Source organism: Paenibacillus solani, from assembly GCF_050475945.1.
GTDB classification, from domain to species: Bacteria; Bacillota; Bacilli; order Paenibacillales; family Paenibacillaceae; genus Paenibacillus_AQ; species Paenibacillus_AQ solani_A.
On the sequence record NZ_JBCMXJ010000017.1, the window covers coordinates 1 to 57,059 of the forward strand.

The 57,059-nt window shown below is 48.4% G+C and carries 54 protein-coding genes, 1 tRNA gene, 2 pseudogenes and 1 other annotated feature (1 of these 58 running past the window's edge); of the genes and pseudogenes, 17 read left to right on the top strand and 40 right to left on the bottom strand.

The genetic code is table 11. The features are described 5' to 3' along the window. Nucleotides 1–74: 74 nt before the first annotated feature. Nucleotides 75–518 (bottom strand): acetyltransferase, encoded by a 444-nt coding sequence (locus ABEQ74_RS21880; protein ID WP_430124262.1) that lies wholly within the window; start codon nt 516–518, stop codon nt 75–77. Nucleotides 519–653: 135 nt separating this feature from the next. Between ABEQ74_RS21880 and ABEQ74_RS21885 the strand changes: the two genes are divergently transcribed. The 3 genes from ABEQ74_RS21885 (at nt 654) to ABEQ74_RS21895 (ending at nt 4,197) form a co-directional block, all read left to right on the top strand. After that, nucleotides 654–1,082, top strand: coding sequence for an EamA family transporter (locus ABEQ74_RS21885; RefSeq protein WP_430124263.1), 429 nt, complete (start codon nt 654–656; stop codon nt 1,080–1,082). Between the two features lie 143 nt (nt 1,083–1,225). Beyond that, nucleotides 1,226–1,993 carry a class I SAM-dependent methyltransferase gene (locus ABEQ74_RS21890; protein ID WP_430124265.1) on the top strand — a complete coding sequence of 256 codons (768 nt, stop codon included), beginning with the start codon at nt 1,226–1,228 and terminating at the stop codon, nt 1,991–1,993. A 55-nt stretch (nt 1,994–2,048) separates the two neighbouring features. Then, nucleotides 2,049–2,271: a binding site (T-box leader), on the top strand. 63 nt (nt 2,272–2,334) lie between these two features. Continuing rightward, complete coding sequence (locus ABEQ74_RS21895) at nt 2,335–4,197, top strand: arginine--tRNA ligase (RefSeq protein WP_430124266.1); 1,863 nt, start codon at nt 2,335–2,337, stop codon at nt 4,195–4,197. A 91-nt stretch (nt 4,198–4,288) separates the two neighbouring features. On the opposite strand, the gene ABEQ74_RS21900 is transcribed toward ABEQ74_RS21895, so the two are convergent. Both ABEQ74_RS21900 and ABEQ74_RS21905 read right to left on the bottom strand, forming a co-directional pair. Beyond that, a complete protein-coding gene (locus ABEQ74_RS21900; protein WP_430124267.1) occupies nt 4,289–4,729 on the bottom strand; it encodes a hypothetical protein in 441 nt (146 codons plus the stop codon). Between the two features lie 219 nt (nt 4,730–4,948). Then, nucleotides 4,949–5,022: transfer RNA gene (locus ABEQ74_RS21905), tRNA-Arg, on the bottom strand. 161 nt (nt 5,023–5,183) lie between these two features. On the opposite strand from ABEQ74_RS21905, the gene ABEQ74_RS21910 reads away from it, so the two are divergent. After that, nucleotides 5,184–5,480: a DUF4870 domain-containing protein gene (locus ABEQ74_RS21910; RefSeq protein ID WP_054401261.1), complete on the top strand. Its 297-nt coding sequence runs from the start codon at nt 5,184–5,186 to the stop codon at nt 5,478–5,480. 155 nt (nt 5,481–5,635) lie between these two features. Here the strand turns inward: ABEQ74_RS21910 and ABEQ74_RS21915 are convergent, their stop codons facing one another. Then, nucleotides 5,636–6,001 (bottom strand): hypothetical protein, encoded by a 366-nt coding sequence (locus ABEQ74_RS21915; RefSeq protein WP_430124268.1) that lies wholly within the window; start codon nt 5,999–6,001, stop codon nt 5,636–5,638. Nucleotides 6,002–6,060: 59 nt separating this feature from the next. Continuing rightward, the gene (locus ABEQ74_RS21920; RefSeq protein ID WP_430124269.1) at nt 6,061–6,369 is read right to left on the bottom strand and encodes a hypothetical protein; all 309 of its coding nucleotides are present in this window, start codon (nt 6,367–6,369) and stop codon (nt 6,061–6,063) included. Nucleotides 6,370–6,532: 163 nt separating this feature from the next. Between ABEQ74_RS21920 and asnB the strand changes: the two genes are divergently transcribed. Further along, nucleotides 6,533–8,377: an asparagine synthase (glutamine-hydrolyzing) gene (asnB, locus tag ABEQ74_RS21925; RefSeq protein WP_430124270.1), complete on the top strand. Its 1,845-nt coding sequence runs from the start codon at nt 6,533–6,535 to the stop codon at nt 8,375–8,377. Between the two features lie 72 nt (nt 8,378–8,449). Here asnB and ABEQ74_RS21930 read toward each other — a convergent pair whose 3' ends face one another. The 3 genes from ABEQ74_RS21930 to ABEQ74_RS21940 form a co-directional block, all read right to left on the bottom strand. Next, nucleotides 8,450–9,082, bottom strand: coding sequence for an XTP/dITP diphosphatase (locus ABEQ74_RS21930; protein WP_430124271.1), 633 nt, complete (start codon nt 9,080–9,082; stop codon nt 8,450–8,452). Between the two features lie 4 nt (nt 9,083–9,086). After that, nucleotides 9,087–9,845 carry a ribonuclease PH gene (gene rph, locus ABEQ74_RS21935; protein ID WP_053489424.1) on the bottom strand — a complete coding sequence of 253 codons (759 nt, stop codon included), beginning with the start codon at nt 9,843–9,845 and terminating at the stop codon, nt 9,087–9,089. A 115-nt stretch (nt 9,846–9,960) separates the two neighbouring features. Next, entirely contained in the window at nt 9,961–11,019 is a 1,059-nt protein-coding gene (locus ABEQ74_RS21940; RefSeq protein WP_430124272.1) for a GerMN domain-containing protein, read from the bottom strand. A 165-nt stretch (nt 11,020–11,184) separates the two neighbouring features. Between ABEQ74_RS21940 and ABEQ74_RS21945 the strand changes: the two genes are divergently transcribed. Beyond that, the gene (locus ABEQ74_RS21945) at nt 11,185–11,748 is read left to right on the top strand and encodes a phosphatidylglycerophosphatase A family protein (protein ID WP_430124273.1); all 564 of its coding nucleotides are present in this window, start codon (nt 11,185–11,187) and stop codon (nt 11,746–11,748) included. 371 nt (nt 11,749–12,119) lie between these two features. Continuing rightward, a complete protein-coding gene (locus ABEQ74_RS21950) occupies nt 12,120–12,488 on the top strand; it encodes a hypothetical protein (protein ID WP_430124274.1) in 369 nt (122 codons plus the stop codon). A gap of 93 nt (nt 12,489–12,581) precedes the next feature. Here ABEQ74_RS21950 and ABEQ74_RS21955 read toward each other — a convergent pair. The 7 genes and pseudogenes from ABEQ74_RS21955 to ABEQ74_RS21985 form a co-directional block, all read right to left on the bottom strand. Beyond that, nucleotides 12,582–13,114, bottom strand: a pseudogene (locus ABEQ74_RS21955) (aminopeptidase); the annotation flags it as partial. A 180-nt stretch (nt 13,115–13,294) separates the two neighbouring features. Beyond that, nucleotides 13,295–15,192 (bottom strand): annotated as a pseudogene (gene glgP, locus ABEQ74_RS21960) (glycogen/starch/alpha-glucan family phosphorylase). 39 nt (nt 15,193–15,231) lie between these two features. After that, nucleotides 15,232–16,335, bottom strand: coding sequence for a glucose-1-phosphate adenylyltransferase subunit GlgD (glgD, locus tag ABEQ74_RS21965; RefSeq protein WP_430124275.1), 1,104 nt, complete (start codon nt 16,333–16,335; stop codon nt 15,232–15,234). Between the two features lie 14 nt (nt 16,336–16,349). Continuing rightward, complete coding sequence (locus tag ABEQ74_RS21970; protein WP_430124276.1) at nt 16,350–17,519, bottom strand: glucose-1-phosphate adenylyltransferase; 1,170 nt, start codon at nt 17,517–17,519, stop codon at nt 16,350–16,352. Nucleotides 17,520–17,958: 439 nt separating this feature from the next. Continuing rightward, nucleotides 17,959–18,981, bottom strand: a complete 1,023-nt coding sequence (locus ABEQ74_RS21975; RefSeq protein ID WP_430124277.1) for an MBL fold metallo-hydrolase — start codon at nt 18,979–18,981, stop codon at nt 17,959–17,961. Between the two features lie 607 nt (nt 18,982–19,588). Next, entirely contained in the window at nt 19,589–21,328 is a 1,740-nt protein-coding gene (locus ABEQ74_RS21980; RefSeq protein WP_430124278.1) for a response regulator transcription factor, read from the bottom strand. After that, nucleotides 21,261–23,090: a cache domain-containing sensor histidine kinase gene (locus ABEQ74_RS21985; protein ID WP_430124279.1), complete on the bottom strand. Its 1,830-nt coding sequence runs from the start codon at nt 23,088–23,090 to the stop codon at nt 21,261–21,263. The genes ABEQ74_RS21980 and ABEQ74_RS21985 overlap by 68 nt, the downstream gene beginning before the upstream one ends. Before the next feature lie 207 nt (nt 23,091–23,297). On the opposite strand from ABEQ74_RS21985, the gene ABEQ74_RS21990 reads away from it, so the two are divergent. The 3 genes from ABEQ74_RS21990 to ABEQ74_RS22000 all read left to right on the top strand — a co-directional run bounded on the left by ABEQ74_RS21990 (nt 23,298) and on the right by ABEQ74_RS22000 (nt 26,771). Next, nucleotides 23,298–24,653 carry an ABC transporter substrate-binding protein gene (locus ABEQ74_RS21990; RefSeq protein ID WP_430124281.1) on the top strand — a complete coding sequence of 452 codons (1,356 nt, stop codon included), beginning with the start codon at nt 23,298–23,300 and terminating at the stop codon, nt 24,651–24,653. Between the two features lie 317 nt (nt 24,654–24,970). Beyond that, a complete protein-coding gene (locus tag ABEQ74_RS21995; protein WP_076323184.1) occupies nt 24,971–25,855 on the top strand; it encodes a carbohydrate ABC transporter permease in 885 nt (294 codons plus the stop codon). A 22-nt stretch (nt 25,856–25,877) separates the two neighbouring features. Next, nucleotides 25,878–26,771 carry a carbohydrate ABC transporter permease gene (locus ABEQ74_RS22000; protein ID WP_430124282.1) on the top strand — a complete coding sequence of 298 codons (894 nt, stop codon included), beginning with the start codon at nt 25,878–25,880 and terminating at the stop codon, nt 26,769–26,771. Between the two features lie 175 nt (nt 26,772–26,946). Here the strand turns inward: ABEQ74_RS22000 and ABEQ74_RS22005 are convergent, their stop codons facing one another. From ABEQ74_RS22005 to ABEQ74_RS22020, 4 genes are all read right to left on the bottom strand, one after another. After that, on the bottom strand, nt 26,947–28,674 hold the full coding sequence (locus ABEQ74_RS22005) for a proline--tRNA ligase (protein ID WP_430124284.1): 1,728 nt from the start codon (nt 28,672–28,674) through the stop codon (nt 26,947–26,949). Next, the gene (locus ABEQ74_RS22010) at nt 28,637–28,975 is read right to left on the bottom strand and encodes a hypothetical protein (protein WP_430124285.1); all 339 of its coding nucleotides are present in this window, start codon (nt 28,973–28,975) and stop codon (nt 28,637–28,639) included. Before ABEQ74_RS22010 ends, ABEQ74_RS22005 begins: the two co-directional genes overlap by 38 nt. Nucleotides 28,976–29,044: 69 nt before the next feature. Beyond that, complete coding sequence (locus ABEQ74_RS22015; RefSeq protein WP_430124286.1) at nt 29,045–29,350, bottom strand: ArsR/SmtB family transcription factor; 306 nt, start codon at nt 29,348–29,350, stop codon at nt 29,045–29,047. Continuing rightward, on the bottom strand, nt 29,331–30,401 hold the full coding sequence (locus tag ABEQ74_RS22020; protein WP_430124288.1) for a flavin-containing monooxygenase: 1,071 nt from the start codon (nt 30,399–30,401) through the stop codon (nt 29,331–29,333). The genes ABEQ74_RS22015 and ABEQ74_RS22020 overlap by 20 nt, the downstream gene beginning before the upstream one ends. Before the next feature lie 233 nt (nt 30,402–30,634). Here ABEQ74_RS22020 and ABEQ74_RS22025 point away from each other — a divergent pair, with 233 nt between their 5' ends. The 3 genes from ABEQ74_RS22025 to ABEQ74_RS22035 are packed head-to-tail and all read left to right on the top strand — an operon-like array spanning nt 30,635 to nt 32,965. Further along, nucleotides 30,635–30,886, top strand: a complete 252-nt coding sequence (locus ABEQ74_RS22025) for a FeoA family protein (protein WP_127589552.1) — start codon at nt 30,635–30,637, stop codon at nt 30,884–30,886. Beyond that, nucleotides 30,883–31,629, top strand: a complete 747-nt coding sequence (locus ABEQ74_RS22030; RefSeq protein WP_430124289.1) for a FeoB small GTPase domain-containing protein — start codon at nt 30,883–30,885, stop codon at nt 31,627–31,629. The genes ABEQ74_RS22025 and ABEQ74_RS22030 overlap by 4 nt, the downstream gene beginning before the upstream one ends. Beyond that, nucleotides 31,580–32,965 (top strand): nucleoside recognition domain-containing protein, encoded by a 1,386-nt coding sequence (locus ABEQ74_RS22035; protein ID WP_430124290.1) that lies wholly within the window; start codon nt 31,580–31,582, stop codon nt 32,963–32,965. The genes ABEQ74_RS22030 and ABEQ74_RS22035 overlap by 50 nt, the downstream gene beginning before the upstream one ends. Nucleotides 32,966–33,064: 99 nt before the next feature. Here ABEQ74_RS22035 and ABEQ74_RS22040 read toward each other — a convergent pair whose 3' ends face one another. From ABEQ74_RS22040 to ABEQ74_RS22065, 6 genes are all read right to left on the bottom strand, one after another. Then, on the bottom strand, nt 33,065–33,949 hold the full coding sequence (locus ABEQ74_RS22040) for a carbohydrate ABC transporter permease (protein ID WP_430124291.1): 885 nt from the start codon (nt 33,947–33,949) through the stop codon (nt 33,065–33,067). Between the two features lie 13 nt (nt 33,950–33,962). Beyond that, nucleotides 33,963–34,844 (bottom strand): carbohydrate ABC transporter permease, encoded by an 882-nt coding sequence (locus ABEQ74_RS22045; protein WP_430124292.1) that lies wholly within the window; start codon nt 34,842–34,844, stop codon nt 33,963–33,965. A gap of 100 nt (nt 34,845–34,944) precedes the next feature. After that, nucleotides 34,945–36,264: an extracellular solute-binding protein gene (locus ABEQ74_RS22050; protein WP_430124293.1), complete on the bottom strand. Its 1,320-nt coding sequence runs from the start codon at nt 36,262–36,264 to the stop codon at nt 34,945–34,947. Nucleotides 36,265–36,379: 115 nt separating this feature from the next. Then, nucleotides 36,380–37,165, bottom strand: a complete 786-nt coding sequence (locus tag ABEQ74_RS22055) for a response regulator transcription factor (protein ID WP_430124294.1) — start codon at nt 37,163–37,165, stop codon at nt 36,380–36,382. Then, on the bottom strand, nt 37,162–38,925 hold the full coding sequence (locus ABEQ74_RS22060) for a cache domain-containing sensor histidine kinase (protein ID WP_430124295.1): 1,764 nt from the start codon (nt 38,923–38,925) through the stop codon (nt 37,162–37,164). Before ABEQ74_RS22060 ends, ABEQ74_RS22055 begins: the two co-directional genes overlap by 4 nt. 177 nt (nt 38,926–39,102) lie before the next feature. Next, on the bottom strand, nt 39,103–39,387 hold the full coding sequence (locus ABEQ74_RS22065; protein WP_430124296.1) for a hypothetical protein: 285 nt from the start codon (nt 39,385–39,387) through the stop codon (nt 39,103–39,105). Nucleotides 39,388–39,662: 275 nt separating this feature from the next. Here ABEQ74_RS22065 and ABEQ74_RS22070 point away from each other — a divergent pair, with 275 nt between their 5' ends. Next, entirely contained in the window at nt 39,663–39,896 is a 234-nt protein-coding gene (locus ABEQ74_RS22070) for a hypothetical protein (RefSeq protein WP_430124297.1), read from the top strand. A 165-nt stretch (nt 39,897–40,061) separates the two neighbouring features. Here the strand turns inward: ABEQ74_RS22070 and ABEQ74_RS22075 are convergent, their stop codons facing one another. The 3 genes from ABEQ74_RS22075 to ABEQ74_RS22085 form a co-directional block, all read right to left on the bottom strand. Next, a complete protein-coding gene (locus ABEQ74_RS22075) occupies nt 40,062–40,301 on the bottom strand; it encodes a hypothetical protein (protein ID WP_430124298.1) in 240 nt (79 codons plus the stop codon). Nucleotides 40,302–40,498: 197 nt separating this feature from the next. Next, nucleotides 40,499–40,714 (bottom strand): hypothetical protein, encoded by a 216-nt coding sequence (locus ABEQ74_RS22080; protein WP_430124300.1) that lies wholly within the window; start codon nt 40,712–40,714, stop codon nt 40,499–40,501. A gap of 787 nt (nt 40,715–41,501) precedes the next feature. Then, nucleotides 41,502–41,726: a helix-turn-helix domain-containing protein gene (locus ABEQ74_RS22085; RefSeq protein ID WP_006208732.1), complete on the bottom strand. Its 225-nt coding sequence runs from the start codon at nt 41,724–41,726 to the stop codon at nt 41,502–41,504. A gap of 289 nt (nt 41,727–42,015) precedes the next feature. Here ABEQ74_RS22085 and ABEQ74_RS22090 point away from each other — a divergent pair, with 289 nt between their 5' ends. From ABEQ74_RS22090 to nagA, 3 genes are read left to right on the top strand one after another with little or no spacing between them, the layout of a single operon-like run. Further along, complete coding sequence (locus tag ABEQ74_RS22090; RefSeq protein ID WP_430124302.1) at nt 42,016–42,891, top strand: MurR/RpiR family transcriptional regulator; 876 nt, start codon at nt 42,016–42,018, stop codon at nt 42,889–42,891. A gap of 3 nt (nt 42,892–42,894) precedes the next feature. Then, entirely contained in the window at nt 42,895–43,623 is a 729-nt protein-coding gene (gene nagB / locus ABEQ74_RS22095; protein ID WP_430124303.1) for a glucosamine-6-phosphate deaminase, read from the top strand. After that, nucleotides 43,620–44,804: an N-acetylglucosamine-6-phosphate deacetylase gene (gene nagA, locus ABEQ74_RS22100; RefSeq protein WP_430124304.1), complete on the top strand. Its 1,185-nt coding sequence runs from the start codon at nt 43,620–43,622 to the stop codon at nt 44,802–44,804. The genes nagB and nagA overlap by 4 nt, the downstream gene beginning before the upstream one ends. A gap of 108 nt (nt 44,805–44,912) precedes the next feature. Here nagA and ABEQ74_RS22105 read toward each other — a convergent pair whose 3' ends face one another. The 12 genes from ABEQ74_RS22105 to ABEQ74_RS22160 form a co-directional block, all read right to left on the bottom strand. Continuing rightward, complete coding sequence (locus ABEQ74_RS22105) at nt 44,913–46,172, bottom strand: YhcN/YlaJ family sporulation lipoprotein (protein WP_430124305.1); 1,260 nt, start codon at nt 46,170–46,172, stop codon at nt 44,913–44,915. Nucleotides 46,173–46,724: 552 nt separating this feature from the next. Further along, nucleotides 46,725–47,669: a dTDP-glucose 4,6-dehydratase gene (gene rfbB, locus ABEQ74_RS22110; RefSeq protein ID WP_430124306.1), complete on the bottom strand. Its 945-nt coding sequence runs from the start codon at nt 47,667–47,669 to the stop codon at nt 46,725–46,727. Nucleotides 47,670–47,675: 6 nt separating this feature from the next. Further along, on the bottom strand, nt 47,676–48,233 hold the full coding sequence (rfbC, locus tag ABEQ74_RS22115) for a dTDP-4-dehydrorhamnose 3,5-epimerase (protein ID WP_430124307.1): 558 nt from the start codon (nt 48,231–48,233) through the stop codon (nt 47,676–47,678). A gap of 168 nt (nt 48,234–48,401) precedes the next feature. Further along, nucleotides 48,402–49,577 carry an ATP-grasp domain-containing protein gene (locus ABEQ74_RS22120; RefSeq protein WP_430124308.1) on the bottom strand — a complete coding sequence of 392 codons (1,176 nt, stop codon included), beginning with the start codon at nt 49,575–49,577 and terminating at the stop codon, nt 48,402–48,404. After that, nucleotides 49,574–50,707, bottom strand: a complete 1,134-nt coding sequence (locus ABEQ74_RS22125; protein WP_430124309.1) for a DegT/DnrJ/EryC1/StrS family aminotransferase — start codon at nt 50,705–50,707, stop codon at nt 49,574–49,576. The genes ABEQ74_RS22120 and ABEQ74_RS22125 overlap by 4 nt, the downstream gene beginning before the upstream one ends. 27 nt (nt 50,708–50,734) lie before the next feature. Further along, entirely contained in the window at nt 50,735–51,763 is a 1,029-nt protein-coding gene (locus ABEQ74_RS22130) for a glycosyltransferase family 1 protein (protein ID WP_430124311.1), read from the bottom strand. Between the two features lie 22 nt (nt 51,764–51,785). Continuing rightward, nucleotides 51,786–52,994 carry a glycosyltransferase gene (locus ABEQ74_RS22135; protein WP_430124312.1) on the bottom strand — a complete coding sequence of 403 codons (1,209 nt, stop codon included), beginning with the start codon at nt 52,992–52,994 and terminating at the stop codon, nt 51,786–51,788. Between the two features lies 1 nt (nt 52,995). Continuing rightward, nucleotides 52,996–53,265, bottom strand: coding sequence for a hypothetical protein (locus ABEQ74_RS22140; protein WP_430124313.1), 270 nt, complete (start codon nt 53,263–53,265; stop codon nt 52,996–52,998). A 23-nt stretch (nt 53,266–53,288) separates the two neighbouring features. Further along, nucleotides 53,289–54,626: a glycosyltransferase family 2 protein gene (locus tag ABEQ74_RS22145; RefSeq protein ID WP_430124314.1), complete on the bottom strand. Its 1,338-nt coding sequence runs from the start codon at nt 54,624–54,626 to the stop codon at nt 53,289–53,291. Next, a complete protein-coding gene (locus ABEQ74_RS22150; protein ID WP_430124315.1) occupies nt 54,623–55,546 on the bottom strand; it encodes a GT-D fold domain-containing glycosyltransferase in 924 nt (307 codons plus the stop codon). The genes ABEQ74_RS22145 and ABEQ74_RS22150 overlap by 4 nt, the downstream gene beginning before the upstream one ends. Nucleotides 55,547–55,736: 190 nt before the next feature. Beyond that, nucleotides 55,737–56,864: a glycosyltransferase family protein gene (locus ABEQ74_RS22155; protein ID WP_430124316.1), complete on the bottom strand. Its 1,128-nt coding sequence runs from the start codon at nt 56,862–56,864 to the stop codon at nt 55,737–55,739. Nucleotides 56,865–56,892: 28 nt separating this feature from the next. After that, on the bottom strand, nt 56,893–57,059 hold the final stretch of the coding sequence (locus ABEQ74_RS22160) for a sugar phosphate nucleotidyltransferase (RefSeq protein WP_430124317.1). Its footprint extends 553 nt past the window's final position; only the last 167 of its 720 coding nucleotides appear in the window; its start codon lies beyond the right edge, outside the window; its stop codon occupies nt 56,893–56,895.

Below are 57,059 nucleotides of genomic sequence, written 5' to 3' on the forward strand. Positions count from 1 at the left end.
TGAGGATGAGAACCCCGAGGGGCCGCTCGATACCCACTTCTGATTGATGGGCTCAGCTGCGCTGATCCATGTCCTTACTGCAGCTGCATGTGAATAAGCGGAAACGGCTTCCCGGAGCCATCCAGCTCGGAACGGCCGATTTGCACGAAGCCGTATTTTTTATAAAAAGCATGGGCCTTGGGGTTCTGTTCATTCACATCAACTTGCAGCCCCCGCCCCTTCAGCTGTTCGGCATGCCGGATAAGTTTAGTTCCCGTGCCTTGGCCGTGATGGAGGGGATCCACAAACAGCATTTCGATTTTGGGGCCATCCAACCCTATAAATCCAATAGGTTCCTGTTCCGGATTTAAGCACACCCAGATCTCCACGGCTCTCAGCGCTCCATTTTGCACCATCTCATAATAAAACCGGATATCTTCCTCCATCAGGAAATCATGCGTTTGGGATACGGCACGAAGCCATATTTGAACCAACCGATCATGATACTCTTCTGTGTACGGCGCTATATGTAACGTCATTTTTCATCCAGCCCCCTTCCAAATCATTCAATCTCATCGAAATTCATGGTATTGTTAAAATTGCCCTATACTATTATAAAGGAATCCGATACATTAATCAGAGACTTTATCTTTTACAGGAAGGAGAAAAACGATATGCCTCTATGGCTGGTATACGCATTGCTGTCAGCGGTTACGGCAGCGCTTGTCGCTATTTTTGGAAAAATAGGCTTACAAAATATCGATGCCAATTCGGCAACGGCCATTCGCTCTGTCATTATGGCACTGTTTTTGCTGGGGGTCGTAGGAGTTCAAGGAAAATTCTCTGAACTTGGCGACATTCTCGTTCAGAAAAAAGCATTAAGCTTCATTGTGCTCAGCGGCATTGCGGGGGCATTGTCCTGGCTGTTCTATTTTCTGGCGCTAAAATACGGCAAAGTATCACAGGTAGGTCCTATCGATAAATTGAGTGTTGTCATCGCGGTTATTCTGGCTTTCGTGTTTCTTGGGGAGAAAATCTCCTGGATTAATGTGGCCGGCGTTGCACTTATCGCTGTTGGTGCACTTCTAGTTGCTGTTAAATAATGTCCTACATAAAACCGCTGCCCAGCGGCTTTTTTTCACACTTCTTATTGATAAAACCTATCAATTTAATTACATTTATATATTTCTAATTATAAGTCAAATATGCCACAATGAGAATAAGTTATAGCTGAAGGGGTGTTGTTATGTCAGAGCAAGTATGGAAGCCTTACGAGTATGATCGGCAGCTATCGTTTGTCTCGGCTTATGGGAAAGGGGTTGCAGAGCTTCTTGCACCTCAGCCCGGAGAAAGGATTCTCGATCTCGGCTGCGGAACGGGAGATTTGGCTTATGAAATATCTGCTTCGGGTGCACATGTAACTGGTATGGATTATTCGGCCGAGATGATTGAGCGCGCCAAAGGCAAATACCCCGGGCTTACATTTATGGTCGGCGATGGCGAGAACTTCGCCACCGAAACACCGTATGATGCCGTCTTCTCGAATGCCGCTCTGCATTGGATGAAAGACGCTGCTAGCGTGGTACGCTCCGTCTATAACTCCCTCAAGCCCGGTGGTCGATTTGTGGCGGAATTTGGTGGGTTGGGAAATATAGATGGAATTTATCAGGCTTTAAAATCCGTTTTCGCCAATTATTATGGAATTGATGCGGACACCCGGAATCCTTGGTATTATCCAAGTTTGGGACAGTATGCCTCCTTGCTCGAATCCCAAGGATTCCGCGTTCATACTGCCCATCACTTCGATCGTCCCACGAAACTGCCTGAGGGCAAGGATGGCATTAAGCACTGGCTGCTGCAGTTCGGGGATCACTTCTTTGCCGGGTTTACAGTTGAAGAAAAGAACGAGGCCATTGATCACATCAGTCAAGCTGCCCAAAAAGCTCTCTGGCATAAGGATTCCTTCTACGGAGATTACAAGCGTCTGCGAGTCTTTGCGGAAAAGGTTGTATAAATTTGGGGTTGATTTTCTGAAAAGAATAGTTAATAATATGGAAAACTTGAGCATGTCATTTTCGTTGATTGGGAGAGTAACTGCATTTGACTTTAGTCCAAGCGAGCCGGGATGGTGGAAACCGGTACAGAGTCTGCGGTGAAACGGACCCAGGAGATGGCCTTCCGAAGTGAAATACTGTAGGAAGCCCCGGCTTACACCGTTATCGTATAAGGTGGTTAAACCCGTGCGGTTTAACAACAAGAGTGGTACCGCGAGCACAAGTCCTCGTCTCTTTATGAGATGAGGGCTTTTTTTGTTTATCAGACATACTTTGCTTATTTTTCAGAGGGGGATTTAACATGTTAAGTCAATTCATTAATTCGAGCCTTCAACAAGCTGTCAACCAGGTGTGTGAAGCTTTGGGTGCCAAACTGCCCGATTCCACTCCAGTCCGGATTGAACAGCCTGCCAATATGGAGCATGGGGATTATGCCACCAACATCGCAATGCAGCTTGCAAAGCTGCTACGTAAGGCTCCATTGCAGATTGCCGGGTTAATACAAGCCGAGCTTGAGCAGGATGCATCCTACAAACAGCTTATCTACTCCACCGAGATCGTGGCACCCGGATTTATGAATCTGCGTATCAATTGGGAATATTGGGCGGAACGTCGCTTCGAATTACCTGCAGCAGCTAACCAAAAAATCGTCATCGAGCATACTTCCATCAACCCGAATAAATCCGCCCATATCGGGCATCTAAGAAATTCTTGTATTGGAGATACGCTCGTAAGACTAATGAAAAAGCTTGGCTACGAGGTTGAGGTTCATAATTATATCGATGACCTAGGCAATCAATTGGCAGATACGGTGGTCGGGATGCTTCACACGCCGCTGTCAAAAGAACACGCCCGGTTCGGCGATTACTGCTGGGACGTATATTCAAGCACCAATAAGGCCTACGAAAGGGAGCCTGGGCTGGTTCAGCATCGGACCGAGGTTTTGCACGCTTTAGAGGAAGGTAACCAGAACCTGTCGTGGATCGGGCTGCTCGTGGCCGAGAGAATCGTCAAAGAACATCTGGAAGAAATGAAGCAGTTCGGCATTGATTATGATCTGCTTGTCTGGGAGAGCAACATTGTCAGAGAGGGATTCTGGGCATCCGCTTTCGAGCTGTTGAAGAACACCCCACTCTTTCATCAGGAATCCGAAGGCAAGCTTGCAGGCTGCTGGGTGCTCAAGCAATCAGGAACGGAAGCCGGGGACGATTCGGAATCAGATCACAGCATGGATAAAGTACTCGTTCGCTCCAATGGCATACTGACATACACGGCTAAAGACATAGCCTATCACCTGTGGAAATATGGTCTCCTTAGCAACGATTTTGTATATAAAAAATTCACAGACGAGGTTTGGACGACAAGCACTCATGGAGAGCAGCTCACCTTCGGCAAAGCAGACATGGTCATCAATGTCATTGACCATCGGCAGCAGTACCCGCAAGCGATGGTAAAGCAGGCACTGGAAAGCTTGGGTTTCCATGAAGAGGCCGCTAAGCTTCGTCATGTGAGCTACGGAGTGGTCTCACTTAGTCCATCCGCTGCGGCGGATCTGGGAATTGATACTTCCGACGGAAAAGCATCCTACGCGATGTCCGGCCGTCAGGGTATCGGGATCAAAATTACGGAGCTCATCGAGCAAGTCACCAAGGTTATCGAAGACACCCGCTCCGATAAAAGTGGATTATCGAGCCATATGATCGCAGCTGCGTCTATCCGTTACTATCTGCTGCGTTTTGCCCTGCATACCGAGGTAGTGTTCGACATGAAGCAGGCTACTGAAATATCAGGTAATACCGGGGTATACTTGCTCTACTCCTACGCACGTGCACTCAGCGTGCTTAATAAAGCTCAAGAAGCCGATATATTACCTTCGCTGCCTGCCCGGTTCCCTACCATGGATAAAGCGGAGCATGCCCTGATACGGCATATCAGCACATGGCAGGATACCCTGTATGCCGCAGGAGAGGAGCTATCCCCGAGCGCAATTTGTAACTTTACCTATGAGCTTTGCTCCCTGTTCAACAATTTCTACTCGGCGTGCCCGATTCTGAAGGCTGGGGAGGATGTGCTCCCATTCCGGGTATGGCTCACTTCTTTATTTAAGGATACCCTAGGAGAAGCCTTAGAAGTATTGGGACTGCCTACGCCAAGCCGGATGTAAAATCATACTCTGCAGAAAATCGAATCACACTGTCTATATAAAAAAGCCACCCTACTTATTCTGTGGAATAATAGTGGTGGCTGATTCTATATTATTTAAGACCTCTGACAGTTAATCTGACAAGGACTCCATCTGCTGCAGGCTCCTCCTCGAGAGTCCAGTTGACAGCCAGCGCTTCCTTCAAGCGAGCCAACTGCTCCTCTTGGAGCTTCAGTCCTTCAATAATGCCTTCACCCACATGGAAGTCGGACTCGGAACTAATGCGGAAAGCTTCTTCAAGCCATATTTTCAACCCATTGCGCGTATTGAACGTTATTTGATATCCTTCGCTCACAGCCTTTTCTAGGTCTTCCCCATGTTCTCCAGCATATGCGAACAATTCATCGTAGCTAAAATGGTCATGATTCGCGATTTGAAATCTCTTTACATCACCCGAGCGGACTGCCTCCAGCAACTCGAAAGAAACAAGCCCCGATTTTCGGGCGTGCTCCAATAGGATGGCGGTATTCTGTGATATTTTAGTAAGCTGCATGCTTGTTGCCTCCTCAAAATGGTGCTCAAAAATATTTTCCCTTCTATTATAAGATGATTGGCCTGCGATGTCAGGAATTTCTTCACGGGTACGGCCTTTCAGGCCGACTGCGAAGTAAATCTAACGAAGACTATGCTCCGACGAACCCCATTAAGGGTTCTCACCCTTCTGGAATAAGCAAAGAAGCCACCAATTTTAACATTGGCCGCTTCTTTTTTACGTCCCAGAAGGGATTCGAACCCCTGACCGACGGCTTAGAAGGCCGTTGCTCTATCCAGCTGAGCTACTGGGACATATATGTAGAACAAACTTTTTAAACAGTAACGAAGTATATTATATCGCATCTTTTGTATTTTTCAAAGCACTTTTTTTAAAAGGATTTCTCAATCGAATCAGGAGCAGGCTTCCTGGGTAATATGTATATCATTAGAACGACTTTAGGAGCGTGATACCATTGAGACAATTGTTATCCTCTTTATCCTATTTCAGCATCTTCTTTGCGCCGTTCATCCTTCCTGTCATCGTCTGGATCTTGTCTGCTGATGCTTACGTTGCCAAGCACGCCCGCCGTGCCCTGTTCTCACATATATTCCCAGTTATTGCTGCGATACCGCTGATTTACATGGCCGTCACTTCAGGGTCCTTCGGTTCCATAATCGGATACCTCGTCCTGTTCGGCATCATATACTTCGGTGCTTTTGTATACAACGTTATCATGGGCATTCAAGTATTAAGAGAGCATGCATATTGAGCTATTGATTATAAAGAAGGACCATGCGTGCAGCGCAAGGTCCTATTTTTTATTTTATAGTTATCAGTCCTTTGCTGGATGGTACACTTTTCGTGCCGATTTCCTTGTACTAAAAAAGACCTGCCGATTCAACGACAGATCTCTTCTTTCTTACTCTAAAAATATTGGGGTCCCTCGCTTAACCGCTGGTTTAGCTGTTCATATAACTGGCCTGTCGAAAGAAGCTGCTGCTTGAATGCATCACGACTTTCCTCGGCGCTTGAATGAACGCTATTCTCAAACGCTTCGTCCGTGGCATCCACAAAAGCATCATTCATACTGTTGTCATACCAATCCACTTCCAAGCTGGCATTACTGCGAACAATTTTCACCAAATCATAGCCTCCCAGCGGTGAGGATGGCGTCAGATAGGCGAGCAGCGCATTTTCTCCTTCGGTTGCCGGATATACCTCTACTTCGGCACACGGTGCACCATTCACTTCCGTGATCCGGCGGATTTTGGCATCTCTTATGGTATACATTACATCCATTCTCCTTCATCAAGACGTGCAAGACTGCTCCGTCCCTATTATTTGCATATCTATTCGGACAGTAACCGCAGCTCTTCCATTTGCTGGCGAGTAGCAGGCGTACCCAATTGATAAATGGTTCGATACACCTTGTCCAGGGAAGATTGAAACATTACATTGGTGGATTGCTCGGTGGTATCCGGCCAAGGAAACATGTACCCTGTAGCTTCTTCGTCCTTCTCTTGCATCATGTCCAGCTCAATCCGAACTTGATCCGCTTCTGCGGGCGTTGCTTCGATCTCCCATTCATAAGCGCTCGCTCCCTGCTCCGTCAGCACGGAGCGGCTCTGCACAGACACATAATAGATTGACTTATCCATGGACGTTTCTCTCCTTCGCTTTGATATTCGTCCGGCATTCTTAGTTTTCGTAAAAGGACAGACATTTTATGCTTTCATTCGGCATATATCTGTATCACTTTGGCGACGTAGGATTATAAAGATGGGACAGCGTATGACAAAGACAAAGAGAGGATGAGCCGTCATGTGCGGAATAACCGGCTTTATACAATGGAGCGGCGATTTGACGCAGGATTCACAGCTGCTGGTAAGAATGACAGAAAGTTTGGCTCATCGCGGACCTGACGGATCCGGCACATGGATTTCTAACCCGTGCGCATTTGGCCACCGGAGACTTAGTGTGATCGACCCTGAAAATGGTGCTCAGCCGATGATCATTCATCAGGAAGAGAATGTCTATGCCATTGTATATAACGGGGAATTATATAATGCTGCGGAGCTTAGGAACGAATTGGTGCGACGCGGACATCGTTTCCATACCAAATGCGACACGGAAGTCTTGTTAGTCACCTATATCGAGTGGGGTCCGGAATGTGTGGAGCGCCTCAATGGAATATTCGCGTTCGCAATCTGGGACAGTGTGCGGGAACAGGTTTTTTTCGCTCGGGACCGTGTAGGAGTAAAGCCACTCTTCTACAGCTACGTTGATGGTACGCTTGTATTCGGCTCAGAACCCAAGGCATTGCTTCAGCATCCTAAAGTAGAACCTGTTGTCGGAGCTGAGGGGTTGGCTGAAGTATTCATTATTGGACCTGCGCGCACCCCAGGGCATGGCGTTTATAAAGACATTGCTGAGCTTCGTCCCGGCATGGCCATGATTTTTAATCGTGAGGGTTTACGCAAATATACGTACTGGAAACTGGAAAGCAACCCTCATGAGGAAGATGCCGACAAAACCGCACATTACCTTGGTGATCTCCTACGTGACACGGTTGAACGTCAGCTGGTATCCGACGTACCAGTGTGCTCTCTGTTATCCGGCGGGCTGGATTCCAGCGCGCTTTCCTCGCTGGCCGTTGATTACTATAAACGAACGGGCCAAGGACAAGTGCATACTTACTCCGTCGATTATGTTGACAACAACAAACACTTCAAGTCCCATTCCTTCCAGCCTGGGGCAGATGCGCCATGGATCAAGCGCATGCATGAGGAGCTGGACACGAACCATCACTGGATCGAATTTGACACTCCTGAATTGGTCGAAGCGCTGGATGCTTCTACACAGAAGCGCGATCTCCCGGGGATGGCGGATGTTGATGCCTCCTTGCTTCTCTTCTGCCGAGAGATCAAGAAAGACGCAACCGTGGCCATCTCCGGAGAAGCCGCTGATGAAATATTCGGCGGTTATCCGTGGTTCTATCGGGAAGAAATGCTGAATTCAGATACCTTCCCATGGGCAGTTGCTCCGGATATGCGGGCCGGACTGCTATCAGCCGAGATCCGGGAATGGATCAAGCCGCTGGAATACCTTGGTGACCGCTACTCCGACGCTGTCGCCGAAGTACCTAAACTGGATAGGGAGAGTGGACAACAGGCCAAAATGCGAGTCATGTCGTACCTGAATATTACCAGGTTCATGCCAACTCTGCTCGACCGCAAGGACCGGATGAGTATGGGGGCTGGACTTGAAGTACGTGTTCCCTATACCGATCACCGTCTGATTGAATATGTATGGAATATTCCTTGGCATATCAAGACGACGGGCAATCGTGAAAAAGGCATTCTGCGCAAAGCGCTTGAAGGCGTACTACCAGACGATATCCTGTACCGCAAAAAGAGTCCGTATCCCAAAACCCATAATCCAAATTATTTAGCAGCCGTCAAAGCTCAACTGTTATCCATTTTGGACGATAGCTCTTCTCCACTCCTTCCCCTTATCGACACTGCGCGAATTCGGGAGCTTGCGTCTTCGCCGGATGCCTCCTCGAATCTCCCTTGGTTTGGTCAATTGATGTCCGGACCGCAATTGTTCGCCTACTTAGCTCAAGTTCATTTCTGGTTAAAAGAATACAATGTTTCCGTACGTTGATTTTATGCTTCCGATAAAACAAAGAAACCATACCGGCACATGCCGGCATGGTTTCTTTTACCTCATAACTATTCATTCATCACTTCGAATGTCCGCTACAAGCTGGCGCAGCGCTTTCCCACGGTGACTGATCTCCTGCTTCTCCTCTATGGAAAGCTCGGCCATCGTCTTCTCGTGACTTGGCAAGTAGAACAGCGGATCATATCCAAAGCCGCCGTTTCCCGACGGGTCGGAGGTGATCCACCCTTCAACGCTTCCCTCAGCTTCAAGCTTTTCACCCGAAACGGGATCATACAGTACCAGAACACAAACAAATCGGGCCGGACTTAATAACGGCTGTTCGGTGTCCTCACCAAGCCTTAATTGTTCCAACTCACCAAGCAGCTTCTCGTTATTATCTTCGTCCGCACCATGCTCGCCGGCATATCTTGCGGAATACACGCCGGGAGCGCCATCCAGCGCATCCACGCATAATCCGGAATCATCAGCTAGCACAGGTAATCCCAGTGCATCTCCAACCGCCTTCGCTTTCTTAAACGCATTAGCTGCGAAGGTTGTTCCGTCCTCTACGACGTCAGGCAGATCAGGGTAATCATACATACTCCTCACTTCTGTACCAAAAGCAGCAAAAGCATGCGCAAATTCCCTAACCTTTCCCTGGTTTCGGGTAGCTACGATTAGCGTATCTCCAAGTGTCAATGCCATCGGATTAAACACCTGTCCCCGCATTCACGGAACCGATTTTAGCTGCAATCGGTCCAAGCGCTTCCTGCTGACGCTCGATGAGCTCGCGTATCCCCTGTTCCCCGAGCGCCAGAATCTGGTCCAGCTCCTCTCGGGAGAACGGACTCTCTTCGCCGGTTCCCTGAACCTCAACGAATGTCCCGCTTCCGGTCATGACCAGATTCATGTCGACCTTTGCTTTGGAATCCTCTTCATAGTTCAAGTCTAGCAGCGCCTGTCCGCCTGCAATGCCCACACTAATGGATGCCAGGTAATCCGTGATTGGAAATACCGCCAATTTATGCTGCTCTGCTATTTTATTTACCGCTATGGCCAAGGCTACAAATGCTCCTGTGATGGAGGTGGTCCGCGTTCCGCCATCTGCCTGAATCACATCGCAATCCAGTGTAATGGTCCGCTCGCCAAGAGCATGCAGATTCACAACAGACCTGAGCGCTCTGCCGATCAGCCGTTGAATTTCCATCGTTCGGCCACTGAGTTTACCGCGATTGGCTTCTCGTTGGTTACGGGATTGTGTAGCGCGCGGCAGCATGGAATATTCAGCCGTCACCCAGCCCTTTCCTTGTCCTTTCAGAAACGGGGGTACCTTCTCATCCACGGTTGCCGTTATTAACACCTTGGTGTCTCCCATCTCGATGTACACGGAGCCTTCCGCATATTTATTCACATGGGTCGATAAATTCATCGGTCGAAGCTCATCGCTCTTACGTCCGTTAGATCTCATGTTTTCTGCCTCCTACTTCTTATCGCAATCCTGATTAGCATTCCCTATTCTACCAAAATGCAGGCACAAAAGCATCTTCGCTGGGCATTTTTCGCAAAAGAAAGCGATGTGTCCGTTAAATCGAAATCTCGTTTATAAATTCTGGACGACTGACCGGCTCGCTATAATTTCGGCTGTCCGTTCCAACCACTTCAGCCAGATCATTCATCCGAATTCTTACCTTGGCATCACCAGAATTTTCGGCAACGGTGAGCACAACAGCCTGCAGCAGCTCGGTCGGAACCTGCTCGCCCTGCTCAAACATGCTGTCCTGCAAGGATACGGTTACAGCTCCGTCTTCCCCTTTTTCAATCGAAGCAACGGTAGTATCATCTGGAATAACCTCAACCAATCCATCTCCGTAATGCGGCCCCCGAATCAGTTCGTTCAAGGCAGCCTGAACGGAATCTTGCTCTGTCGGGACAAGCCTTGTAACAGGCACATAATATTGAATGCCGTCAGGCGTCAAGGAAGAGAAATAGACCGTAACCGGGGAAGAAGAGCTGTATATAGCATCATCCGCTTTTTGGAGGTTGATCCCCATCGCACGGGAAAGAGGACGGTCCAGCGGCGTGTGATTGACCGGCATTTCCGTCAGTTTGACGCCGTCCACCCATACCTGCATCTGCTCAATACCTTCGTGTCCTGTGAGCGTCCACGTCAACGCCTCCAAAATTTTTCGCTCATCCGCCGCTTTATAGTTTGTAAACGATTTATTAAATTCCACAACAGCCAATTTATTCTCCGGGTCGACCTTCACTTGATGAATCTGCGTACCTGCTGGCAGCAGAGCCTGAAATCCCTGAGGAACATACCCGGCATAACGCCCCCCGCTCACAAGGACCTCAAGGGATTCCTGTGCTGCGTTCGCTCCTTCCACCTTCGGAATTCCCAATGTTACAGGCGCTAACATTCCCCGCGCATCTGCAAGATAAACCGTTGTCTGCGTGCCAATATCCCCTTGGGCCGCCGTTGATCCAGCCGTATTCAGCATCTGCTTTTCCACTTGCGCAGGCGGCGGGTCAATTCCTTCCGATTGCTTCCCGGATAACATACCGCAGCCGGACAATACGATCGGAACAGCAAGCAGCCCGGCGGCGGAAAGCCTGCGAAGATTACGTTTGTTACGTTTCATGTATTGTTCCTCCCTAACATTTTTTGTACAGGTTGTACTCCTATGTATACGAGCCCTTTCCAAAAAAATAACTCTCAGTTTTCCCATTTCTGGACAAAGGGGGGCGGAAAAAGTACAATCGTCGTAAGCATCTTTCATAACCACGAAAATGAGGTGAGTTCCACCATGGCAGAAAACGATTTGAACATTCCGTATAGTTTGAACAGTAAAAAAGTAGCGGAGGCAACGCGGAGCCAGCTCCATGAGCGTGGGATCAAGTTGGAGGAAATCGCGGAACTAGTGATGATCCTTCAGAAAAAATACTATCCGTCTCTAACCATGGAAGAATGCATAGAGAATGTGGATGCCGTCCTCAGCAAACGCGAAGTTCAAAATGCGGTTTTAACTGGAATTCAGTTAGATATTTTGGCAGAGGAGGGCAAGCTCCTGTCTCCGCTTCAAGAAATGCTGGCCAACGATGAAGGTCTATATGGCGTAGATGAAGTGTTGGCATTTTCCATCGTGAACGTATATGGAAGCATCGGCTTCACCAACTATGGATACATCGACAAGCTCAAGCCGGGGATTCTTGAACAATTAAACGATAAAACAAGCGGCCGGGTTCATACATTCCTTGATGATATCGTCGGCGCGATTGCCGCTGCCGCCAGCAGCCGAATCGCTCACCGCAAGCAAGCCGACCGGGAAATTGAGTTATACGGTACTACAGAAGAACTTCCAAAAGATTAAGTGAAACACTCAAAAAGGAGATTCGCCCGATGCGAACCTCCTTTTCTGTGCTAATACGAGAGAGGTTATGCCGAATATAGTTATGAGACTACTGCTTGTTATCAAGGAATCATAGACGACTATAGCTGGATCGCAGGAAACCTCACCCCCAAATACGGTGGGTTTCTTCTATAATAAAAGATTAAATGGAGGCCCCATACCTGAAACAAATTATTAGCAATATTTCAACACGAATATTCACATATTCAACCTGTATGCTAAGTATAATGAAACGCAGAAGGGTTTTCACAACACAACAGAACGCTGGCCAGCATTCATGCACCTAGAGAGGAACTCCTTCTACCATCCTCCAATTTGAAAGGGCGATATGAATGAAATTGAAAAAGGTAGCTATCCTGCTCATGACTGTTGTTATGCTTCTCATGACTTCTGCTGTTGCGAGCGCATCCGTTCCGCTCAACCGCACCGATACGGTGACGGGCCAAGGCACGCTGATTATTACGGGCTCGGCTTATTTCAGCGGCTCGCCTGCCGCAGGGGTCATCTTTGCTAACGTCTATCAAGTAACAGGCGGCACGGAAGTGCTGGTCGAGAGCAGCCGTTCGAATATTTTCTCGAATCCGAATGTCGTCAGCTACACGATTAACTTCAATACCAACTTCTCACAAGGCACTTATATTATCCGCTACTCGCACAGCGGCTCGCTGACAGATTTAACGACATATGCACGCTTCCTCTAATACTTAAATAAGAAGAAACCGTCAGTCGCGTGGACTGCATCCTCAATGGAAAGAGGTGCAGTTCACCGCTCTGACGGTTTCTTTGCGTCTATTCTAGTAAGCCCAATTGCCCCTCCGGAAGACAGGCTCGATAATGCCGTCCGGCAGCTCTCCGTCGATATCAAGCTCTGCGCAGCCAATCATGAAATCCACATGGGTCAAGCTGACGTTCGCCCCGCGCTCCGCCAGCTGCTCATCGTAAGCTTGGTTCCGCCCTCCAGGTTGACCGGATACGCGCTGCCGAGCGCGAAATGGCAGGATGCGTTCTCATCGATCCCGGTGTTGTAGAATACCTGTTCATATTCGAGATCGGGGAATCATGAGGCACCAAGGCGATGCGGCATCGTATACACCTCTTCGGTCGGCATATTGGCAACGAAGTATACGCCCTTCTCGTTCTCCCCTCCGCCGCCGCCCCAGATATGGCCCTCTGGCAGCTCTACACGGATATCTGTTCCGGGTGCCCGGTAATGGAGGCTCTTGTATCTCTTCCCGTTCAGGCGATTCTGGCTTTGCTTCAATTGCGCGATATGGTCCCGCCATGCGCCGATCGGATCCTCCGTTTTGACGCGCGCCATGCGGAATACCGCAATATGGCATGCTACTCCGCCAAGAAATAAATCGGGTACGCTAACCCAATAAATCGGTAAATCTATCTAGTCATTTCTGCGAGCGACGTTCATATCCTATGATGAAGAACATTCCAATAGAGCACCTATGGATATCCGCCACTCCCGTGGCGAATCTTTTTTTGTTGATAAAACAGATTATCGATTTGCTCCGATCTTTACAGGGGCGATGTTCCAAATCTCCGCAGCATAACGGTGAATCGTATTATCGCTTGAAAAATGTCCTGAATTGGCAATATTAACAATCGACTTCCCGGCCCAAGAGTCGGCATCCAAATATGCTTGATCAATGTCCGACTGCGTCGCTACGTAACTTGCGAAATCCTCAAGCACAAAAAATTCATCATTGTGATCCAATAGAGACTGCAGGATCTGCCCGAATTCCAGCTCATGGCAGCAGAACGGGCCTTGGGATATCAATTGATTCAGCACACGGTTTATTCTCGGATCCTGCTCATATCGCTTCCTTGACACATAGGCTCCCGTCCTGTAATACTCCAGTACTTCCTCCAGCTTCAAACCAAACAGGAATATATTCTCTTCCCCAAGCAGCTCGAACATTTCCACGTTAGCTCCATCCAGCGTACCGATTGTTAAAGCCCCATTCATCATGAACTTCATATTTCCTGTGCCGGAGGCTTCCTTGCCAGCTGTGGAAATCTGCTCGCTAACATCGGCTGCCGGAATAATCTTCTATGCGGTTTCATAACCTGTGTCTTCAGCAGCTCGGTATGCAGCGCCGCTACTCCATTCACATGGTAGCTGCCCACAATCGCCAGATTGGCCATTCGTATCTGGTCGCTCTCAATAATGGCGAGTTGAGAGATGCGACCATGATCGTTCGGGTAGCGTTCCAGCAGCATTCCGCAGAACCGATTATTAATCTCTTCGATGATCATATAAATACGCGGCAGCAGTTCTCTGACCATACGGACCGGCCATTTCTCCAACGCTTCGCTAAGCAAGGTATGGTTCGTGTAGGATACCGTCCGGCTCGTAATGTCCCAGGCCTCATCCCAACCCAAACCCTTATCGTCAATAAGGATTCGCATAAGCTCCGGGATGACCAGCGTCGGATGCGTGTCATTAATGTGAATGGCGACATACTCAGGAAGCTCATGATAAGTTCTTCCCAACTTGTCGAACGTTCTCAGAATACTCTGAACACCTGCCGAGCAGAGGAAATACTGCTGCTTCAGCCGAAGGAGCTTGCCTTCGTATGCCGAATCATCCGGATATAAAAATTCTGATATCGATTCAACCGAACGATTGTATTCCAAGAATTTATAATAGCTGTTCTGAGAATGGGCCGGACGGATTCTGGAAATATCCGAAGCTGGTTCGGCACTCCATAACCGCAGAGTATTCACCTGACCTTCTCCATAACCGATCACCGGAACATCATAAGGCACGGCCAGCACGCGCTCATAATCGACTGTGTCAAAGACGGTCCGGCCATCCTGCTCCTTAACCTCCACATGACCCCAAAAACGTACATCGACCGCTTTATCTGCCCGGCGCTCTTCCCAGACATTTCCCCGCTGGAGCCAATTGTCCGGCAGCTCGACCTGATGACCATCAACGATCTTCTGTTCAAACAATCCATACTTATACCGGATCCCGCATCCATGGCCTGCGTAGCTGAGCGATGCCAACGAATCAAGAAAACATGCAGCAAGGCGTCCGAGCCCCCCATTGCCAAGTCCCGCATCCGGCTCCTGTTCCTCAATCTCCTCCAAATTCCATCCCAGCTCCAGTAGTCCGCGGCGGACCATATCCAGCACACCGAGGTTTAACAGATTGTTTCCCATCAGCCGTCCGATCAAAAATTCAAGGGAGAAATAATACACCTGCTTCTGCCTGGTATCCCGGTATATCCGGTTGGCAGCAGCCCATTCCCGGCCAACATATTCACGGATCATACCGCCGAGGGTCTTGTATACATCCTCAGCCGTTGCATCCTCAAGTCCTTTTCCCAAACGACTCACCAAATGCTCCGTAAAGACCTGTTTGAATGTTTCTATGTTGTTAAACAAAAGAAGGTTCCTCCTGACGAAAATTAGTTTATCTTCCTATCAAATAGAGATATCTTTGGCTATGACAAAAGGCTTCCGAAAATCGCCCTGCAGCTTATGATCCCGCGAGATCACTACATCTTTATCCAGAATAACGTTCTCGAGCCTTACGTTTTCGCCAATGACGCATTTCTGCATGATAATCGAATTATGAATGCTTGCGCCTCGCTTTACCTGTACTCCCCGGAACAAAATACTGTTCTTCACTTCCCCGTCAATCAGGCAGCCGTTGGCAACCAGCGCGTTGCTGACATCCGCCGAATTCAAATACTTTGCAGGCACTTCATATTTAATCTTGGTGTGAACGGCCTGTTTGCGAAACAAGCTGTCGTATGCCTTCGGGTTCAAAAGATTCATACTGGTCCGATAGTAACTCTCCAGCGAATTGATCACCGCGTGATACCCGGAATATTCATATCCCACGATATTCAGATGATGTTGGCCCTGCATAATTGCATCCCGGAAGAAATGGTTGCCACCATGAGCTATGCAATGATCAACCATCTCCAAAAAACGTGATTTCTCCATCACGAACATCTCCATATATACCGCGTCATGCTTGTGATCGTAATGGATATCTGTCACCTTTCCATCCGCATCGACATCCACACGGGTGCAGGAACGATGCTCCTCTCTTGGCGTCTTCACTTTGGTATAAACCAACGTCACATCAGCGCCCTGCTTCACATGGAACTCATACACTTCGTTCAAATCGACCATGCTGATATGCTGACTGCCGGAATGTACGATATGATCTGCAGCCCCCCGCTCAAAAAAATCGAGATTATTATAAATATGTCGCATTTCGCCAGAAGACACATCTGTCTCGTCATTCCAATCCGGCGGAAGAATGAACAGGCCGCCTCGCTTACGATGCATATCCCATGGTCTTCCTTCACCCAGATGGTCCATCAGGGATCGGTATTTCCTGCGGACAAACAAGGCGATATCTTCAATACCCGCATGCATCATATTGGACATCACGAAGTCAATTAAGCGGTATCTACCTGCAAATGGTACAGCGGCTCCACATCGATAATACGTCAATTCGTTCAGCACATCCCGTTCATGCTCCAAATTAATAACACCCATGAGTTTTCTCATCTCAATCCCTCTCCTTATCCTTGTGTATTGGACTGCTGCAGCTTGGGAACGTCTTCCTCCTGGCTGCTGACAAGCACAATTTGAGAGGGATCGTCAGGAGGGGGAGAGATAACGGCATGATCTTGAATGACCATGTCCTCGGTTACGATCGCCCGGTGTATGCGCGCATGCTTGCCAATACGTACCTTGGGCATGATGACGGAATCAGTTATGGTACTGCCCTCTCCTACTTCAACGCCATAGAATAAAACCGAATGTGTTACGTCCCCACACACGGTGCAGCCCTCATTAATCATGCTGTTTCGGACGTTTGCGGTCGGTGAAATATATTCTGCTGGCTGATTCGGATTTCGGGTATAAATGCGCCATAATGGGTCGTTTAAGTCCAGCTTGGGCTGCTCGCTCAGTAAGTCCATATTGGCTTCCCACAAGCTCTCGATGGTGCCGACATCTTTCCAATACCCCTCAAACGGATAAGCGAACAGCGTTTTGCCGTCAGCCAGCATGGTCGGAAGAATGTCTTTGCCAAAATCGTGGCTTGTATCCGGAAGCTCCGCATTCCGCAGCAAATAGGATCGCAGCAGCTTCCACCGAAACAGATAAACCCCCATCGAAGCCGTCGTGCTTTTCGGATTAGCAGGCTTCTCTTCGAATTCATTAATCCGATAATTCTCGTCTGTATTCACCATGCCAAACCGCTTCGCCTCTTCCGAACTCACTTGGATGACGGAGATGGTGCAATCGGCTTCCTTCTCCTTGTGATAAGTCAGCATGCGGTCGTAATCCATTTTGTAGATGTGATCTCCCGACAAAATCAAAACGTGCTCGGGATCGTACTGATCAATAAACTTGAGATTCCGATAAATCGCATCCGCCGTCCCGCGGTACCAGGTCGTCCCGTCCTCGCGTTCATGGGGTGGAAGAACGAATACGCCCCCATTCAACCGGTCCATGTCCCAATCGCTTCCTACGCCAATGTAAGAATGCAGAACCAGAGGTTCATACTGGGTTAGTACCCCGACCGTGTCGATTCCTGAATGGGAGCAGTTGCTCAGCGGAAAATCAATGATCCGATATGTACCCCCAAAATAAACAGCCGGTTTGGCTAGCGTCTTCGTGAGGCCCTTCAGCCGTTTGCCTTGACCTCCTGCGAGCAGCATGGCGACCACATCTTTTTTCTTCATGACAGATTCTCCTTTAAAGGGCTTTATGAGATACGAATCCTATAACATGAAAATTGCGGAACCAAGGGAACGCTTCGAAACGAATATGGTGGAGTGGATCATGGTGATGAGTGATTAAGAAAAAAGCGCTTGAGGGAATGCCTTGCTTAAACAGCAAGGTACATCAACTATATGCGGGGTAGAGAGAAACTCTGACTCTAATCCGGGGGAACACCCCCGTCTAGGTATTGAACGCGCCTTCTCTTCTCTTGTGAAAAAGTGCCGTGGTGCCGCTTGCCAAGCATCCTGATGTAGCGGTTATATGGATAACGGTCTGGAATGTCAGACAATGAATGCTCCACAATGTAGCCCTCTGAATCTATTAAACAAAAAACCGCCTATTCTACGCATGATGGAAGTCAACGTACAAGCAGACGGTTTTATTCATGTCTTGATTATATCAGGAATGCGGCTGTTTCCGTGCAGAAAAATAGCGCATTCCATCCTCGTTTTCGATCATCTTGGCTTCCCCCCGACGGGTCAGCTCGGCGAGATGGGCCAGCGCTTCGCACATGGCGAAGCGCAGCTGGTGGATGCCGAGCTTCTCGCCGAAGAGGGCGGTGCAGACCTCGAAGGCGGTTAGCCGTCCGGCAGCGCTCAGCATGCCAGCGATGGTGGTCAGGCGCTCCTCGTGATGGAGGAGGAGCGCGTCGATCCGTTCACGGAAATGCGTGAACGGGTGGCGGTGTCCGGGATACGCCGTCCGGACATGTAGTTCCCGCAGGCGACGCAGCCCTGCAAGGAAGAGCGCCAGCGGCTCGGCGTCGCTGCCGGGCAGCAGGCTCACGTTGGGCGAGATTTGCGGCAGCACGGCATCGCCGCACAGTAGGACGCCGCTGTCCGCATGGAAGAACGACAGATGGCCCGGGGCATGGCCGGCCGTTTGCACCGGCACCCAAATCCGGTTCCCCATTCGGAACGGCATCTCCTCGCCGATGAGCGAGATCTCCGGCTGCGGCGTGACTTGGGGGAAGAAGCCGTTCAGATGCTCCGGTAGCAGGGTAAGCTTGGTTTCCGGCATGCCATGCTCTCGGAAGAACGCCGGGAGCGCGCGATCCATGGCCGAATCCGCTCCCCACATGAGCATGGCTTCGCGATGCGCCCGCTCTGACATCCACACCTTGGCGCCCGACCGCTCCTGAAACCACCCGGCAAGCCCATAGTGATCCGGGTGGTGATGGGTCAGCACGATTGAAGCGATGTCGCTGAACTCGAACCCGAGCTGCTCCATCGCCGCCAGCCATTCCCGCTCCGAAGAATCCATGCGCGGCCCCGGATCGATGACGGTAACGCCGTCATCTCCGCGCAGCACGTAGCTGTTCACCCATCTTAAAGGATTGGACAATGTAATTTTCACCTGACTGAGCTGATGTTCTTCTATATGATGAATGTCCGGGCTATTTCCCTTCTCATCCTGATTCATCGTAGATGCAACCTCCGTCCGCAATATGACTTCAATTCTGACTCTTTCATCATAAGCTTGTAGTCGGGATATGTATAGCAGGTTACGATGGTTTGTTTCAGGGGCTATTCGATAGTCGGTACCTTGGAATGATCGATTGCTAAAGTGCTGCATTATGAAATGAATGAGCTAGTAGGTTCCGTTAAAAGACGCTGCACGTACGTATCGTTCCTCCAATCGCTGTTGCTTTTCCGGAATCGATTCGCCCGCTCCGCGTCTTCGTGCTTGTCCACGAGTAGTTGAAAACCTTTGAATTCACTCCTCACAAAGCTATCTTTCATGAAAATCCCCATACTCCCAAAAAGAAAGGCACCCCTGAAAGGCTGTACTATCTTAGGGATGCCTTCCTTAGTCCTTTAAAGGGAATTGCATGGCCCTTATGTTCCGTTTCCATACCACAAAGCCCCTCTGGGGGCGATGCTACGCTTTCGTTTTCGTATTTACAAATCCCTCTTAGGGACATACACGATAAGGACGCTCTGTTTTCGTATTCTAAATCCTTCCTAAGTGCCTGCAAGGTGAACACAAGTCGCCCCGTACAATGCATGTCTCTCTACCCTTCTCAGACTCAATGAATACTCAACTTATACTGTGAGGGCGTTACGCCGGTCCACTTCTTGAAGGTGGAGCTGAAATGTCGCTCCTCCTGATAGCCGACCAGACGGGCGACGGCGTAGATCTTGAGGTTCTGCCGAAGCAGCTCCTTGGATTTCTCGATTCGGTATTGATGCAAATAATCCAGGAAATTGACGCCGAGCTCCTGCTTGAACAAGGAGCTTAAATACGTGTTGGAAATGTAGGCCTCGCGGGCGACAGCCTCCAGCGTCAGGTTGGTATTGTATTTCTCCTTGATCAGCTCGAGTACGGATTGGACCGTGCGGTGTAAGGTACGGTTGGAGGAGCAGGCTTCCACGAGATGCTGCATCATTTTTTTCACGATGGTCGCCAGCTCCTCCAGCGTCTCCACCTGCGGAAGCTGCTCCATGGAATTCACAAGCCGGTTCTTCCACTCGAACGCCCCGATCCTGTGCTCCTTGGCGATCCCTTGCAGGCTGATCATAAACGTGGTCGCCCGCAGATTCACCTCCTGCTTGCTGTAATGGGACTGCGTCTTGAACATATCGAGCCACGCATCCAGATGATCCAAGGCTTGCTCAAAGCTTCCGAGCCGCAAATAATCCAGCATCTCCCGTTCGCACGTCTCGAACCGCTCGTTGTCCAATATGGACGAAGACGCAACTCCGGCCTCGCTTCCGGCACCTTCTTTGCGCTCCTTGCCCGAATAGAAGAACACGCCCCCTCTGCCCTTAAAGAAGCGGGACTCCATCGCCTGAACCGATTCCTGATACGAGTCATGGGCCTGATTGATGGACGCTTTCCAGGATCCGAGGGCAATGCTGACCGTCATCTTCAAATACTTCTCCAAATTGCCCTGCAGCACCCGGATATGCGGCTCAAGTCCTTCCTGGGACGGCCCCGAGATGGACGCCGGATTGACCGAACCCCGACTGCCCTCGGCCGTACTGGCTACCCATAACAGGTCATCGCCTTCCTGGAACGCTTCGATGCAGCCGCCGTACACGCTGTCCAGCGTTTCCTTCACAATGTTGGCCGCCGCATAACGCAGGAGAACGACATCCCGTTCATCCAGCGGAATTCGAGACGTATCGACACGAATCAACCCTACCTGAATCCCGGCATTCCGAATATGCATTTGCAGTTCCTGCATGAGGCGCCCCCTGTCTTCAAGCGGGACGGCCGGATATCGCGTCCACTGTGATAGAACCTGGCTCTTCATTAATGGAATATTGCGGTTCCAGGACAGGTCTCTCTCCTTCAGCCTGGATTCGCGAGCTTCCTGAAACTCGGCGACCTTCTTGGCTTCCAGCACCGTCCTTAGAATCTCCTCGGGCCGGCAAGGCTTCAGAATAAAATCCTCCGCGCCAAGCCGGAGCGCTTGCGTCGCATAATTGAACTCGTTATATCCGCTAAGAATAATCGGCCGAAACTTCATCCCGCGGGACTTGGCCGCTTCGATCAGCTCCAGCCCATCCATATGGGGCATCCGGATATCCGTCAGCAAAATATCCGGACAGCAGCTCTCCATCATCGACAATGCCTCACTGCCGTTTCCCGCTTCGCCGCAAATGACAATCCCGTGGGATTCCCAATCGATCAACCGGACCATTCCCTCTCTCACTGAAATCTCGTCTTCCGCTATGAGCAGTTTCATATGCAGGTCAATCCCCTTTTCTCTCCAGATGGATGACAGCCCGGGTCCCTCTTCCTTCCCTGCTGTCCAGTTCAAGATAAGCACCGGCTTGGAACAATCGCAGACGCTCCTGAATATTTAGGAGGGCAAATCCGGTCCGCAGCTCGCCCTCCCTGGCCTCAAGGCTGCGATTCTCCACCCGCTGCAAGCCGGAACTGAGCTTGTGCAGCTGCGACTCGGACATTCCGATCCCGTTGTCCAACACCTCCAACACGACGGCATCCTCCAGCCCGTATGCCCTTAGGGTGATGAAACCGTTCCCGTTCATCGGCTCAATTCCGTGTATGATGGCATTCTCCGCCAAAGGCTGCAGGATCAGCTTAGGGATCATGAAGGCGGCCACCTCCGCTTCAATCTCAATCGAGAAATCAAACCGGTCCATGAAGCGGTTTTTCTGCAAAAACAAATAGTTCCGTACCAGCTCCATCTCCTGTTCAATCGTAAAGAAATCCTTTCCGTCATTCAGGCTGAGCCGGAATACCTGCGACAAGGAATACACCATGTCCGCTATATCCTTCTCCCCCTTCTTCTCCGCCGTCCAACTGATCGTATTCAAGGTGTTGTACAGAAAATGAGGGGATATTTGCGCCTGCAGTGTTTTCAGCTCCGCTTCTTTCTGCTTCAGCTGTGTTGCGTACACATCATCGATCAGCACCTTGATGCGCTTGACCATCGCATTGTAGCCGCTACCGAGCTCACCGATCTCATCCTCTCCGGTAAAATGCACCCGCTGCGTGAAGTCGCCCGTCTGAAGCTTGCGCATCGAGCGGGAAAGCTTCATGAGCGGCTTCGTAATCATGTTGGACAGCAGCCAGGTGACGACAAGGCTGATGATGAAGCAGACCACGGCCACAGCTACGGTCAATTGTCCGATCCGTCCCAGTTCGCTTACGAGCTTCTCCCGCGTATTGACCACGACGACATGCCAGCCCGTGCTCGGAGAAACCGTCTGGGTTATCATCCAATCCCGCGACTCCTTCCACAGCCCAAGCCTCTCTTCCGTTGAGAATCCGGCATGGGCTCCGTCCGCTCCGTTATAGGGAAGCTCCGTGTCATATTTTCCGATCCAGTGCTGATTCGTGGCCGTGATGATGAGCCCGTCTTCGCTTATGACATACATCTCGGTGGCAAGCGTAGGCTGCCCCAGGTACAATCGGCCGATTCGGGCCGCATCCACGCCGATCATGATCAGGCCAGCCGGCTTCAGGTCGTAGATATTGCCGATGACGCGCGACAGCACGATTTTATGATAATGATCCCCGACAAAAATGCCGTCCGACGGTTTGACCAAACCATAGACGGGACTGCCCTTGGCCTTGAGTGCGGCATCGAAGTATGGGCCCTCCATGAAGTTGGACAAGGTCATCGCGCTAGTGATTCCCGCCTGATTCGTTGCAAACGGTTCCAAGTGTTCGTAGCCTGGTTTGAGCGTGTATAATATCATCGATTGGATGGAATCACTGGCGACCATCATGTTGGAGACGGTTTTGAAAGCCTTTTGCCTTTCCGCGGGCTGATAGCCCGACTCCAGCAATCTCTGGATTTCATCATCCAAAAAGAGGTTGTTGGAAAAAAACAGCATTTCCTTGGCAACGCTGTCGATCTGGTCGGCCGTTTTTTTCGTGAGTTGATCCTGGGTCTGCTTCATCTTGTCCATCACTTCATTGGACGATATTTCGTAGGCGATCCACCCCATGGCAACAATGGTCGCCATCAGCAGCGGGACAAACCAGAACAGCAGCTTGAACCGGATCGGCATGCTGGTATACCACCGCTTATATCGTGGGGTTCCATTCATAAATGCCATCACCTGTTTTCAGAAGAATATGTGAAGGATTGAAATTACTGTTATTATAGCGGATTATTACTGCAAAAAGATCGGCTCCGCCCCAACACCTGAAAAATGCATACATCCATCTGAAATTTTCGGCATGTTGCCCGTTTCCTCGGCCCGGTATGATGAATCTTGCAAGCTGAAAAATATCGATAAAGGTGGGTTAACCAAATGAAACCTATGAGATTGTGGCTGCTGACGGTGATCATGGCCGTCATTCTGGCAGGTTGCGGCGGTTCCGGAGGAACGACTGCAACGGACAGCGGATCGAACCCGAAGCCGGATGAAACCGGGACAGATCCAGGTACGAAAACGGAAGAAGCGGTAACGTTGAAGATGTTCACGGCTTATGCAGATCGCGCGAACGGCCCAGGTAAAATCGAGCAGGAAATCATCGACGCCTACATGCAGGAGAACCCGAATGTCAAAATCGAAGTTGAAGCGCTGCAGGATGAGCCTTACAAAGCCAAAATCAAAGTGTATGCCTCCACCAACCAGCTGCCGGACATTATTCAGGCATGGGGACAACCTTCTTTCCTCTCCCCGCTGCTCGATAACGACATGCTGCTCGAATTGAATCCGGATGACTTTAGCGGCAGCAATTTCGTGGCCGGCTCGGTCGATGGTTTCAGCAAAGACGGGAAAATGTACGGGATTCCGCGGAATACGGACTATGCCGTCCTCTACTACAACAAAAAGATTTTTGACGATAACGGTTTAAAGGTACCAGCCACTGTTGCGGAACTGCTGGATGTCGTGAAGCAGCTGCGGGCCAAGAACATTAACCCTGTCGCGATTAACGGGATGGAAGGCTGGACGCTGCCGATTATGTTCGATTATTACGCACAGCGTGCAAGCGGCGACTTTACGCTGATAGACAAAGCATTTAACGGCGAAATCTCTTTCACGGACCCAACCCTTATTCAGGGTGCCTCGGACATGCTGGCTTTTGCCGATGCCAAAGGCTTTGCGGACGGCTGGTTGACGGCCGATTACGGTACGGCGCGAAACCTGTTCGGACAAGGACAGGCGGCGATGTTCTTCATGGGGAACTGGGAAGCCAGCCTGGCTACCGATGAGAACTTCTCCGAAGATTTCCGTCAGAACGTCGGCGCGATCTCCTTCCCGGCTTCCGATAAGGGCTCGCAAACGGACATCGCGGCATGGTATGGCGGCGGTTACGCCATCTCCAAAAACACCAAGCACGCGGACGCTGCCATCGCGTTCATGAAATACTTCTTCGCGCCGGACAACTGGCCGAAAAAAGTATGGCAATCGGGCGCAGGCACGCCAGCGCAAAAATTCGACCAGTACTTAACGGGTGAAGAAACCGAGCTGCAAAAGCAGCTGATCGATATTTTCACCAATATGACTTCGTCTGCCGGCACGCCGCTTCAGGACATATCCAGCGACGAGTTCAAGCAAAAATCGATGGAGATCCATCAGCAGCTGCTGTCGGGCAAATTCACGCCGGAGCAATTCGCCAAGGAACTGGATGCGGCGGCTTCTAAAGCCAACGCCAAATAACATGGAAATTCACGGAGCGTCCCGACAAGGTCTGTATGGCCTGCGGGGCGCTCTTTTGCATGCGGAAATTACGAAAAACCATTCCTATTTGCCTCGATTGGAGGCCACGGTTCACTGAACATCACGCAGGATCTCGGAGCCAGCTTCGCTCGCCGGGGCATGAATGAAACATCCTCTGAAAAATGAATACACTCATCGTAAATTTCCGGCATGTTCCTGCCATCAGCGCTCGGATACGATAGATTTAGTCGGAGATTTGGAGCCAGTGAAAGCGCGTGGCCCCATCAAGATTATGAAGGACGGAGATGTTGAACGCCATGCACAAAGTACTTAGTGACAAAAAAGCCATTTTTCTACTCATCGCCCCGGGCTTGATCTTGTTTGCATTCATGATCTGCATCCCGATCGTCATGAGCGCTTATTACGGCTCGACCGATTGGGGCGGCATCGGCAAATACGATTTTGTAGGCCTGAGTAATTATAAGGAGATTCTGTTCGAGGACCCCGTATTTTGGAATTCGCTCCGGAATGCGCTGCTGCTCACGGCCGCTACCCTTGTGATCCAGCATCCGATCGCCATTCTGCTCGCCATCTTCCTTACGCATTGCGGGAAATACGAGAAAATATTTCGGACCATTTTCTTTATTCCAGCCGTTATCTCGATTGTGGTGACCGCTAAACTGTGGAGCGGGATTTTCCATCCCAATTACGGGCTGCTCAACAAATTTCTGGAGGGCATCGGGCTGGGCGTGCTGAAGCATGACTGGCTCGGCGATCCCCATACCGCCATCTGGTGCATTATCGTGGTTGTCATGTGGCAAGGTTTCGGATATGCGCTGCTGCTGTACTACTCGGGTCTCCAGGGGATTCCCAAGGATCTGGGCGAAGCGGCCAAAATTGACGGCGCCACCCATACGCAGCTGTACACCCGGATCATGATCCCGCTGCTGGCTCCCATGATGCGCGTGGCTATAATCATTGCTGTCACCACCTGCCTGAAACAGATGGAAACCGTGTTTCTCATGACAAACGGTGGACCCGCCAACAGCACGCAATTTCTGGGCAATTACATTTACAAGGTCGCGTTCTCCTCGTCCCTCTACGGATACGGGAATGCCATCTCGGTGCTGTTCATCGTATTTTGTCTGATGCTAACGGTCGTACTGAATAAAGCTTTGAAAAAAGACGTCGGAGAGTTTTAAGCGAAAAAGGAGGATTTTACCGTTGTCATTACCAATATCGCCGCCAGCCCGGAAACCACAAGCTATACCCGCTTCAAGTCGGATCGTCCGGCGCAGCCCCTGGCCTAAAATCGCGCTGTTTGCTTTTATGATCGTCGTTGCCCTGATCCAGCTCTTTCCTTTGATCTGGCTGGTGGATTACTCTCTGCTGAAAAGCGGGGATTTTTTCGGGAAAAACTTTCTGGTGTGGCCGGACCCGCCCCAATGGGACAACTATAAAAACGCGTTCACCTATGGCCGCGTGCCTCTATTCTTCTTTAACAGCCTGCTGGTCACCGTCATCACGGTTGCGGCTTCCGCTGTGCTGTCACTCATGATGGGTTATGCCTTTACGCGCATGCGATGGAAGCTGAGCGGTTTCTTCCTGGGATTCGTCATGCTCGGCATGATCATTCCGATTCATGCCACGCTGCTGCCGAACTTCATCCTGTTCCACAAGCTGGACATGCTGAACAACCTGTTCACCTTGATTCTTCCGTATACGGCCATCGTCATTCCGATCAGCATGTTCATCATGACCGGGTTTCTGGAGACCATCCCCAGGGCGATCGAGGAATCGGCCGTGATGGACGGGGCCGGTATATTTGGCGTCATCTTCAAAATCATCTTCCCGATTACCAAGCCGGCGATCGCCACGATCTGCGTGCTCAACTTTATCAGCACATGGAATGAATTCATTATGGCCAACACCTTCCTCACCAGCGAGGACATCAAGACGATCCCCTTCTCCATCATGAAGTTTGCAGGGGAGTATTCCTCCAATTACGGAGCGCAATTTGCCGTCATGACCATCATCGCCCTGCCAACCATTCTGATCTATCTCCTATTCACCGAACAGATGACCAAAGGCATTACGGCCGGAGCGGTGAAAGGATAGCCTTAGTCTGGCCGACGCAAAAAAACACCCCTGGATAGTCAAGGACCAGCTCACGTTCTTGCTATTTCAGGGGTGTTCCGTTATAGAAAGATGTTTATTCGATCGTTCGTGACCTTACGGATCCTCGTTCATGCCCGTGATTCCGGGCAACCGATTCCCTGGGTTGGACCGGATTTCATCCATACAACTGTCGGGCTGCCTCCTCGCGTGAACGCTGGATGGCTTCCTCAGCAGGTAGTTTGATCTTAAGGCCATCCTCGCCCATCCATTCGACCTCTCCGGTAGCCGCTCCGCGGCCAACGATCAGACGCAGCGGAGCGCCGGCAAGGTCGGCATCCTTGAACTTGACGCCGGCACGTTCGTCCCTGTCATCTAACAGCGGCTCCAAACCAGCCTTGTTCAGCTCGCCGTAGAGATGTTCAGCCAATTTCATCTGGGTCTCATCCTTAACCGCAACCGGGATAATGTGCACCTTGAACGGAGCGACGGCCATCGGCCAGACCAAGCGCTCATCCGAGATACGCTGCTCAGCGATGGCGGACATGACGCGGGAGACGCCAATACCGTAGCAGCCCATGATCAGCGGTTTCTCCCGTCCGTCGGAATCCAGGTACATGGCGTTCATGGCCTCACTGTACTTCGTACCCAGTTTGAACACATGTCCAAGCTCAATCCCGCGATGGAACTGGAGCGACGCTCTGCAACGCGGGCAAGGTTCGCCTTCCGTTACATTCCGAAAATCGCCGGTGTGCTCCAGCGAAAAATCATGTCCTGGGCGGACTCCCTTCAGATGGGTATCACCCTGGTTGGCACCGGTGATCCCCTCTGCCATAGCTGCTATTTCGTAATCGACCAAAACCTTTAGGGTTAGGCCTACCGGTCCCGCAAACCCGATTGGGGCTCCCGTCGCCTGCATCACCTCTTCGACACTCGCTAATTCCGCGAGTTCTGCTTCTAGATAAGACTTCACCTTTGCGTCGTTCACTTCGCGGTCTCCCCGGACAAGCACCGCGACCCGTTCTCCGTCCACGTGATAAATCAGCGTCTTGATCAATTGCATCGGACTGACTTGGAGGAAATTAGTCAATTCCTGAATGCTCTTCACATTAGGAGTTATCACCCGTTCAATAACTAAGTTGCCGTCGTTCTTTACGGATTCGCTTCCTGCAGGCTCAACTGAAGCCGCAGACTCCGCACGCTCGAGATTTGCCGCATAACTGCAATCGCTGCACGAAACTACAGTATCCTCGCCGATATCCGCCAGTGCCATAAACTCATGGGTTTCCCCTTGCCCGCCAATGGCACCCGCATCGGCTTCAACCGCCCGGTACGTCAGTCCACAGCGCCTAAAGATTCGTTCATACGTTTCATACATGTTCCGATAGGACACATCCAGGCCCTCCCAGTCCCGGTCAAAGGAATACGCATCCTTCATCAGGAATTCACGACCCCGCAGCAGACCAAAACGCGGACGCCGCTCATCCCGGTATTTGCTCTGAATTTGGTACAGATTGACCGGCAGTTTCCGGTACGAAGAAATCTCTTGGCGAACGATGGACGTAATCACTTCTTCATGGGTTGGTCCAAGCACGAACTCCCGGTTATGGCGGTCATGCAGCCTGATGAGTTCCGAACCGTAAACATCGTACCTGCCCGATTCCTTCCACAACTCCGCGGGCTGAACAGCGGGCATGAGCATCTCCTGCCCACCGGAGGCATCCATTTTCTGCCGAATAATGGCTTCGATCTTTCGCAAGACGCGCCATCCCAGCGGCAGATACGAATAGATTCCTGCTGCCGTTTGACGGATATAGCCGCCGCGGAGCATCCATTGATGGCTCATTGCCTCCGCCTCGGAAGGCACATCACGCATCGTTGTCATCAATAATTGGCTTTGCCGCATCTTCCTCATACTCCTTCTTATACCCATGAATGAACCTGCCTGGGCGCAAAAAGAGCACATTCGCTCCTAGGGACGAATGTGCTCGTGGTACCACCCTGATTCCATCTTGCAGGACGCAAAAGGCGCTCCATGCAAGATGCTTCATCAGGCGGTAACGGGCCGAACCGGCTTTCGCTTGTTCACAGCGGGCAACTACAAGGTAGGAAGGACACAGCCTAGCGGGGAGAAGCCTTTCAGCCAAGGGCTTCTTTTCTGTCACGCCGAATCTTGCATCCTCATGTCCTTGATGATCGTTATTCACGGGAAATTCATTTTCCAATACATTACAGCCGGATGGTCGGAATGTCAAGCATGAATAGATCAGGCATTTCTAGTGAGCGATATGGTCCAGCACCTGCCGTAAGATCCCGATGACATGCTCATCTTCATACGTATAATAATAGGTGTTTCCGTCCCTCCGGTATTTGACCAGTCTTAAACTTCGCAGATAGCCAAGCTGGTGGGATACCGCCGACTGACTCATGCCAAGCACCTCGGCAATATGGCCGACGGGGCATTCTTCTTGCGAGAGCAAGTGAAGAATCCGGATTCGCGTCGGATCCGAAATGGCCTTCAGCAGTCGTGACGCTTCCATGGCCTCGTCTTCGTGCAGCAGCTCATGGTGCTCTTTTTCCATAAACTAATCCCCTCTTCTCCATAATCGCTTGAACGATTTCGCGGGCATCCCGTGAAACTCCTGCCAAGAGTGCGGAGCCCCGGTGCGTCTGCCAAGGCAAACCTACATAATAGAGCCCCTCTACCGGACTGATACCGCGTGTATGAATAACAGCCTTCTTATGATCCAGCGCTTGATCCACATGAAGCCAATCATAGCTGTGAACAAAGCCGGTCGCCCAGATGATATTCCGAACCTTAAGCTCCGTTCCATCCTCGAATCGCATTCCGGAAGCGCCGGCATCAACGGCTCTCTTTTTCAACACCACTTTACCGCACTTGACCGCTTGTTTCAATTCATATCCAAAAATCGGGTCTCCCCGGCGCTTCAGCTTACGCCCCACCCAGGAGGAACCGCTGGCTGATAAAATGCCGAGTTTGTCCAACCACCAGAACATGCCCTTTCCCCCAAGGGTCATGGGTAAATACCGCGGCTGCTGTCCGAGGGCCAAATACGTTTCCCGACCCCGCGAGAGTTCGACTGCAATCTGTGCCCCGCTGTTCCCGCCGCCAACGACAAGAACGCCGCCCTCCTGAAGCTGGGAAGGCCGCCTGTATTCGGATGAGTGCAGCTGGAGAATGTCCCCTGTAACCGATGCGGCAAACGGCGGAATTCGAGGCTGCCGGAACGGCCCGGTAGCGATGATCAGCGACTTCGCATGATATTCTCCCTGAGGGGTATCGATTATAAAACGGTCTTCTTCCTTGCGGACACACTTCACATCCGTCTCAAACTGAATGGGCAGCTCAAACCGTACTGCATAGGATTTCAGATAGGAAGCCATCTCATCTTTATCCGGGAAGCCGTCCGGATCCCCCTCTATCCTCATTCCATACAATGCACTATGAGTCCTCGGCGTAAACAACTTCAAGGAATCATATCTAGTCTTCCATGCATCACCTGCCTCCGTCCCACGATCCAACATCAGAAATTTCTTCCCCGCCTGCTGCAGCCAATAGCCGGCTGCCAATCCTGCCTGCCCCGCGCCGATAACGATTACGTCCCACGTCATATAGGTATCACTCCAAATTATATGAATAATTGCTCATATATACATATAACATGTATTTTGTTCTTTCTTCAAGCATAACATGGTGATTACATCGTCAAACGCCGCATGAAACTGGAATAAATATCTGATGAATCCAGTTGACAATATACACATTCAGTCATACTATAGGCATAAAGTTGCTTCGAGGAAACAATATATGCTCGGCCCAATTTAGTAGGAAGAGGTTAAACTTTATGGATGAGACAAAATATAGGCAGCATTTGCATCAGGCAGCGCTCGGCGAGCGATTTCTGATTGAACAGGTGGATATCCGTGGAGAGCATAAACGACGGCTTCTGGACCTCGGATTCGTCCCGGGCTCCGTTATTGAAGTGCTGAAAGCCAGCCCCCTCGGCGACCCCACCTCTTATAGAGTAGCAGGTACCGTCATTGCATTAAGAAAAGAAGAAAGTCAGTTAATCTGGGGTAAGGTGATGTCATCATGAGAACTTTTACCGTCGCGCTGGCTGGCAACCCGAACACGGGAAAAAGCACGCTTTTTAATGCGCTCACCGGCCTGAAGCAGCACACCGGCAACTGGTCAGGCAAAACAGTCAGTCTAGCAAGCGGCAATTACGATTACAAAGACACCCGCTTCCAATTTATCGATCTGCCCGGGACGTACTCCTTGTTCTCCAACTCGGCCGATGAAGAAGTGGCGCGCGATTATATTATTTTTGAGAAACCGGACGTTACCCTGCTGGTACTGGATTCTACAGCACTGGAAAGAAGCCTTAACCTTGCGCTGCAAGTGCTGGAAATGACCGACCGGGTCATCATCTGCCTGAATCTGATGGACGAAGCGAAGAAAAAAGGTATCCAGATTAACGCACGCAAGCTGGCGAATCAGCTCGGGGTTCCCGTTATCCCAATATCGGCCAGAAACAACGATGGGCTGGATACCCTGTCCGAGCAGCTGCTTCTGATGTGCACAGGGCAGACTCCGACCACGCCGTACCGGATGAAATACAATAAGGAGATGGAAGCTCAGATTACCAGACTGGAGTCTGAATTAAGAGATATCTTCGGCAGCGAATATCCTGCAAGATGGCTGGCTATTCGTTTACTGGATGGGGATCGGAAGCTGATCGCGACCTTAAAAGACAGACTATCGGCCTCACAAAAAGGAGGGATATCCTTTGGAACAGCTAAAGCGCTTGGAAGCTCTAACAGCCACCATTCCTGCTGAGCAGGCAGAGGATGTCCGGGAAGCCATCGTGGGCGAGTTATTCAAAAAGTCCCGTGAGCTGTGCAGCGACGCTGTGAAGGTAACCGACCGGGACCTACTCTACCGCTCTGAGCGTCTGGACCGCATCTTCACCTCCAAGCTGTGGGGATTTCCGATCATGCTGGCCATGCTTGGTGCCATCTTTTATTTAACGATAGCGGGAGCTAACGTGCCTTCTTCCATGCTGGCAAGTTTCTTCGGCTGGATTGAAGGATATCTTACGATGGCCTTCCAGGCTCTTCATGCTCCTGACTGGCTTCATGGCATCCTGATACTCGGGTTATTCAGGGGAACTGCATGGGTTATCAGTGTGATGCTGCCTCCGATGGCGATCTTTTTTCCGGTCTTTGCCCTCCTGGAGAATTACGGTTATCTGCCTCGAGTGGCCTTCAATCTCGACCGTCTGTTCAAAAAAACAGGAGCCCACGGGAAACAGTCCCTCACCATGGCAATGGGATTCGGCTGTAATGCGGCGGCTATTATGTCAACCCGGATTATCGAATCGCCGCGCGAGCGGATGCTCGCCATCCTGACGAACAACTTCGTGCCCTGCAACGGCCGCTGGCCAACGCTGATCCTGTTAGCTTCATTATTTATGGCTGCTGGTTTCTCAGGAGGAGCCCAGACGCTTGTAACAGCCTCCGTTGTTATGGGGATGGTACTGATCGGCGTCGTTGTCACCCTCACGGTATCATGGGGACTATCCAAAACCGCATTAAAAGGCATTCCATCCCACTACACGCTGGAACTGCCACCATACCGCAAACCGAAAATTCTGAACACGATCCTTCGGGCAACCCTGGATAAAACCATCTACGTTCTGCGCAGAGCTGTAATTGTAGCGGCCCCTGCCGGCGTGTTGACCTGGGTCCTTGCCAATATCTATATTGGCGACAGCAGCATTCTCATTCATTTCGTTCAGTTCTTAGATCCGTTTGCACGTGCTCTCGGACTCGACGGTTTCATTCTGATGGCCTTTATCATCGGCCTACCCGCTAATGAAATTGTGCTACCGATCCTGCTGATGGGGTACTTGGCAACAGGCTCCTTGACTGAGGTTACCGATATGTTTGCCCTCAAGCAAATCTTTCTGAACCAAGGCTGGACCTGGCTAACTGCGCTGAACATGATGCTGTTCTCCCTGCTCCACTATCCTTGTGGAACCACACTTGTGAACATCTGGAAGGAGACCAAAAGCGCCAAGTGGACCTTCCTGTCTTTTGCCATACCGACAGCCATCGCTATCGGAGTCACATTCCTTGTAACACAGGTGGCCCGGGCATTGGGCTGGGTTTAGGTGTAAAGAGATATGTATAAAACAAACGAGCCGATCCGGGGTGTTCCCCTCGATACGGCTCGTTTTTATTGTTCCATTTCAAGATGAATTCTATAATACCTAACCTTTTACCGAGCCTGCAGCAATGCCTTCCACGATCCGATCGCTCAAGAACAGGAACATTAACAGGATTGGCAAAATACTGATCATCAAGGTTGCGCCGATGGCACCCCAGTCAGTTGTATACTGTCCAATAAAATTCTGAACGCCTACAGTAAGTGTCTTAAACATATCCGAGCTGATAAACGTATTCACGAAGATAAACTCATTCCAGTTATAAATCATATTAATAATCGCTGTCGTTGCCAGAACCGAGCCTGTCATCGGAAGCACGATTCGAAAGAAAACGCGGTGAACCGAACAGCCATCCATGACGGCTGCCTCTTCCACTTCTTTAGGGAGCGTATAATAAAACCCAAGCAGAATCATGATCGTGATTGGCATATTAAAGGCCACGTAGGACAATATCAAAGAAATCGGATGATCGGTCAAGCCGACCTTATTAAACATACTGAATAACGGAATCAAAGTAGAATGTACCGGGATCATCATGGCGACCATGAACAATCCAAGGACAAAGGAGCTGCCTCTCCATTTCATTCTCGTAATTGCAAAGGTTACAAGACTTCCCAGGATGACCGTAAATGCCGTCGCTGCGACGGTTATCCAAACACTATTCAAGAAATATACGCTTATATTGCCCGCACTCCACACTTTCTCGTAATTCTCCCAGCGTGGATTCATCGGCAGGGACAGAGGTGGAAGATTAAATACTTCCTGATTATTTTTCAATGAGAACAACAGCAGCCATACCAGTGGGAACAGCTGGAATACAGCTACGCCGATTAACACGATATACAGCAGTGCGTAACCCAGCTTGCCTCCCACTCCGTTACCGGACCTGGTGCGTCTATCTTGAAGCTGTCCTGTGGCTCCGGATATCATGAAGCATTCCCCCTTATGAATATTGGATCGTTTCTTTGGATGCCGTTAGTTTCCGTATGACCCACGTTACGATCAAACAGATCACCAGCAGAAAGAAGCCGATCGCACTTCCGTAACCGAAATCATAAGCGCGGAAAGCCGTGTGATACATGTAGGATGCCATGACTTCGCTTGCGCCGTTAGGCCCCCCGTCCGTCATAACAAAGATGAGATCAAAATATTTCAGAGAACCTACAACCGCCAGCACAATCGTAACCTTGATCACTTCCATAATGAGCGGAAGCTTGATCCGGAACGCAATTTGCAGGGAGGTCGCCCCATCGATCTTGGCTGCCTCCTCCAGCGATGCCGGAATATTCTTCAGAGCCGCATAATAAATCAATATATAAAAACCGGCATACTGCCACAGAATCGGAATGAACAAGGCGAATAATACAAGTGACGGTTCAGCGAGCCATGCGGGAGGGTTTGTGATTCCGATAGACTCCAGAAAACTATTCACGATCCCGTTCGTTGGATGGTAAATGCGGAGCCAGAGCTGCGCAATCGCTACGGAAGACAGCAGCATCGGGATCAAATAGATTTTGCGAAACAGGTTAGCCCCTTTGATCTTGGAGGCCAGCACCATCGCCACGGCCAGATAGATTAACAGGCTTGCAGCCGAGAATACGGCTAACAGCAGGGAGTGCCATGCACTATCCCAGAACTTGCCATCCGTGAGCAGAGCCTGATAGTTATCAAAACCGATGAAGGTCATGGCACCGATGCCGTTCCATTTATTCAATCCATAGTAGGCGGTAAGTATGATCGGAATATAGACTACAGCCATAATGACTAGCAGTGCAGGCAATACATACAGGGCGATAATCTTTTTGTTAGACATCACTTTATCCAAAGTGTCCAGACTCCTTTCTACATATGGTCTAGAGAGAGACTCATCCGGCAAAGCTGCCGGATCGTCAGGTCCCTGTGTGTCTTCGTTGTCTAGTAGAGTCTTAGTTCCCTTTGGAGATCGCCGCATCATGCTCTTCGGAGAATTTATCCGGTGTTACGGCTTTGCCGAAGAGTGCCTGGATCATGTTCAAATGCGTCTCAGCAGCATTCGCTTCCATCTGCACGTCTGCGAACAAGGTAATACTGCTTGCTTGGTTCATTTCATCGAACAAATCAATGTATAACTGCGGAAGCTCGAGCGCCGAGGTATCCACTTTCGTAGCAGGGATCACGCCCGCACCTGTGACGGACTGCTCACCCCACTTGGTTACAAAATACTCAACGAACTTCTTGGATTCATCTTTTACCTTGGAGTTCTCACCGATGAACAAACCGACGCCCGGCCCGCCAACCCAGCTATTGATGTCACCTTTTCCGCCTTCAATCGTCGGAAATTTGAAGAACCCTACGCTGTCGCGAAATTCTTGCGGAATCTCTTCATTGGTTGTAAAGTTTGGCAATTCCCAGGTGCCCATCATGTACATGGCTGCTTTGCTGTTCAGGAATTCGGATTTCGCTTCCTCGTTGGACAAGCCGTTGAACCCTTTGACAAACGCATTGCTATCCACCAGCGATTGAACTTCGGCAGCTGCCTTTACAAGCGCTTCATCCTTGAAGGAGCCTGAGCCGCTGATTGCATTAGCAAGCGCTGCTTGCCCGCCGATCCGGTCTGCCAGATACATGTACCAGAGCGATCCGGTCCAGCGATCCTTGTTGCCCAGCGCAATAGGGGCAATTCCGTTCTCCGACAGCGTTTTTACGACATTCTTGAACTCCTCGTAGGTTTGCGGAACCTCCAGTTTATACTGTTCGAAAATCGCTTTGTTATAGTAAACCGGCGCGATATTGAACTCAAGCGGAAGCGCATATGTTTTGCCATCAATGGCATAAGCTTCGGTCGTGCCGGCTACGAATTTGCCGTTAAGCTCACCATCCAGCAAATCATCTATCGGTGCAAACAGGTTGCCTTCGACATAAGGCTTCAGGAAGCCCGCTGCCCAGGTCACCCCTACATCCGGAAGCTCATTCGAAGCCGAAAGCACTTTCAATTTATTCTTGTATTGTTCATTATCCAACACTTCCTGTTTGATCGTGACATTCGGATTTTCTTTTTGATATTCTTCGATAATCTGATTCACGATTTTGTTCTGTCCTGCAGAAACGCCTGCAGGCCATAAGTGCATGAAATTTACCGTGACTTTATCGCCTTTGTTGCCGCTATTACCCGTATCTCCCGTACTGCTCTTGCTCGACCCGCAACCGGCTGTAACCATAGCAAGACACAATGTCAAAAGCAGAATCGTCCATTTCTTGTTAAACATGTGTTCAACCCCTTTTCTCGTGTGCTGTTCGCGTTATGAAACCGCTTTAATTGAATTTTATCAGTGAGGGGCTGGTTGCATAAGGTCATAATGATTGGGACTAATTCCACTTTTATTAGATTTCGTTTTCGCTGTCTACAACGCTATGCCGATATTGGCTCGGACTTATATTTTCCTGATCACGGAATACTTTCACAAAATATTTCGCTGTCTGGTATCCCACCTTCTCCGCTATATCTGCTACGGGCAGTGATGTACCCACAAGCAGCTCCTTGGCGCGCTGCACTCTGCGGCGAGTTACATATTCACTGAAGGTAATCCCGGTCTGATCCTTAAAAAGCACACTGAAATAACTCGAATTCAAATGCAGCACTTCTGCCATTTCTTTTAACGATATTGTCTCTTGCAGACGTTGGTCTACATATCTCAACGCTTCCTGCACCTGGATGCAATAGACTTTATCTTGCTGTGCCGCCTCCAGCAGCTTCGGATCCACCAGTTTCTCCATCCGCTCGATCCGATCTATTTTTTTCCCGCGTTCCAGGGCAGCTTCGACTGCAGCCACCAGCTTTCGCTTATCCAGCGGCTTTAGAAGATAGTCCACCACACCATATTGCAACGCTTTGCGCGCATAATCGAATTCCGAATAACCGGAAATCACGATAATAACCGGCGGGTGCGGCAATTCATGTAATCTCTCCATAAGCTCCAGTCCACCGATTTCCGGCATCCGGATATCCGTCACCACTAAATGTGCATCCTGTTCCTGCAGCCATTGCAAGGCCTCTACACCGCTTGAAGCGGTTACAATTCGATAACGGCCAGATGACCATGCCTCCAGGGTCTTCCTTACCCCTTCCCTCGTTCTCGGTTCGTCATCAACGATCAGTATCGTTTTCATGCTCTTCCCCCTCCCCCATAGCTAGAGACATGATTAGGAATCTCAAATGAGATGATCGTCCCCTGACCCAAGACGCTATGAATACGCAGGCCAGCTTCCTCAGAAGCGTAATACAGCCGAATTCGCTGCTCCACATTGGCAATACCAACACCGCTTTTTTTGGTGGAATCTGCGTACCCTCTTTTCATCGAGGAATACAGGGAGGCTATCGTCTCCTCGCTCATCCCGGGACCGTCGTCGGCAACCGAAATGACAGTATACCCTTCTCGATCGGATGCTTGTGCACGCACAATCACAGTGCCTGGTCCCAATCGCTGTTCAACACCATGCAGGATCGCATTTTCAACAATCGGCTGAATTAGCAGCTTCGGGATTGGCACACTATTACAGTCTTCGTCTGCCTCAATCCTCCAGGACAATCTGTCCAGCATACGCATCTTCATAATCATCAAGTATCGTTCCGCATGATCGAGCTCATCCCTGAGTGTTACCCATTCGTCCTCGTCTTTGCGGTTGATGACATAGCGAAACAATCCTGACATCGCAACCATGATCTGAGCCAGCTCCTCTTCCCCTTGATCATCAAGCGCCCAATAAAACGCTTCCAGAGTGTTAAACAGAAAATGCGGATTGATCTGCGCCTGCAGTGCTTTGAGCTCAGTCCGGCTCTGGATAATCTCTTTCTGATACACTACCTCGATTAATTCGTTCAGCGAATCCACCATCTGGTTATATGAATTGTTAAGCTCGTTAATCTCCATCGTTTTTGAGGTCACGGCAATGGGTTTAAGCGTTCCCAGCCGGACACCGCGCATCGCCCTGATCAAATTCAAGATGGGACGTATGATCATCGTTGTCAGAATAAAACTTAAGAACAGAAACAACAGCGCGCCAACGCCTCCAGATATAATAATGGCCGTGCGCAGCACGGATATTCCCTCAGTTGTATAATCAACCGGAGTCAAGATCACCAGATTCCATCCGGTTGCTTCGGATTGCTTCTGGACGGCAATGAAGTCTTTATCGCCGATCGTAACCGTCTCCCCTTCCCGGTCCAGTACCTCCTTCGCGTCCACAATCGTAGCAAAATCCGATGTAATTTCATTGCCCGCCTGGTCAAACAGCCCCATACTTTCTCTTGAATCACTGTCGACAGCCGAATCCGTCCATGCAAAATAGTCTTTCTCCAGCCTCACGAGCAAATAACCTCCATGAGCAAAGGAGTGGTCAATTAGCCGGATTCTCCGGAGAGCTACCACCACATCCGAATCCCTGGGGTCCTGACCGAACCAGACCAGCTTCCCTTTTCCTTCATCGGCTGCCACGATCCAATCGCCTCGAATCCGGCTGGTTAAGCGGCCTTCATCCAGCGGAAACAGACGACGATAGTCGGTTGTATACAATTCCATCGAGCGAATGCCGGTAGCATACGCTTCGTACTTGCGGACCTCCTGCTGGAGAGATTGCCGCTCAGCGAAGCTGATCGGCTTCCCTGCAGTCTCCTGGGTCAAATAACGCTGCACCAGCGCGTTGGTGGACACCTGAGCCGTCAATGTATCAACCTGTTTAAGCAGCGCATCCAGCTTGCCTGTTGCTTGTACCGCTGTCTGTTGAATATGCTTCTCTGCACTGTTGCGTAGCAGCACCGAGACCTGACCGTATACGAAAACGCCGACCAATGTCAGCACGGTGATCATCACCAGCATAAATCCAAGGAAAATCTGATTTCGTAGTGTATTCAACTGGCCCATCCTCTTCAAGTCGACCACACTCCCTTTTGACTATAGGAACTGTAATTCACTATACACAATCTTGCAGAAGTTAGGGAATAGACACTTTTTATACTCTTTGAGGCGCTTGTACTTTATGGCATAAAAAAAGAGGGAGTGAACCAAGTGATTTTTCTTGGCACTTCCTCTTTATATCTCCATGAACAGTTACACGGGATATAATTCCCGATGTTGGCTAAGCTCTTGTTTGCACTCCTGACACAGTCCGCGCACAGCCCCAGAATCATCTGCATAAAAGGTCACTTGACGCTTTCGGCGGCATTTACTGCAGGCTTGTACATCTTTTGCCCTGCTATCTTTTAATTTCGACTTCAGGTCTATGACATTACTGTTATGCCCGCTCCCTCGCGTGCGTCTGGACCAGCCCCATATGCTTAAGGCAACAACGGCTATTGCTGCGACTGCAGCCACTGTCCAAGTCACCGGTCCCATATTTATACACCTCCAGTAGATGAAAGACATTTGCATAAAACAGCTATAATCAAAATAGAGTTTTGACCTATGATTCTCATGTCTACATATAAGCGACGTTAAAATATCTAAAAAATGTTTTAATACTATTGCAGATTATTTTATCATACCATCATCTTTCATGGCAGACGGCATCATCATTTGCTTCGTTCATGGCTAGTGGCTGTTATCCTTTATTGCTCCTTCAATTTGGAAACTTTTGAGATTTATCACGTATTTACTTAGGGGTGATTATTATGTTAACTCTGGTTCTGAATCTATTTACTACAATATTTGGACTTTTGATTGCCGTACTGGGATTGTTCTATTTGTTAAAACCCGATGCTGACTGGGTGAAATGGATCAATAATATCCCTGAAGACGAGATATACTATGATTCCGATTTATTACGTTTCGGAGTTATTGGATTTATAGCCCTTGCAGTGGGAGCAGCTATTTTCTTTCGTTCAATCATGAATATTTTCGTGTAGTAAGCAGTTTATAATAACATCCTATAAATTTCGGATTTTTTGCAGCTTTGGATGTTCTCTTGCTTGATATCCCTTCAGATTTTGCTCTTTTGTTTATTTATGTTAGCACTCGACATTAGGAACAGACTTACTTTAGCATAAAAAAAGCACCCGTATTGGGTGGCTTTAATCATAGTCATAGAAGAAAATGCCGTATACCACAAATACAATAGCTGGAATAACAATCGAAAATGAAAAAACTAAAAAATCAAATACTTTCTCGTTATCCCTCAATCTCTCTGGCAAGATTTTAGTATCCGTTAACAAATGCAAAATTGAAAATGAAATAGTCAAAGTCAAAGCTACTATTCCAAAAATTTCGTTATCATCAAAACCATAAGAATAACGCGAGTATAAATATCCCATTTACACCCCCTCCAAAATGCATGTTTCGACATTTAAAGGGGAATTCCTCCATTTTCCAAATCAATGCACAAGCTCGAAAAAATAGGGATGCCAAGACCGTGCCGAATAGGTATCTAGATATCCCCCACCCGTATACATATAGGTGGCTAGCGTACTACAAAAAAAGCCGCTTTTCAGCGACTTGTTCTCTGTTATATTTACTCTATAAAAAATGAGTAAATCAGGTATACAATAAATACGGTGCTTGGAACAGTAATAAGTAAATGGTTTTCTATAAGATTTGCTAATTTTTCGTTGGTTTCATATAATTTCTTAGGTATACAAAGGATAATCAAAAATACTATGACACAGGTAACAAACATTACCCCAAAAAATCTTTCATCCATATTTTCAAACGCTTCTTGAAAAATCATTAAATTGATCCCCCCACCATGCATATTTCGACATTAAAAGGGGAATTCCTCCATTTACCAATTAATGCACAAGCTCGTCAAATGTTGGCGATCAAGGCAAGACGTTTCATCTTCCCGTGTGCCATGTAATTAAATAAGGGATACCAAGACCGTCTCGTATAATTATCTCGGTACCCCATGTTCACCCGTGACATATAGGTGGCTAGCGTACTACAAAATAGCCGCGTTTCAGCGACTTGTTCTCAACTATATTCACTCTATAAAAAATACGTAAATTGCATATAAAATCATCACAACAATTGGAGTAGTGATAAGTAATTGGTTCATTATAAAATCCGCTAGTTTTTCGTTGGTTTCAAATAACTTCTTTGGAATACAAAAGCAGAGTGCCAATCCTATGATAAATGTGACAGTAAGTAATCTAAACAACCTGTCATCTGATTCCATATTTTGTATTAATTGTTCACGATAAGTCATCATATTCACCTACCATGCATATTTCGACATTCTAAGAGGAATTCCTCCATTTTCCAAATCAAATGACAAACTCAACGAACGCTGGTGACAGCAGCATGCCTTTCCTGGTCCAGTTACTGGTTTTAACCTTCGCCCGGATCCGCGGCTCCAGATGGACAAAGTGCTTATCTTCTCCGGTTACAAGCTCCCAGCTCACTCAGATACCTAATACTAAGCTTTATAATACACACAAAAAAGCCTTCTCAATCCCGGTGCACCCGGGAAGGAAGGCTTCGCTGTGCTTTCGTTTCATGCAGCAACCAACATGGTGTCAGATCTTCAACTCACCGAGTTTTATCAGCTCAACGACAGCTTGCGAACGGCCCTTAACATTTAATTTCTGCATGACGTTGGAGATGTGGTTACGCACCGTTTTTTCGCTAATAAACAACTGCCCAGCGATATCGCGAGTCGTTTTGTCTTGCACAAGCAATTCAAAAACTTCGCGTTCACGGTGGGTTAACAAGAACTTGCTATTATGGTCGGTCCCCTTCAATGGTGTCACCCCTCCTTGCCTGGGTATGTGTGGTCTAACAAGGTTAAGGGATACAGTCAACTCATCTTATGTCAGAGCAAGGGTGAAGGTGCGGAAGAAGCAAACAAATTGGGCAATAATCGCGTATTGGTGATTTTTCTCCTTGCTTCCTCTAGACGGTTGGTCTATGATGAGGGTGTAAAAATAATTTTCTTTATTTTTTCATCATTTTAAAAATTATTTTCAGTACAGTGTCCCTTCCGTATATGCCCAACATTAAGCTCACCGGGAACCCTGAAGGAGGCTTGTGATGACACCAATCTTGCATATTATTTCTGTCGAAAAGGAGAGCCTGCCCCGTCAGGAACGACGGCTCGCAGAGTTTATTCTGACAACTCCATCCGAGATTGTGCATATGGGCATTAAAGATCTGGCCGAGCAGTGTGAGGTCAGCGCTGCAACAGTTACCCGTTTCTGTAAGAATTTTCAGTGTAAAGGGTATCCTGATTTTAAGCTCAAGCTTGCCGCTGAGATCGCTCATGCTGAAATGGCTTCCCGCACTGGGAATACTCGTTATCAGGATATTGTGGCAGGCAACCCGCTTGCTGGTATCGTTGAGGCGATTGAATCCAACCATCTGACTTCCATACGGGATACGACGGAATTGCTGGATCTGGGTCAACTGGAGCGTGCGGTGGATGCATTATGCCGTGCGAAGCGCATTGATCTATACGGTGTGGCTACCTCATCGATTGTCGCTCAAGATTTCTATCAAAAGCTGATCCGTATCGGAAAAAACTGCACCGCATTTGCAGATTCCCATATGCAGATTACCTCAGCCTCTACCTTGACCTCAAACGATGTGGCCGTTGCCGTTTCGTACTCAGGGGAAACGCCTGAGACCATTGATGCCCTGGCTTGCGCCAAAGATGCGGGCGCATTTACGATCAGCATCACTTCTTACCGAAGCAGTGCCATCTCCGCTTTAGCCGATATTACTCTCTATTCCTCTTCCCTCGAGGAAGGAATGCGCCGAGGCGACATGGCATCACGTATTGCTCAGCTTCATATTATTGATATCCTGTTTATGGGTATGGCCAGCCGGGATTTCTCAACATATGTTCCCCGTCTGGAGCAATCATATCTGAATGTTCAAAACTACCGTAAAAGCCGAGGAGGACAATAACCAATGAATATTTTCACGTTCAAGGATGAAGAACAATTTGTGCAAACAGGCGCAAATCTGATCTCCGCGCTGCTGCACACCAATCCGCGTGCTAAACTGGGACTGGCTACCGGAAGCACGCCCATCGGGCTCTACAACAAGCTAATTGAAATGAACCGCCAGGGTCTGGTCAGCTTTGCTCAGACAACTACTTATAATCTGGATGAATACGTAGGACTTCCTGAGAATCACCCCGAAAGCTACCGGGCTTTCATGAACGAGAAGCTGTTCAACCATGTGGATATCAATATTGAAAATACCCACGTACCGAATGGCAATGCGGCCGATCCGGAAGAGGAGTGCCGGAATTACGACAACATGCTGGAACAATATGGTCCTGTTGATCTGCAGCTCCTTGGTCTTGGTCATAATGGACATATCGGATTTAACGAACCGGGTGAATCTTTGAACGGCGGTACTCATGTCGTTGAGCTGCAAGAGAAGACACGGAACGCCAACGCTCGATTCTTCCCTTCGCTGGATGATGTTCCAACTCATGCGATTACAATGGGGGTTGCGACCATCCTGAAGGCCCGTCAAATTCTCTTGCTCGTCCGGGGCGAAGATAAAGCGGAAGCTGTGAAACGTGCCTTGAAAGGACCTATCACCACTGATTGCCCGGCATCGCTTCTTCAGTGCCATCCTAATGTCGTTGTCCTTCTTGATCAAGGTGCAGGGAGTTTACTTGTATGAGTGAATACCGAGAAGCTGTTCAGCTATTGTATGGTCGAGTATTGACACCCGCAGGCATATGTGAAGATGGCGTGTTGGCTATCCAAGGAGAAAACATTGCCTATGCCGGCAGTGTTTCCGAGCTTCCAGACGAACTGAAACAGGCTGCAACGGAAGTCATTCAACAACCGGATGGCTACATCCTTCCAGGCTTTGTTGATATCCACGTACACGGGGGTAACGGCGAAGATTTCATGGATGCCTCTAAGGAAGTCCTGGATAAGATCACGAGCTTCCACAGCTCACAGGGAACTACGACCATGCTCGCCACCACGATGACAGCCCCTAAAGCAGCTATCGACCATGTACTTGGGGAAGTTCATAATTACCGTAAACAAGGAATGCCATATACGAAATTGGCAGGCGTGCATCTCGAAGGACCTTTCATTAGTCCAAAATGGCCTGGTGCCCAGAATCCTGAGCATATCGTACATGCCAATATCGATTGGCTGGAAGAGTGGGTATCCACTTATCCTGAACTGGTTCGCCAAGTGACGCTCGCACCTGAACGCGAAGGAGCGCTCAAGGCGATCTCTTGGCTGAAAGACCACGGGATCGTGGCCGCTCTGGGACATACGGATGCTTCTTATGAAGAAGTGGAGACCGCCGTTGAGGCAGGTCTTAGCCATGGTGTGCATACGTTCAATGCGATGACCGGGCTGCACCATCGTAAGCCTGGCGTGGTGGGGGCGATGCTGGGTGATGACCGTTTAAGCTGCGAAATTATAGCTGACGGCATCCACGTACACCCTGCAGCCATGCAGATTCTGGCGCGTATGAAACCAAGAGAAAATCTGATTCTGATTACCGATGCCATGTCCGCTACCGGTATGCCTGACGGTGAATATACGCTTGGCGATCTGCCGGTTGTCGTTGAGAACGGTATCGCCACGCTTAAAGACAATAGGGATAGCTTGGCAGGCAGTACGCTCACGATGATCAGAGGCTTTCAAATGCTGGTACGGAAGGTCGGATTAAGCATTGAGCAGGCCTCTGAAGCAGCTAGTACCAATCCTGCCAGAAAGATCGGCATCGCGGATTGCACAGGATCCCTTGAGTCCGGCAAGCTTGCGGACGTTCTGTTGCTGTCAAGCGATTTAGATCTTCAAGGCGTCTGGATTCAAGGACAACGCAAGCATTAATCGAGCATGGCTCGCGAAGCCATCATATTTGAGCTTGAATCACTACAAGCAAAGGAGCTGCCTTATTAGGATTTCATTCCTAGGGCAGCTCCTTTTTGTATCGAAGTTTTACCGGCTGTTTCGATTACCGCCAAACCAACCGTCATCTGTATCGTTCTTCGTCAAATTGCCGCGGGTATCATTCATACCATCGCGAGTCCCATGGCTAAGCGGAAATACGCGGTTGATCCATGAACCGAAGTCACGCGAGAGTGTTCCAACAGTATTTCTCGCATGCCCTCCAGTTGCATAACCATGCGCATGCTGATAAAAACCCTCATCTGTGGAAACATATACTTGGCTGATATGTGGTGCAGTCTTACGGATCTTGCTCGTAATTTCCTGACGGACATGCTCTGGTACTTCTTCACGATTAGTGCTCATGATGCCCATATTATGATTGTAAGTCCCATAAGGAACGCCGTTAATACCGGTTCCCATATAGGTATTATTTGTCACACCGTTCGTGGTACCTGTACCAGTTGTACCCATGAGTCCATCTGTGCGGGTTCCACGAGTACCCATTAGCCCATCTGTGCCGGTTCCACGAGTACCCATTAGCCCATCTGTGCCGGTTCCACGAGTACCCATCAGTCCATCTGTGTGGGTTCCACGAGTACCCATAAGTCCATCTGTGCGGGTTCCATTTGTACCCATAAGCCCATTTGTACGGGTTCCATTCAAAGTATTATAATGGCTGCCGCCAAAGCCGCCATGGGTTGTTGTTCCATTCACACCAAAACCACGGTTATCGGCATTTCGGCCCAAACCTGTCATGTTTTCTAACCCGCGTCTTGTGTCATTGGCCATTCCACGAAGAATACCAACACTGCCTGTTCCTGAAGTACCAAATGTCCGGTTTCTGACATTCGTTGTGCCATTCGTGAGATGTCGATTGGATCCTGTACTCATACCGGTAATATGACCGTTATTGTTGCTGGTGTTCATACCGGTAATATGACCGTTGTTTCTGGTGTTCACTCCGTGAGTTGTGTTCATCCCATGAGTTGTGTTCATGCCATTTCTGGATAGGGAAACATAAGCATTACGATTCGTTACAAATACGTGGGCAGGTCCAACACCATTGATCTCTGAAACTTTTTCCGACAGCGTTTTGCTGTATTTCAGGTTCGTCAGGTCATGCTGCCGGGTGGTGGTGGTGCCGACATTATGGGTATTCCGCACAGAATTCACACCAATTCGGCCAGTGTCCACACTTTTGGTGCGCGTCGTGTTACCGCCAGTAGTGTTACCGCATCCTGCTACCGCAGCCATACTTAGCAGCAATGCTGTGGAGACGGTCAGGTTGAGAGCCTTGGATTTCATCATGATTCATCCTCCATCTCTATAATGAATGTATTAACATCGTATAGGATGGCCTCGGGACAGAGCCGGTATGCTGAAAGGTTTTAACATGGAAGATAACTGTGAATCACGCCTAATTTTCTACAAAAACACCGATTAGATTGAACTGCATCATTTATCTTATTGAAGTTCCTTCAATTAGAGGGCCTGAAATTCCGCATCTTGCGTAGGAACAAGCACTCAATGCACGGACTGTATATAGTACTCAAACGAAAAAATGCCGCCAAGTAACGTGTATGCATAACGAAGCAGTTCCACCAGAGCTTGAGCTCTGGCTTACCGTACTTAAATCAGGGAGTGTTTCCGAATGCAATTCGCATCGTGGACCTTGTACATTATGTAATCGAAAGCGCAATCTTAAGTCTGAAGAAGATGCCATTAGAATTCATGATTCAGAACAAAGTGACAACAGACACCCTACATGAGCATTCGACACTCCATTGACATATGGGGCATCTACATCTCAAAAAAGGGGCACCGGCTGGTCTATGACCTTTAGGTTCCCCTATTTAGCGCTTAGAAGAAGTTATCTTGATACCAGCGAATCGTTGCCCGGATACCGCTCTCGTAATTATATTGCGGAGTCCAACCGAGTTCATTTCGGATTTTTTCTGCATCAATAGCATAGCGGCGGTCATGACCAAGACGATCTTCAACGTACTGAATCAGTGATTTCGGCTTGTTTAACTCTTCCAATATCGTATAGACGACCTGCAAATTATTTCTTTCGTTATTCCCGCCGATATTATATATTTCGCCGGCCTGGCCACTACGCAAGACCAGATCGATAGCTCTGCAATGATCTTCTACATATAGCCAGTCACGTACGTTCAAGCCATCGCCATATACTGGAATCGGGATATTTTGCATGGCATTATATATAATGAGCGGAATCAATTTCTCGGGAAACTGGTAAGGCCCATAATTATTTGAACAGCGAGTAATATTGACCGGTAAGCCGAATGTCTCGTAATAAGCTCGTACGAGCAAGTCAGCGCCAGCCTTACTTGCAGAATAAGGACTATTGGGCTGAAGAGGTGAATTTTCGGTAAATAATCCTGTATCTCCAAGCGTTCCGTATACTTCATCCGTAGAGACCTGTACAAACTTGCCAACTCCATAGTGCCTGGATAAATCAAGGAGCGTCTGGGTTCCTAGTACATTGGTTTTAACAAATATCTCTGGCTGCACAATACTGCGATCGACATGCGACTCAGCTGCAAAATTAACAACTGCGTCGACCCCCTTTTTAAATACGGTTTCTAATGATGAACGATCGGCAATATCCGCCTTCACAAACTCGTACTTCGGATTATCCTGCACATCCGTTAAATTCCTCAAATTTCCGGCATAAGTTAACAAGTCCACGTTAATAATTTCGTCATGGGGATATTGTGCCAGCATATATCGAATAAAGTTGCTTCCTATAAATCCTGCGCCGCCTGTGACAACAATCTTCATGCCATTTCACCCTTCATATATAAAGTTATTTTCCGCGGAAGCCAAGAACGGATGCTTCGAATCTTTATCCGAGAGAACAGGATGGGTCACAGGCCAATCGATATTAAGATCCGGGTCGTTCCAGGCAATACCTCGATCATGCTCTGGCGAATAATAAGCGTCGACCTTATAGATGACTTCGGTATCCGGAACCAGTGTACAGAAGCCATGAGCGAACCCTTTAGGAACGAGAAGCTGCTGAAAATTCGCCGCGGATAAAATAAAACTTTGCCATTGTCCATAGGTAGGAGAACCCGTCCGAATATCAAGAACAACGTCATAGATCGCTCCGCTTACAACACGGATCAATTTAGTCTGTCCCTTAGGTAACAACTGATAATGAAGACCACGAATGACACCCACTTCACGTGACATCGAGTGATTGTCCTGAATAAAATGGTGATCAATGCCGCATTCTCGAAGGTTATGATCATTAAAACTTTCCATAAAAAATCCTCGATGGTCCTGATGAACCGCCGGTTCAATTCGTTTCACACCTTCGAGCTTGGTATCGGTAATTTTCATCTGCTGCCTCCGGTACGATAGTTTTGAGCAAGTTGAACCGCAACCTCAGTCTTATTGCTCCAATTATTTATATGCCTAATGCCAAGTTAGGGTATAGGCAATACTCCGGCATTATAAAAAATCTCGATCGCATAATGGCATGATCGAGATTTTGATGGAATTTATGATCTATCCTAATTCGATTCTTATCTTCTCTTTTACTTCTTCCAACAGGTTCAGCACTTTTTCCAAACGATCTCCTTTAACGATAATCTGGCCAATTCGGTCAGTGCCAACCCTGAATTTATTTACCTTTTCGCCTATATGATAATCAAATGATATCTGAATAATATTCTCATTATCTTCATTCTCATTCTCAATTCCCGTTATGTTCCCATCCTTATCAGCGATAAGAAGTTCACACGCGCAGGGGATTGAAGAATTCAAAGTAAAACTGGGCTCCATACGAAGAGCTGTCCTGACGATCTGCTCATAGTAATCGAACCCATAAAAAGTGGACACAAGTTCAGGTAAGCATGTTGCTCCTGCTCTGCCTCCGATTTCAAGGACATACACTTGCCCGTCTTTTAAAATAAAGTCTGCATTAATTGCACAATTATTTAATTTTAATGCGTCGATACTCTGTTTTAACTGTAAGAAAAGATCTTGCTCCACTTCTTTTGGTAAATTGTATGGAACATAATGACCAATGGGAACTCCAGTATCTCCATAAAAAACAAAGTCTCCGTGCGGCATAATGAACTGAATTTGGTTATCATAAACAAATGCCTGTGCACCAAACTCGGTTCCTTCAATAAACTCTTCAACAATAAAAAAATCCAGTTTCGTATCCTTTCTCACCATTTCGTATGCGTAGTCCACATAGGTGCTGTCCGCTACCTTCACAATACCTTTACTTGCTCCACCATCCACAGCTTTAAAGATGAGAGGTGGTGATAATACTTCGAAAGCGCTGTAAGCTTCCTCTAAAGTTGTGACCTTTAGAAACCGGGCTGTTCTTACGCCATGTTTCATAAAAGCCTGTTTCATCTTCCATTTATTTGAAGAGAGTTGAGCGGATTCATAACTCAATCCGCTTACTCCCAATTCATCCACGACTCTGCCAATCGACTTGACGGCCACGTCCGTACCCGTCGTACAGATTCCATGAATTCCTTCATGCCGGGCGATTTCGACAATTTTATCCATATCGGTCGTATCCTCATAGTAAACCTTGTCTGCGTTGGCAAACCCGGGATAGTTTCCTTGGCGACTCACAACAATAACGTACAATCCCAGTCGTTTAGCGGTTTCAATTAACGGAAGCTGGGAGATTCCCGCACCTAGAACCAACAGTTTTCTCATGGCTTAAACTCCCTTATACGGGTTATAATCCGATCCAAGTCCTCCTCTGTAATGTTCGGATGAATAGGAAGGGTCAGAATTCTCTTCCAGATCTCAGAGGAAAGTGGCACGATCGCTTTGAGATGCAGGTAGCTCGGATGCAGATGGCACGGATAGTAATGGACTCCCGTCGCGATATTGTGTTCTTGCAAATGGCCAATCATACGATCCCTTGAGTTTTCTTTGCTAAATTTAACTTGGAACAAATGCCATGAGCTTTGAGCATACGGTTGTTCCTGTGGAAGTGTCAGCCATTCCAGGTCCTTTAATTCCGATTGATATCGAGCCGCTATTTCTTTTCGTCTTCCGTTCAATTGATTCAGCTTATTTAACTGAACGAGCCCGATGGCAGCCTGCATATCATTCATATGATATTTATACCCTACGTCATCAACGAAATACTGCCATGCATACACCTTTTCATGCGATGATCGTATCCACGTATCCCGGGATATACCAACCCACCGCTTCTCACGCAGCTTACGATTCATCCACTCTGTATTGCAGGTGATCGCGCCGCCTTCGCCGCTCGTCAAATTTTTGACAGCGTGAAAACTGAAACATGTGATGTCACTGATCGAACCAATTTTTTTGCCTTTGTATTCCGCGCCGCACGCATGCGCAGCATCTTCTACAACCTTAATTCCTTTGGAATGTGCTAACTCATGAATGGCATCCATGTCGCACGGATGCCCGCCCATATGAACGACGATAATCGCCTTTGTTTTATCCGTAATCTTCCGCTGGATATCTGCCAGAGAAATGTTCATCGTATCGGGTTCAATATCGGCAAACACTGGCGTAGCTCCCACATAACTAACGGCATGGACAGTGGAGATGAATGTGATGGAAGGTACGATTACCTCGTCACCGGGCCCAATCCCCAAAATATCCATCGCCAAATGAAGCGCGGCAGTCCCGGAGTTGAGTGCAACCGCAAAACGGCTGCCGACATACTTGGCAAATTCCTGCTCGAACTGTTCCGTTTTGGGGCCAAGACCAAGCCATCCGGACCGTAAAACATCCGACACAGCGTCAATTTCCTCTTGACCTATACTCGGTTGAAGAACAGGTATCAGCTTATGGTCCAAGTGAACCTCCCCTTTCGTTATCCCTCGTTATTCTGACATTAAAATTTGTGAGCGCCATCGTTCGGCGCAAGCTTCCACTGAAAAATTTGCCCATGCTACTTGTTCGGCTTGGTCTGCAATGTTCTGACGCAGTTCTGGCTGTTCTATCAGTTGGACCATAGCTTCATACCAATCATCGCTCGTACCAGATACAACAAGACCGTTTTCATTCCCTGTTACCCATTCTTCATAAGCTGGAGAGGAAGTATAAATACCCGCAATCCTACAGGCAGAATATTCTCGGAATTTATTGTTGCTTTTGCAATCATGCAGCAGTGTTCGTTCCAAAGGCGCCAACCCGATATCCCAGTTTGACCGATAGAGACGCTTTAAAAAGTTTTTATAGTTCTCGACATAGGATTCCGTAAAGACTTGTGGTTTATCTTTGAGTTCATCAGGCGCATACCCGCAGAACTCAATTCTGAGTTTATCCCCGTATTTCCCAATGATTTTGTTCAGTGCCCCGATAACGGGTTCAAAAGCCACTTGTTTTTTTCCGCCTTCATACCCGATTACGACTTTTCCTTCTTCTTTACGGTTCTTTTTCAAACCGGAAATAACAGAGAAATCAACGCTTCCCGGAAAATACACTATTTTCTGGGGGCTAAAATGTGTATCAAGATGTTTGGCAAAAAAACCGGAAGCAACCTTTACGATTTGGGCGTTTTTCAGAAATTTAACATACGTCTTTCTTCGTGAGGAATCATGATAGTATCTTCCCATATCCGATCCAGGAGACATCGCGATAAAATGGTCGTCGATGACATACACCGTTTTTTTTCCCATCTCCCGGGCCATCTCCAGATACTTATAAGCTTCAGGCTGAACCGTTCGGAAGAAGAGGACGATATCCGCTTCAGCCAGCCTTGATCTGTCCATCTCATCATCGGATCTGACGTCAAATTCGCAGACCCCCATCTTCTGCAGATGGCGAAGGGGCTGCTCAATGCCGATTTTATAGGAAGCGATTTTCCCCGATCCGATGATGAGTACATTTATATCCCCTCTTTTCCCCATATTCCCGCTCTCTCCCCCGATTTTACGTTTTAAAAATATGTCTCTTCCAATTATCGATGCATGTCTGAAGCAAAAAGTGCTCCCGAGCTGTCCTTTGCGCATTCTCCTTAATTCGCTGACGCATCGTTGGATCTTCAATCATGGCCTTGATTCCCTCATGCCAATGCTGCTCTGTATGCTCAACCAGGTAGCCTGTTTCGCCCTGCTCAATCCAATGCGTATAAACCGGAGATTTGGAGTATATGCCCGGAATGCCGCACGCACCATATTCACGGAATTTGGTGTTTGTTTTCCCCTTGTTAAATGAATTATTGGCAAGCGGTGCAATTCCGATATCCCAGCTGCTTTGGTTTAACTGTTTCATAAATTCCTTGTAATCCATTCCTCCACCTTTATAGTTAACGCTAGGATGTTCAGCCAGTGAAGGTGGGAGATAGCCGAAAAATTCCAATCTTACGAATCCCCCGTAGTAATCCAAAATTTGATTGAGCGCAGAAATGACAGGCACGAAATCTTCCTCTTTGTCGCCTCCTGCATAACCGATGACAACCTGTTCCTTATTCTTGTCTGCCTTGCCATGCTGGTCCAGCCACTCGAAATCGATACTGGCAGGAAAATAAATCACGTGTCGATTGTACCGCTCATGAATATAGCTGCCGAGATCGGGCGCATCTACCTTAATGATTTGCGTATTTTTCAAAAACTTGATGAACGTCTCTCTACGGATCGGATCATTATAATATTCGCCTACCGGAGTCGTTGGCTGAATTTCCAAGAAATTATCATCAATAACATATACCGTTCTTTTTTTCAGCTGATGGGCTAACTCCAATAATGCATAGGCCGCTGGTTCAACATTACGTACAAATATGATCGTGTTCGCCGCAGCAATCATTTCGTGGGTCACATCGGTTTCCAATTTTACGTCGAACTGCAGATTCTCTTGTTTATTCAGCGCTTGGAGGGGCTGTATGACGCCGATTTCAAGCGAAGGGATCATGCCTGCCGCGATCACAAGGACATCCGTCTTAGGCAGAGGTGTCTCGATAACGGCCACAACGTTTTGAGAGTTTTTCCGGGCTTCCGCACGCCCTTGTGCAAAACCTGCCTCTTTTCCTCGCTGAAAACCATCAATACTCCCTATTTGATAGGCGCTAAGCCGCATAGGATGCTGTTTTCGTTTCCCAGCTTTAGTTCGCTTTCGAGGCCTTAGTTTTTTTCTTAAAGCCATCTTATCCTTCTCCTTTATAAGCTTCTTGATGACCGGCCTCCATACCCTCCGCATAACCAACGTTAAATCCTTCATTATACGCTTGATCAAACCCCGCATCATAGGATTTATTGTATTCAGCAGCCGTTTGGCTAGGAGCTACTCTTCCCGTTCCCCTCCTTCTCTTTCCACCGAAGGCTCTATTTGTTCCCTTACCTCGTAAACCTCTTCTACGGATACCGTTTCTTTTCAACCTCAAGGCTGCACGACCAGTTTTTCTTCGCGCTTTCATCCGTATCCCCCTCTGTTCTTTAATTAAATGTTGTCTGCCCTAATAACGGGAGGAGAAATAATCGGAGCTCCCTCCTCGTATTTCTGAACCTCATGCTCTTTCACTAACAATGGCTCGTAAGAATCAAGGTGCCACGATGCTACAGTCAGTTGATTCATAAATCGCTGCAGTTTCTTCCCCTTGTACTGATAAACACTGCCATTCTCAAGCTTGATCAGTCTGCCTTCTTGCTCCCATGAACCGGTAGATGAAACATAATATACTGTCTTCATACGCCCAATGGCGTCCTCCGTAGAAATACCATCTCCAAGCGGCCAGCAACGCAGATCAACCTGTGAAACTCGAATTGCCTGAATGCCGATGGCACCATGGATCAGATGTCTGACCCCATTCTCTATCCAATACGTTTCCGAACGGACTCCTCTCACGAAAACACATGTTGGATACATATCAATGGTTCGAAGCTTCATACTGCTGTTCATGTTCTGAAGCCACTTCAGGGACAACATATCATGAGGATCTCCCCATTTACTGGAATAGAATGTAAGATTATGTGCATACACTTGTTCGAATCTGGAATTTAACATCTTCATGCTAACACTGCCGTAATGATGAATGAACGTATCCTTTGCTATTACCAGCTGCATGCCAAGAAGCCGTGCACGCAGTCCATAGTCGTCATCTTCACAGTTGCCAATCTCAAAACCTTCGTCAAAAAAACCTAACCGGTTAAAATCCTCTCGCCGCATCAACATGCAAAAACCTGTCATTCGTTCAGTCACTGTCCAGCTGTCCGCATTGGACTGATTGTACGATTTGGCGAATTGCTGCATCTCCACCGTATCTTGATAGCTGACATGGATCAGTTGATCTCCACTTATATAATTGGTCACCGGTCCGACAATTCCAAACTGTGCGTCACTTTGCAAACAGGCGAGCAGATTCGAAAGCCATTTAGTCGTTACAACAGAGTCATTATTTAAGATCATCAACGTTGTTCCTTTTGCCATCATAAGTCCCTGATTAACAGCACCTGCAAAACCTAAATTATCTTTATTGATTTGAAAACGGAGTCCATGAGAGGATTTAAGGAATTCTGCTGTGCCGTCGTCAGATGCATTGTCAATAATAATGAGTTCATATGGCGCGTCTGTATAGTGAAGGATACTTTCGATGCATTCTTTTAAATAGGGGAGTTGATTATAGGTCGGTATAATGATACTTGTACCTTCAAAGGCATTTGAGAATTGGATTATTCCCTTATTCCGCCCACGCTCGTATCCATCCCTATAACCGGAATGGAGGCCTTTGTTAAATCCATCGTTGTAACCGTTTCTTTGATGAGTACTTTTGTGGTTCATAAGGTTGCTTCTCCTCTCGCCAAGGAATCAGCCAAATGTCCGAAATCAACAGCGACTTTCCCGAGTTCGGAGGCAATACGCTCTGTAATGATCACAGCCGGAATGCCGGCTCCCACAAGTGCAATGTCGAATTGACATTCTCGAATTTTATCCATGGTTCTGGATAAATCCTGCATACCTTCCACAGGAGCAACGGTGCCCGTCACGTTAATTCCGCGATCTGACAGCACCCGTGAAAGACCGGGAGCCGCATTGCCCACAACGAGGACTTGACGTCCTGCAAGGATTCCATCTAATAAACCTTCCAAATGCATAGCATAGTTGACTGTAGATAGAGTTAGCTGTAACTTTCGATAATCAATACCATGAGCTCTAAAAACGGAAAAGCCCAGGGGTTGAAAGTTTGCCATTCTCATTTTGGGAATGCCTATGATATCTGCATTTTTCACGGAAGCTGCCAGCATATCTCTTGCTTTTAGATCAGGTAAACTAACGCCGGCATAGCTTAAAAAATGGCCTTCTTTCTGTACTTCTTCCTCATTCAAAACCATTTCCTGGGCAAGCGTGAGCAATTCTCCATCCCCTAAACGGACAACTGACAGCGGGGAACATGAATCTAGAGCTTCTTTAAGTTTGCCTGCGACTTCTGCTGCGCTCAAAAGACGGTAATACTGTGAACTCATTTGCATCATACCGGCTTCAATAATCTGCTGAACCGAAATTTCAGGAAGAATCTCCAGCTCTGGGAGAATCGAGTCCACAATCCGTTCTCCTCCATCATATAAGCCCTTCATATACTCCTCTGCAGCGCCTGGGTTAATCTTCGCCGTTTCGGGTACCGATTGCTGCGACCTCATCATGGCCTGGTCGTAACCGGCATCAAAGCCTTCGTTGAACGAGGCTGCAGCTTGCGCAAGCAATTTCTGGTCCCACTCGCTTTGTGCATTAACTTTTGTTCTGCGAAGATTAAACTTTCGCCTATTACGCCTCTTTACAAGTCGTTTTCTTTTTTGTTCTGAGAACTGCCGTATGATGATCACCCCGTCTTACGCACAATATATTCTTTGGATTTCATTAGGATACGGGTATAACAATCCATTTTGACCTAACTCATGGGAAGATTGTACGAAGCATCAAACTCAATCGTTTATGGTAGGTATGATCCTTTCTTGTTCTTATCAAGCCGTTTAATGCAATTCGCTGTCTCTCTTCCTCATGACGCAAGTAATAGTCGATTTTATCCATCAATTCAGCATGGGAAGCATAGGTTTCGATTTCCGCTCCAAGGGAATATAACTGATCCATATCATGTCGGGTATCCGATAACTGAAGCGTGCTGCAGCCAGATATTTCAAACGTGCGAGGATTGACAGAAAGTGCCTTTAATTTCCTGCTGTTGGCGTTGATTGTATCGTCATCAGATGAACGGTGGTGGTTGATCACGATCTTGGCTCCATTGTAGTAAGTTGCCGTGTCCTCCGGTGACATCCAATCACCGAGCTTGATCTTGTCAGACAGCTGAGTGTAATTCTGCATCCGGTCCCACCACCATCCGGAGATAACGACTCTTTTATTTTTCAGTACAGGTGCTAGTTGATCCATTAATTCCACTCTGTTCCAATAAGCTGTCCCAATAAAACAAATATCAGTCTGATACGAGGTTGGCACATGCTTTGGGTAAAATACGTTAGGATTGACTGCAAAAGGAAGATGATAGACGTGTTGACAACCTAAATCACGATAAAAGGATACGCAGTTTGATTCAAGCGTAAAAATATAATCGTAACGGGGAGCGATCGAAACCGTCCAGTCCGTATAATACGGGTCGTCAGTAAACCATATTGCCGTTTTAAATCCACGGTCCCGAAGCACTTTGAGCGTTTCGGCTTCCAGTACAACTCCATTTAAAGCAAGTACTAGATCCGGCTGAAATTCCTTAGCCAACCGCACGATATCTTCTGAAGGGTTTGCAACCGCAAGACTTCGAACCAGCCCCTTTAAAGCGTCAGTCACCGCCTGGTCTAATGCAGGATATGGAACACCAATGCCTGTAGTGACATAGAGAACTCGTAGATCCCGGACCGTCTCCTCTTCCTTGCGTAAGGATCTTATAACCGCATCGGAAAAACCAATTCGGTACCCCTCTTTCCGCCCTTCTATAAAACCGTTTCTGTATCCTTCCTCGTGGGCAGACTGTTCTTCTCCCTGAAGTAGCAAATGTTCATTCATGAATCTCATGCAGTCAGGCCTCCGCATTTATTAATTCCTAACATTGGATTCCACTCGATAGCCCGCTGGCTTGGTACAAGGACTGGAACGTCCCTGCATCCGTCCACCATCCGTCTAATATGTCGTAATTAAGCTGCCCCTTTGATGCATACACATTGTTAACGTCGGTTATTTCCAATTCGCCTCGTGCCGATGGTTTGATCG

What these genes read in the sequence shown, in the direction of transcription:
- ABEQ74_RS22050 (WP_430124293.1), bottom strand. Translation starts at nt 36,264, where the DNA reads ATGTTTAACAAGAAATGGACGATTCTGCTTTTGACATTGTGTCTTGCT.
- ABEQ74_RS22155 (WP_430124316.1), bottom strand. Translation starts at nt 56,864, where the DNA reads ATGAGATTCATGAATGAACATTTGCTACTTCAGGGAGAAGAACAGTCT.
- ABEQ74_RS22015 (WP_430124286.1), bottom strand. Translation starts at nt 29,350, where the DNA reads ATGGAAAAAGAGCACCATGAGCTGCTGCACGAAGACGAGGCCATGGAA.
- ABEQ74_RS21900 (WP_430124267.1), bottom strand. Translation starts at nt 4,729, where the DNA reads ATGCAGCTTACTAAAATATCACAGAATACCGCCATCCTATTGGAGCAC.
- ABEQ74_RS21890 (WP_430124265.1), top strand. Translation starts at nt 1,226, where the DNA reads ATGTCAGAGCAAGTATGGAAGCCTTACGAGTATGATCGGCAGCTATCG.
- ABEQ74_RS22005 (WP_430124284.1), bottom strand. Translation starts at nt 28,674, where the DNA reads ATGCGGCAAAGCCAATTATTGATGACAACGATGCGTGATGTGCCTTCC.
- rfbC (WP_430124307.1), bottom strand. Translation starts at nt 48,233, where the DNA reads ATGAAAATTACCGATACCAAGCTCGAAGGTGTGAAACGAATTGAACCG.
- ABEQ74_RS22120 (WP_430124308.1), bottom strand. Translation starts at nt 49,577, where the DNA reads ATGAGAAAACTGTTGGTTCTAGGTGCGGGAATCTCCCAGCTTCCGTTA.
- rph (WP_053489424.1), bottom strand. Translation starts at nt 9,845, where the DNA reads ATGAGATCTAACGGACGTAAGAGCGATGAGCTTCGACCGATGAATTTA.
- ABEQ74_RS22075 (WP_430124298.1), bottom strand. Translation starts at nt 40,301, where the DNA reads ATGGGATATTTATACTCGCGTTATTCTTATGGTTTTGATGATAACGAA.
- ABEQ74_RS21995 (WP_076323184.1), top strand. Translation starts at nt 24,971, where the DNA reads ATGCACAAAGTACTTAGTGACAAAAAAGCCATTTTTCTACTCATCGCC.
- ABEQ74_RS21950 (WP_430124274.1), top strand. Translation starts at nt 12,120, where the DNA reads ATGAAATTGAAAAAGGTAGCTATCCTGCTCATGACTGTTGTTATGCTT.
- ABEQ74_RS22105 (WP_430124305.1), bottom strand. Translation starts at nt 46,172, where the DNA reads ATGATGAAATCCAAGGCTCTCAACCTGACCGTCTCCACAGCATTGCTG.
- ABEQ74_RS22020 (WP_430124288.1), bottom strand. Translation starts at nt 30,401, where the DNA reads ATGACGTGGGACGTAATCGTTATCGGCGCGGGGCAGGCAGGATTGGCA.
- ABEQ74_RS21985 (WP_430124279.1), bottom strand. Translation starts at nt 23,090, where the DNA reads ATGAATGGAACCCCACGATATAAGCGGTGGTATACCAGCATGCCGATC.
- ABEQ74_RS22145 (WP_430124314.1), bottom strand. Translation starts at nt 54,626, where the DNA reads ATGAACCACAAAAGTACTCATCAAAGAAACGGTTACAACGATGGATTT.
- ABEQ74_RS21945 (WP_430124273.1), top strand. Translation starts at nt 11,185, where the DNA reads ATGGCAGAAAACGATTTGAACATTCCGTATAGTTTGAACAGTAAAAAA.
- ABEQ74_RS21920 (WP_430124269.1), bottom strand. Translation starts at nt 6,369, where the DNA reads ATGGATAAGTCAATCTATTATGTGTCTGTGCAGAGCCGCTCCGTGCTG.
- ABEQ74_RS22055 (WP_430124294.1), bottom strand. Translation starts at nt 37,165, where the DNA reads ATGAAAACGATACTGATCGTTGATGACGAACCGAGAACGAGGGAAGGG.
- ABEQ74_RS21885 (WP_430124263.1), top strand. Translation starts at nt 654, where the DNA reads ATGCCTCTATGGCTGGTATACGCATTGCTGTCAGCGGTTACGGCAGCG.
- ABEQ74_RS22090 (WP_430124302.1), top strand. Translation starts at nt 42,016, where the DNA reads ATGACACCAATCTTGCATATTATTTCTGTCGAAAAGGAGAGCCTGCCC.
- glgD (WP_430124275.1), bottom strand. Translation starts at nt 16,335, where the DNA reads ATGAGAAAACTCATGGGTGTTATTAATTTGGAGCATGAACGGGATGTG.
- ABEQ74_RS22065 (WP_430124296.1), bottom strand. Translation starts at nt 39,387, where the DNA reads ATGGGACCGGTGACTTGGACAGTGGCTGCAGTCGCAGCAATAGCCGTT.
- ABEQ74_RS22130 (WP_430124311.1), bottom strand. Translation starts at nt 51,763, where the DNA reads ATGGGGAAAAGAGGGGATATAAATGTACTCATCATCGGATCGGGGAAA.
- ABEQ74_RS21990 (WP_430124281.1), top strand. Translation starts at nt 23,298, where the DNA reads ATGAAACCTATGAGATTGTGGCTGCTGACGGTGATCATGGCCGTCATT.
- ABEQ74_RS22140 (WP_430124313.1), bottom strand. Translation starts at nt 53,265, where the DNA reads ATGAAAGCGCGAAGAAAAACTGGTCGTGCAGCCTTGAGGTTGAAAAGA.
- ABEQ74_RS21975 (WP_430124277.1), bottom strand. Translation starts at nt 18,981, where the DNA reads ATGAATCAGGATGAGAAGGGAAATAGCCCGGACATTCATCATATAGAA.
- ABEQ74_RS22025 (WP_127589552.1), top strand. Translation starts at nt 30,635, where the DNA reads ATGGATGAGACAAAATATAGGCAGCATTTGCATCAGGCAGCGCTCGGC.
- ABEQ74_RS21940 (WP_430124272.1), bottom strand. Translation starts at nt 11,019, where the DNA reads ATGAAACGTAACAAACGTAATCTTCGCAGGCTTTCCGCCGCCGGGCTG.
- ABEQ74_RS22070 (WP_430124297.1), top strand. Translation starts at nt 39,663, where the DNA reads ATGTTAACTCTGGTTCTGAATCTATTTACTACAATATTTGGACTTTTG.
- ABEQ74_RS22040 (WP_430124291.1), bottom strand. Translation starts at nt 33,949, where the DNA reads ATGATATCCGGAGCCACAGGACAGCTTCAAGATAGACGCACCAGGTCC.
- ABEQ74_RS21895 (WP_430124266.1), top strand. Translation starts at nt 2,335, where the DNA reads ATGTTAAGTCAATTCATTAATTCGAGCCTTCAACAAGCTGTCAACCAG.
- asnB (WP_430124270.1), top strand. Translation starts at nt 6,533, where the DNA reads ATGTGCGGAATAACCGGCTTTATACAATGGAGCGGCGATTTGACGCAG.
- ABEQ74_RS21915 (WP_430124268.1), bottom strand. Translation starts at nt 6,001, where the DNA reads ATGTATACCATAAGAGATGCCAAAATCCGCCGGATCACGGAAGTGAAT.
- ABEQ74_RS22135 (WP_430124312.1), bottom strand. Translation starts at nt 52,994, where the DNA reads ATGGCTTTAAGAAAAAAACTAAGGCCTCGAAAGCGAACTAAAGCTGGG.
- nagB (WP_430124303.1), top strand. Translation starts at nt 42,895, where the DNA reads ATGAATATTTTCACGTTCAAGGATGAAGAACAATTTGTGCAAACAGGC.
- ABEQ74_RS22030 (WP_430124289.1), top strand. Translation starts at nt 30,883, where the DNA reads ATGAGAACTTTTACCGTCGCGCTGGCTGGCAACCCGAACACGGGAAAA.
- ABEQ74_RS21930 (WP_430124271.1), bottom strand. Translation starts at nt 9,082, where the DNA reads ATGGCATTGACACTTGGAGATACGCTAATCGTAGCTACCCGAAACCAG.
- ABEQ74_RS21880 (WP_430124262.1), bottom strand. Translation starts at nt 518, where the DNA reads ATGACGTTACATATAGCGCCGTACACAGAAGAGTATCATGATCGGTTG.
- nagA (WP_430124304.1), top strand. Translation starts at nt 43,620, where the DNA reads ATGAGTGAATACCGAGAAGCTGTTCAGCTATTGTATGGTCGAGTATTG.
- rfbB (WP_430124306.1), bottom strand. Translation starts at nt 47,669, where the DNA reads ATGAAGATTGTTGTCACAGGCGGCGCAGGATTTATAGGAAGCAACTTT.
- ABEQ74_RS21970 (WP_430124276.1), bottom strand. Translation starts at nt 17,519, where the DNA reads ATGAAGAAAAAAGATGTGGTCGCCATGCTGCTCGCAGGAGGTCAAGGC.
- ABEQ74_RS22080 (WP_430124300.1), bottom strand. Translation starts at nt 40,714, where the DNA reads ATGATTTTTCAAGAAGCGTTTGAAAATATGGATGAAAGATTTTTTGGG.